This window comes from Mycobacterium sp., from assembly GCF_051006775.1.
Lineage (GTDB): Bacteria > Actinomycetota > Actinomycetes > Mycobacteriales > Mycobacteriaceae > Mycobacterium.
Window position 1 is genome coordinate 1 of the sequence record NZ_JBPCSX010000015.1, and the last position, 47,759, is coordinate 47,759.

Consider the following 47,759-nt stretch of genomic DNA (forward strand, 5'->3'; position numbering starts at 1 on the left):
GGTAACGGCCCCGGTATTCAGGAGGTTGCGACGTTCTCGGTGGATGTCGAGGGCGCGGCGGGGTCGGTGGCGGTGTCCAATGCCCACGGCACCGTGACCGGTGCCGCCGGTGGTGTGCTGCTGCGGCCCTTCGCCCGGCTGATCTCCAAGTCCGGTGACAGCGTCACCACCTACGGCGAACCATGGGACATGAAGTAGCCCGAGCCACTTCGCGGACATGGATTAGCCGCAGCTACTTCGCGGACATGAAGTAGGTCAGGACGCCAAACGCTGGGCGGCGGCCGCAATCCGCTCATCGGTGGCGGTCATCGCCACCCGGATATGGCTCGCCCCGGCCGGCCCGTAGAACTCACCGGGCGCAACCAGGATTCCGCGCTCGGCGAGCCAGGCCACCGTCGCCCGGCACGGCTCCCCACGGGTGGCCCACAGGTACAACCCGGCATCGGAGTACTCCACGGTGAACCCGGCACCCCTGAAGGCATCCAGCAACACCGTCCGGCGGCGCGCATACCGGTCCCGCTGGGCGATCGCGTGTTCATCGTCGTCCAGTGCGGCCACCATCGCGGCCTGCACTGGGCCGGGCACCATCATCCCGGCGTGTTTGCGCACGGCGAGCAGTTCAGCCACCACCCCGGCGTCACCGGCGACGAAACCCGACCGGTAACCCGCCAGCGATGAACTCTTGGACAGTGAGTGCACGGCCAGCAGTCCGGTGTGGTCTCCGCCGCACACCGATGGGTGCAGCACCGAATACGGCTGCTCATCCCAGCCCAGGCCCAGATAGCACTCATCGGAGACCACCAGTGACCCGCGCTCTCGCGCCCACTCGACCACCTTGCGCAGGTGGTCGGTGCCGAGCACACGGCCGGTCGGATTACTCGGCGAGTTGAGGTAGATGATCGCCGGAATGCGCGGCCCGAGTTGGGTCAGTGAGTCCGCCGCGATCACCTGCGCACCGGCCAGCCGCGCGCCGACCTCATAGGTCGGGTAGGCCAATTCCGGGATCACCACCGAATCGTCGGCGCCCAGACCCATCAGGGTCGGCAGCCAGGCGATGAGTTCCTTCGTGCCGATCACCGGCAATACGGCGTGTTCGGCCAGACCGGTGATTCCGTAGCGGCGGGCAAGCGCCGCCACCGCGGACGCCCGAAGTTCCGGAGTACCGGCGGTCCAGGGATATCCCGGGACCGCGGATGCCTCCGCAAGGGCCGCTCGGATGACGGGTGCCACCGGATCGACCGGTGTGCCCACCGAGAGGTCCACGATGCCGTCCGGGTGCGCACGCGCGACGGCGGAGACCTCCACCAGGGTGTCCCAGGGGAACACCGGCAGCGACTGCGAGACCCGCAGCAGCCCGCGGGCACCGCGCGCCCGCGACGAGGCCGAAGTGTGCGGCGTCAGTCGTCCTCGCCCTTGGGCGGCAGGTCCTTGACCACCTGCGGATCGTTCTCCGTCAGTCCGACCTTGGAAGCCCCGCCCGGCGAGCCGAGTTCAGCGAAGAAATCCGCGTTGATCGCGGTGTACTGCGCCGACTGCTCCGGAACGTCGTCCTCGTAGTAGATGGCCTCGACCGGACACACCGGCTCGCAGGCACCGCAGTCCACGCACTCGTCGGGGTGGATGTAGAGCATCCGCGCACCCTCATAGATGCAGTCGACGGGACACTCCTCGATGCACGCCTTGTCTTTGATGTCGACGCAAGCTTCGGTGATCGTGTACGTCACGGAGGTTCTCCTTGATGTCCTCGTCGTATATCTGTGGTCCGCGGGCGACCGGAGCAATCAGTGTGCCCTACGGCCGGTTCCCGCCGCTGATACTAGGGCGTGGTGCCGTCCCGAGCCCACCACGCTACTTGATCGGACTCCGCGGTTCGGTCACCTCGGCGTCCATCGGAGGGAAAAACCACCCGCGACGTGCCGCGAATCCCGACTCACGCGGCGCGGGTGGCGTAGGTGGTGGTGCGTTGGCGGGCCGGACGGCCGATCCCCTCGGCAATCGCCACCAGCTCGGCGACGGTCTTGGACGATCCGAACTCCGAGCCCGCCATCCTGGAGATGGTCTCCTCCATCAGGGTTCCGCCGAGATCATTCGCGCCACCGTTGAGCATCACCTGGGTGCGCTCGGCGCCGAGCTTGACCCAGCTGGTCTGGATATTCGAGATGCGCCGATGCAGCATGATCCGGGCCAGCGCGTGAACCGCGCGATTATCGCGGTGGGTAGGGCCCGGACGGGCCGCACCCGCCAGATACAGCGGGGAGGACTGGTGCACGAACGGCAGCGGTACGAATTCGGTGAATCCACCTGTGCGGTCCTGAATTCCGCGTAGGACGTTGAGATGCGCCACCCAGTGCGCGGGTGTGTCCACGTGGCCGTACATCATCGTCGAACTCGACCGCAGTCCCACCTCATGGGCGGTGCTGACGATCTCAACCCACAGCGAGGTGGGCAGCTTGCCCTTGGTGAGGACCCATCGCACCTCGTCGTCGAGTATCTCCGCGGCGGTTCCCGGGATGGTGTCCAGTCCCGCTTCCCGCAAGAGAAGCAACCACTCGCGAATCCCCATGCCACTCTTGGTCACGCCGTTGGCGATCTCCATCGGCGAGAACGCGTGAACGTGCATCGACGGAACCCGCTCCTTGACCGCGCGAACCAGATCGCCGTACGCGGTTACCGGCAGTTCCGGGTCGATCCCACCCTGCATGCAGACCTCCGTCGCGCCGGCGACGTGGGCCTCCCAGGCGCGGTCGGCCACATCCCGGGCGGACAGCGAGAACGCGTCCGCATCACCCTTGCGCTGGGCGAACGCACAGAACCGGCATCCGGTGTAGCAGATGTTGGTGAAGTTGATATTGCGGTTCACCACGAAGGTGACGTCATCGCCGACGGCGTCTCTGCGGAGCGAATCCGCAAGAGCCGCAACCGCATCCAGTGCGGCGCCGTCAGCTCCTGCCAAGGCGAGATACTCCGCGTCGCTACAGCCGGCCGGATCGCGTTCAGCCGAGCGAAGGGCGGCCGCCACATCGGTATCGATCCGTTCCGGTGCCCTTGCCGCCAGTTCACCGACCCGGTCGCGAATGGACTCCCAGTCACCGAAGGCACTCTCCAGATCGCTTCGGGTGACCGAACGTCGTCCCTCCTCGTCGATGGCGGTGTTCAGGTCGACCCGGCCGAGTGATCCGGCGGCCTCGTCGGGCTCCTGCCAGGGTCGGCCGACCGGATTGACATCGAGCGCATAGCCGGTGTCCGGATCCGCGAGCGCCCAGACGTGGGCTGCCACCCTGGGATCGATCCACGCCGCAGCGGCCTGGATGTACTTGGGCTGCACCGTCAGCCGTTGCACCAGTTCGTATCCGGCCTCGGCCGTCACCGCGGCGAGTTCGTCCAGTGCCGGCCAGGGTCGTTCGGGGTTGACGTAATCGGGGGTCAGCGGGGAGACCCCACCCCAGTCGTCGACACCGGCACCGACCAGCGCCAGACACTCGGCCCTCGAGACCAGATTGGGTGGAGCCTGCACGCGCATGTCGGGTCCGAGAACCAAACGCGTCACGGCGACGGTCGCGACGAAGTCATCGAAATCGGCATCCGGAACACCGGCCATCGCGGTGCGGTCCTTGGCGCGGAAGTTCTGCACGATCACTTCCTGGATGTGACCGAATTCCTTGTGAACCTGCCGGATCGCATGGACGGTGTCAGCCCGCTCGTCCAGCGTCTCGCCGATGCCGATCAGCAGCCCGGTGGTGAACGGGATGGACAGCCGTCCGGCGTCGGTGAGCGTGCGCAGGCGTACCGCGGGGTCTTTGTCGGGACTGCCGTAGTGAGCAAGCCCCTTTGTCTCGAACAACCGCCGGGAGGTGGTCTCGAGCATCATTCCCATCGACGGCGCAACGGGTTTCAGACCCGAGAGCTCAGTCCAGCTCATGACTCCGGGATTGAGATGGGGAAGCAGTCCGGTCTCCTCCAGCACCCGGATCGCCATAGCTCGCAGATACGCCAGCGTCGAGTCGTACCCCCGCTCGTCGAGCCACTGGCGCGCCTCCGGCCAGCGGGCCTCCGGACGGTCGCCGAGGGTGAAAAGCGCCTCTTTGCAACCCATTCCGGCGCCCCGCCGGGCGATGTCGAGGATCTCCTCAGGCTCCAGGTAGAAACCCCGGCCCTCAGCGCGCAACTTCCCCGGCACCGTCACGAACGTGCAGTAGTGGCAGGTGTCGCGACACAGGTGGGTCATCGGAATGAAGACTTTGCGCGAGTAGGACACCGGGAGCCCGCCCCCGGACCCGGTCCGCCCGGCGGACCGCAGTCCGGCGTCCCGCACCCGTGCAGCACTGGCGCACAGGTCAGCGAGGTCCTCCCCCCGGGCGGCCATCGCTATCGCCGCCTCGGCCGCGTTGAGAGCCACACCATCGCGGGCCCGCCGCAGAACTCGGCGGAGCGCAGCGGACGACATGGTCATCACGGTATACCTGAGCCCCGAGCCCGGCTTTCCGGTAGCTCGGCGCCCTCAGCGGAACTGTGAATTTCTCAGTTTCCGACGTACACTCGCCGCACTGCCCCAGCAAACTATGAGGTGTGCAATGAGCCAGTCCGCCGGATTGTCAGCACGTTCGTTTCTGATCGCAGGCGTGAGCGCGGCGATGGTCGGCGCCGCGGCGCTGACCCCGGTGACCGCATCGCAGCCTGCCACGGCATCGCTGCCGGCGCTGCGCGTCGTTTCCCCGGAGGTCCAGCTCACCGCAGGCGGCGATGTGATCATCGCCGCCTACACCGCGATCCAGCCCTGGGTCGCCTACGGCTTCGAGCTGGCCGACTATGCGCTGAGCTTCGTGCCCGGCCTCTGGTGGATCGCTCCGGCCGTCGACCTTGCGTACTTCACCGCCCAGCCGGTGGTGGAGAGCCTGGTGTACAGCTTTGCCTATCTGCTCGACGGCAACTTCACCGCGATCGGCCCGACCGTGACACTGGGAGTGCAGACCGCGGTCCAAAACTTCATCGAATACGCCATCGCCTGGATCGGCAGCCTGGTGCCACTGCCGCCGCTGCCGCCGTTCCCGCCGCTCCCGGGCGCCGCGCTGAGTGCACCGGCGGCCGTCCGCGCCGTGACGGTCCGCGCGGCCGGGCACGTCGCGACCGCTGCCGCTGAGGCCGAGGCTCCGGCTGACACACCGGCCGTCGCCGAAACTCCGGCTGACACACCGGCCGTCGCCGAGGCTCCGGCTGAAGCCGCGACGACGGCGACCGCCGCGCCCCGCTCCCGTCGTGACGCCGCCCAGGTCGGCGCCCGGGCTCCGCGGGCCGCAGCACCGGCGGCTACCGCCGGAACCGACGCTCCGGCGACCAACAAGGCTTCCGCGAGCAAGTCTCGCCGAGCCGCCTAGCGGGCTGACGGGTCAGAAGTCCCGACGGAGCAGATAGGCAGCCGGAAGGGCGCCGAGTAACAGGAAGATCGGCGCCGAGTAGGCCATCACGCCGTGGCCACCGAACACCACGTCGCCCCCGGGACCGCCGAGGCTGAAAACCGCGAAGGTCGCCAGCCAGGTCCACAGTGGTAGGGCGGCCAATCCTTTCGAGTCCGTCCAGTGGCCGGCCGCCCAGACCAAAGCGGCATTGAGCAGTCCGCTCAACACGGCGCTGACGGGGACCGGGATCCGCCCCACATACAGCGGGAGCAGTAGGGCGCCGGCAATAGCCGACAGAACACCGTCAATAGCCAGCAGTGTCAGCACGAGGCCGGAAACCCAATCAGAATGTTGTCGAGCACGATCCCCGACCGTCATTCCGAACCGAACTCCAGTCCGGCGAAAAGGTCGTTCTCCCAACCCTTTTCATCGATCTCGCCGGGCCGCCCCGACACCAGCACATAGTGTTCGGAGGCCAGCGTGGGAAGTATCAAATTGTTGGACAGCGTGAACGCACGCCCGGTCGGGCCGACTGACACCTGGGTCTGATGCGCTGTCATGGCGGCGACTTTCGCCGGCAGGTGTTCGGACCCGTCGACGACAGCGGTGATCTGGTCGTCCCGGAATCCGAAGCTGGCGTCCGCCGGCAACCGGATCCAGTCAGGTCGCACATCGGCGGAGTCCAGCGCGTTGATGCCGGCACGGAATGCGGTGGCGGCCGTGACGGTCCAATAGAACTTGGGCACGGCCCAGCGCCCCGCTGCCGCGGCGATCGCAGCCGTGGTGACCCGGTGGGCCTGGATGTGATCGGGATGTCCGTAGCCGCCGTCGGGGTCGTAGGTCACCACCACATGCGGCCGCAACTCTGCGATCTCGTCGGCGAGCTGGGCAACCAACACGTCGAAGTCAGCGTCGGCGAATGCTGTCGTCGCGCGTCGCGGCGTTCCGGGCATCCCCGAATCGCGCCAGCGGCCGGCGCCGCCCAGGAATCGCGGATCGCGTACACCAAGCGCACGCAGAGCAGCAGTCAGCTCCCCGATCCGATAGCCACCCAACTGATCGGCGTGATCCACCCCGAGCCCGGCCCAGCGATCGCCGATCACCTCACCCTCCTCCCCGAGGGTGCAGGTGATGACGGTGACCTCGGCGCCAGCGGCGACATACCGGGCGATGGTCACCCCGTTGTTGATGGTCTCGTCATCGGGATGGGCGTGCACGAACAGCAGCCGCCGGACAGCGGGCATAGTCCCTCCCTGCCTACGTCGACGATCGTCGGCGTCACCCTACCGACTCCAACGGCGGTGAGTATCGATCGACCATCGAGACGATCCAGACACCTCGGGTCCGGGGCCGCGCACTCCGCCAACCGCCGGCCGGCAACAGCCGCGGCGAACGTCAGCCGACTAGCCGCCGTCCTTCGACCAGGTGCCGGCATCACCGACGATTCCGACCTGCACCGCCCCGGACAGGCTGACGTCACCGACGCTGGGCCCGGCGGCAACGATCGTGGTGTCCTGCATGATCGGCAACACCGTCGCCATCGCCCATAACCGAGGCTCGACGGCTGCGATCACATCGCTGACGTTGAGCGAACCATCCAGTGCACCATCTATTTTCGACTGAATACTGCGGTCGCAGATTCCGGTCAGGTTGGATGGCGCACGCACCAGTGGTGCGGCATCCGGGCTGTTGGGCACCGGACGCGTCGTCGACGATGCGGGAGCAGACGGCAGTGGACGCCGTCCCGTGGCAGCCGGCACGGTGGGCACCGGTGAGGCCTCAAGGGCCGGGCAGCCGAACCGCGACGCCAACGCCGTCGCAAGGTCACCACCCGCGGCATGCCAGCCGACGATCGCATCGACACGGTTGTTGACCAGTGCCGTGCCGTACAGCACCGGTGGGTCCAGGGGCAGCACAGTCGCGGCGATACCGACACTGCGCAACTGGTCGGCCGCGGTGTTGGCCACAGCTACCGAGGTGGGGTCATTGGCGGCAGCACCGATCACCAGAGCCAGTGTCTCGCCGTCCTTGCTGATCCGTCCGCGGGTGGTCGCCGGCCGAAGCGGACCGCTCACACCGGGACCGGCCGGCGGCGGCGGAACCGGAGACTCCCCCGCGCTGCCGTCGACTTGATAACCGGCTTTGGCCAACAGTGCCAACGCGCCGTCCTTGCCTACCGTCGGCGGGGCGGTGGGCAGGTAGCCCGGATCGCTCGGTGAGCGTACTAGCGCCCGGTCCAGCGTGACGGAATTGTCACTGCCGGTCCCGACAGCGGCCAGCAGATCAACGTCGAGAAGTCCCAGGATCGCCTTGCGCACAACGGGATCGGCCAACTTGGGTTCCTGGGCACGAAGGATCAACTGCATGGTCCGCGGCGTGACGATGCGGGCAGTGCGCACATCAGGTATCGCCGACAGCTGAGCGAAGGCGGCAGCCCCGCCGTGTACCTGGGCAACCTGGGTGTCACCGTTGCGGATCGAGTCGGCCAGCGCGGCCGGCACCCCGGCACGCCGGAACAGGATCTGGTCCGGTTTAGCCGGCACCCCCCAGAACCGGTCGTTGCGGGCCAGCAGAATCTCATCGCGCTGCGGGTCGATCGTGTCCACCCGGAACTGTCCACCGGTGACCTGCATAGCCTTGGCCAGACCTGCCCCGAAACCACCCGGGACATCCTTGACGATGTGGGCGGGCAGCAGATCGTTGAACAACTCCCGCCACGCGGGATAGGGCTGAGAGAAAGTCACCACGGCCGTCTTGCCACCGTCGACCGACTGGACGCCGGTGATCAGGTCATAGCCGGCCGGATCGGTCACACCGGGTTGGCTGACCATCTGACGCCACAGATACCAGAAGTCGTCGGCGGCGATCGGGGCGTTGTCGGTCCAGGCCGCCTCGGGGCGGATCTTGTAGGTCACCGTGAACGGGCTGACGCCGGTGACATCGGCGGAAACCAGCAGCGTCGGGTCCATCTCCCAGCGTGACCCGGTCGCGGTCGCCGGATCTGGAACCGGCCGGAAGGAACTGGGGAACACCAGCGAACTGATGGCCGCGTTGACCGGCGACTGATCCGACAGCAGGTGCGGGTTGAAGCCCGCGCCGATCGAGTCGATCGCCATGATGATCTGCGCCGCTTTCGGCGCCGGTGCGGCGGGTTGCGCCGTTGCCGTGCTCTGCGGCGCCGGCGGCGGATCAACGGTGCACGCGGCCAGCAGGACCACGAACAGTAGCGCGCCTGCGGTTGGCAGCCTGCGCGGTCGTACTGGCACGTCCTTCAGGGTATCGACCTGCACCGGGATTACCCGGTTACGCCTTCTGCGCCTTCGCCCGCGACCGGTTGCGGCCGCGGGTGGTGGCGTCCAGCTCGGCTTTGCGCACCCGCACGATCTCCGGTGTGACCTCGACGCATTCGTCCTCGGCGCAGAACTCCATGGCCTGTTCCAGGCCGAGCTCCAGCGGACGGGCCAGCGTCTCCATCACGTCGGCCGTCGAGGAACGCATATTGGTCAGCTTCTTCTCCCGGGTGACGTTGACGTCGAGGTCCTCGGCGCGCGGATTGATGCCGACGACGTGACCCTCGTAGGTCTCATCGCCGGGTTCGACGAAGAACTGGCCGCGGTCGGCCAACTGGATCATGGCGAACGGGGTCACCGAACCGCTGCGGTCACTCACCAGCGAACCGGTGTGCCGGGCACGGATCTCCCCGGCCCATGGCCGATACCCGTCGAACACCGCGTTGGCGATACCGGTGCCACGGGTCAGCGTCAGGAAGTCGGTGCGGAACCCGATGAGCCCGCGGCTGGGCACGATGAAGTCCATCCGGACCCAACCGGCCGCGTGGTTGGCCATCTCCTCCATCCGGCCCTTGCGCGCGGCCATCAGCTGTGTGACCGCGCCGACGAACTCTTCCGGGCAGTCGATGGTCATCGCCTCGAACGGCTCGTGCCGCTTGCCGTCGATGGTGCGGGTGACCACCTGCGGCTTGCCGACGGTCAGCTCGAAACCCTCCCGGCGCATCTGCTCGACCAGGACGGCCAACGCCAGCTCGCCGCGGCCCTGCACCTCCCAGGCGTCGGGGCGGCCGATATCGACGACCTTGATCGAGACGTTGCCGACCAGTTCGGTGTCCAGCCGCGATTTCACCATGCGGGCGGTCAGCTTGTGCCCGGAAACCTTGCCGGCCAGCGGCGAGCTGTTGGTGCCGATCGTCACCGAGATGGCCGGCTCATCGACGGTGATGCGCGGCAGGGCGTGCGCGTGGTCGGGGTCGGCCAGGGTGTCACCGATCATGATCTCCGGCATACCGGCAACGGCGACGATGTCCCCGGCGACGGCCTCGTCGGTCGGATTGCGCTCGACGCCGACGGTGGCCAGGAGTTCGGTGATCTTGGCGGAGGTGATGACCGGAAGCCCATCGACCTCGCGCATCCAGGCGACCTGCTGACCCTTGCGCAGCTTGCCCTTGTAGATACGGATGAGCGCCAGCCGGCCCAGGAAGGCCGAGGCGTCGAGATTGGTCACCAGGGCCTGCAGCGGCGCCTTCGGGTCCCCCTGCGGGGGCGGGATGTGCTCGAGCAACACATCGAACAGCGGGTCGAGGTTCTCGCCCTCCGGATTCTCACCGTTGGCCGGCTGTACGGTGCTGGCCACCCCGGCGCGACCGGAGGCGAACAGGGTGGGCAGTCCGAGCGCGTGTTCGGCGGCCTGCTGAGCCTCGGCGTCAAGATCGGAGGCGACGTCGAGCAACAGGTCGTGACTCTCCGAGACGACCTCTTCGATGCGGGCGTCGGGACGGTCGGTCTTGTTGACCACCAGGATCACCGGCAGATGCGCGGCCAGCGCCTTGCGGAGTACGAAACGAGTCTGCGGCAGCGGCCCCTCGGAGGCGTCGACCAGCAACAGCACCCCGTCGACCATGGACAGCCCGCGTTCGACCTCGCCACCGAAGTCGGCGTGGCCCGGGGTGTCGATGACGTTGATCACGGTCATACCGCCGTCCGGGTGATGGCGGTGCACGGCGGTGTTCTTCGCCAGGATCGTGATGCCCTTTTCCTTCTCCAGATCCCCGGAGTCCATCAGGCGTTCGACGGCGTCATCGCCGCGGTGGCTCAGCGCCCCCGACTGCCGCAACATGGCGTCCACCAGGGTGGTCTTACCGTGGTCGACGTGCGCCACGATGGCGACGTTTCGAAAGTCATGCCGGGTATCAGCGCTAGTCACACCGGTGATTGTCTCAGTGTGGGTGCCGGTTTGCGAAAACGCGGCAGCGCCAGTAGGGCGGCGACCAGGAAGCACAGCGCTCCGAGGAAGGTCCCGAAGTTGGCCAGCCACTGATCCTCGGTGACCCCGGAGTGCTTGACGAACCCCGCCAGCGCTGAGACCCCGAAGGCAACACAACCGGCCAGGTTGATCCACGCGTTTCGCCGGTCCGGGCGGGTGCAGGACGCCCCCAGTGCGCCGATCGCGAGCACCCCGCTGACCAGGAAGGCGACCGAGCCGAAGACGTCCGGGGTCCATACCAGATGTCGTCGCTCCGGTATCGAGTGCAACCACACCGCCGCCGCGGTGCTGACGTTGAACAGCACGGTGCCGCCGAACTGCACCGCCGCGGAATACCACCCGAGCGTGCCTTCTTCTCCGGAGAGTCTCAATTGCATCCACGCCGCCGTCGTGAAAAACCACGAGCCGATGAAGCACAGCAGATTGCTCGCACCTGCGCCGACCTCCACGGCGAAACGCGGTGCACATCCGATGGCGAAGAACGCCGAACCCGCGGCGAAGAGCCAGCACTGACGCGACAGACTCGGTTGAAGACGCACCCGTCAGCCGAGTTCGGTCAGCCGGTGGTGCAGTGCCGGCAGCCAGGCGCGGTCGGCCGGGACCCAGGGCAGGGCGTCGAGATCGGCGTCACTCACCCAGCGCAGTGCGCGGTGGTCATGCGGATGCAGGGTGCCGCCGGTCTGTTCCACCGCATAGGCACGCAAAACCAGACCATCGCCGAGTGGGACGTCGGCTCCGACCCGATCACCGACGGCGACGTCGATACCGAGTTCCTCGCGCAGTTCGCGGGCCAGTGCAGCGGCCTCGGTCTCCCCCGCCGCCACCTTCCCGCCCGGCAGTTCCCACAACCCGGCCAACTCCGGCGGCCGTTGCCGCTGAGCCACCAGCAATGTCGAGCCGGAGATCAGCGCTCCCGCGACGACGACCTGCATGGCGTGTGACGGTATACCGTTGGGTATGGCCGTGTTGACTGATTCCGAAGTAGCCGACGCTGTAGCGACGTTGGAGGGCTGGCAGCACACAGACGGCGCATTGCGACGATCGGTGACCTTCGGGTCATTCCTGGACGGGATCGAGGGGGTACGCCGGGTCGCCGATCTGGCCGAGCGTGCTGATCATCATCCCGATATCGACATCCGTTGGCGGACAGTTACTTTGACGCTGGTCACCCACTCCGAGGGTGGGATCACCGACAAGGATGTGGCCTTGGCCCGACAGATCAACGGCTCGCTGGGCGACCGCTGATCGCGATCCACCCCAGGGTGGCCAGCGTGGCGACGATATAGACCAGACCCGACCAGGCCAGGTACCACGGCCGGTCAATCTGCCAGATGGTCGGCTGGGCGAAGCTCAGCAGCCACGGCACTCCGACCACGGTCAGCAGCAGCCATGTCCAACCAAGTGCCCTCGACCCGCGCCGACTGCACCATGGTCCGTCAAAAAGCCAGATCATCAACGGCACCAACCAGATCCAGTGATGTGTCCAGGAGATGGGCGAGATCAGCAGGCCGAACAACTCGACCACCAGCAGCGAACCCAACCGGTCCCGATCGGTGCTACCCGTCCACGTCGCACCGAGCGCCCGCCAGGCCAACGCCGCGAGAACGGCCGTCACGGCGATCCCGGCCAAAACCTGCGGTCCGTAGCCGGCATCCTGGCCCAGGATCCGCGAGATTCCGCCCCGCCAGGACTGGTTGAAGGACGTTCCGATCGGGCCGACCCGGCTGGCGTCACCCAGTAGATCGGTGAAGTAGTACCGGGCCTGCTGGCCGATCACCGCCAACGAAAATACAACCGTGCCGGCGAATATCACGGCAGCGAAAACCGCTGTGCCCCAGCGACGCACGCCCAGGAAGTACAGTCCGCTGATCGCCGGGGTGAGCTTGATTCCGGCCGCCACACCGACCAGCAGACCCGACAACCACCAACGCGTGCTGCTGACCGCCCACAGCACCGCCAGCACGAGGATCACATTGACCTGGCCGTAGTCGAATGTGCTGCGCAGTGGTTCGGTCCAGATGCCGAGCGCGGTCCACAGCATCGCCCGACGGTGGCCGCCGTCGGCCACCGCGGCCGGCGATATCAGCCGCTGGCTCAGCCGGACCACCCCGTAGAGCGCGGCGATGGTGCCGATCTGCCATCCGAAAGCCACCACCGCGAAGGGCAGCTTGCTCAGCGGATAGAACATCAGCGCCGCGAATGGCGGGTAGGTGAACGGCAGCGGGAAGTCAGGGGTCTGGTCGGCGTAGACGTAGGAGTACAGCGTCCCCGGAGCGTCCAGGGCCGCGGCACCGCCGAGATAGACGTGCAGATCCACGAAGTTCGCCCCATTGGGCACCAGGTAGGTCCAGCCCAGCCGGACCACGACGCTCAGCGCCAGCAGCACCGGTGCCAGCCGCGTCAGCACGACCCCGAAGGTGGTGCGCGACCCCGCCCTGGACATGGGGCGACTCTAGTGAGTAGGGCCCAGACCTCGTTAACGCATCACTCCAGTAACGGTTGAATAACCGCCACACGTGTCACTTGAGCAACTCCAGTAACGGGCTACCTTCGGGATCAAGGACCTGCAATCGAGGGAGTGCATCTCATGTCACGTTTCACAAAGCTGTTCGCCGCCAACGCGATTGCAGCCGCCGGACTCGGCGCCGCCGCAATCGCACTCAGCCCGTCCGCTGCTGCGGACCCGATCATCCCGCCGGCCGTGCCCGGCGTGCCCGGACTGGGCATGATTCAGCAACTCGCTTCCAACCCCGCCGGGGTCGGCGCGGTACTGCAGACCGCCGCCTCGGCGCTCAGTGGCGCCTCCTCGATCATCGGCGGCCCAGCGGCCTCCACGCTTCCGGTCTCGCCGATCGATATGCCCGGCGCCCTGCCCGGTGCGCTTCCCGGTGCGCTCCCCGCTGCGGTCCCGGCCGCCCAGGCTGTCACTCCGATGATCCCGGGTCAGAGTCTGGGCCAGACCGTCTTGCCACTGCTCAATCAGTTTGGGATTCCGGGCAGCCTGGCCAATCTGGCGCCGGCCAACATGCCGTTCCCGATCCAGATCGCTGACTCCGCGGCAGCGACTCCGGCCGCACCGTTGACCGCGCCGGCGGCTACCGCGCAGATTGCGGTGGCCCCTCCGGCCGGTGGCACGGCGATCAGCCCGCTGCCACTGCTCAACGCCCTTCCCTGACGCCCTGCCCTGACGCCCTGCCCTGACGCCGAACAACTGACAAGGGAGCAACATTGTGTTGCAGTTCGCCAAGCTGACCACCGGCCTGACCACAGCCGCCTGCATTGCAGCAGCTGTGGGCCTGAGCCCGGTGTCGGCCGCTGACCCGACCATCCCGTTGGATCCGGGTCAGCTGCCGGGCCTGGAGGCGGTTAAAAGTCTCAGCCCGGTGGTCGAGCAGGCGGCGGCCAATCCCTCGTCAGCCCAGCAGTTGTTGCTGGCCGCTGCCTCGCAGTTGGCCGGCAATGCCACCACTCCGCAGGGCTCGCTCTCGCTGGCCGAAGCGGTGGCCAAATTCGTCCAGAACGGTGGGGCCGCAAGCCTGGGGGGCGCACCCTCGGCCGCGGTGTCCCAGCAGGCGGCATCCGGCCTGCCGCACGGCACCGCGCCGCTGATGACCCCGGGGCCGGGCAACGGCCCGATCCCGCTCGAGCAGCACCTCCCGGCCGCCGGCGCCCTACCCGGCGCCCTGCCCGGCACGGAAGCGCATCTGCCGATCGGGATCGACCCGGCTCACTCGGTGGGCCCGGTCGCTGACGCCATGCCGGAAGTCCCGGTCATGGTGAACCCGGCGGCCGCGGCCGCCGCTGCCGCGCTGCCTGCTCCCGGGCCGGGTGTTCCGGCCCCCGCACCCGGTGCGGCACCGACATTCGACCCGAACACCCCGCCGACCCAGGACTTCATCTACCCGTCGATGAGCAACGGTTGCCTCAAGGACGGCGGCAACGTCATCGCCACCGCGATCGCGGTTGCCGGGCCGGCCACGATCCCCGCTCCCGGACCCGCCGCCGGCCAGACCGCCTACGTGTTCACCGCGGTCGGCACCCCGGCACCGGCCGCCGAGCAGAAACTTCCGCTCAACATCACCTGGGTCAACATCACCACCGGCCGCTCCGGAACCGCGACGCTCAAGCCCAACCCCGCCATCAATCCGGCCGGTCCGACCACGCTGACCGCCATTGTGGACACCGGTTCGGGCAGCATCATGTCGACGATCTTCGGCCAGGTGACGACTCTGGACAAGCAGTGCACATTCCTGCCGACGATCGGCTCCACCGTCGTTCCCTAGTCCCGATCCCCGGGTCTGAAGTGGGCTTCAATGAAAGCCCACGCCACGACGGACCAGCAGATGCTGGCCAGTGAAACACTCTGCAGCGCAACGCATGTCGGCATCGTGCCGATCCGTATGCCGACGGCCGACGCGGGTCCGGACTACGTCGGGGAGCGCTATCGGGACAGCCCTTCGGCTTTCGACGGGATGGGGCTTGACGTGACGGTGTGCGAGTACGCCGACGCTGCCCGATCTTGAGACGGTGCTGAACTTGGCTCAGTAGGCCATGAACAGGATGTGCTCGCGCTCGTACTCCATGCCCGGATGCGCCTCGGCGAGATGCTTCAGCGACAACTCGACGAGTTCGTCCTCGTCCTTGCCACGGATCGCCTCACCGCACGGGCAATTCAGATGTGTCTTCATGGCTTACCTGCTTTCTGCTGGGCCTTCATCTTCTTCTTGTACTCACGGACCCGCTCCAGCGACCCCTTGTCCACCACGTCGGCGACGGACATGTGGGTACCGGCCCTGCCGTAGTCGCCGGCGGCGGCGCGCCAGCCCCTCGGGGTCACACCGTACTGCTTACCCAGTAGCGACAGGAAGATCCTGGCCTTCTGCTCCCCGAAGCCCGGCAGCGCCTTGAGCCGACGCAGCACCTCGGCGCCGTCGGGATCGCCGTCGGTCCACAGTGCCGTGGTGTTCCCGCCGTAGGTATCGACCACCTCGCGGGCCAGATCCTGAATACGTTTGGCCATCGAACCCGGGAAGCGATGTACGGCCGGTGTTGCAGAGCAGAGCCGGGCGAACTCCTCCGGATCGCAGTCGGCGATTCGGTGCGGATCGACCGCACCAAGCCGGTCGGCGATCTTGCGGGGTCCCGCGAACGCCATCTCCATCGGCACCTGCTGATCCAGCAGCATTCCCAGCAGCAGGGCGAACGGGCTGTCCTCGAGGAGATGATCGGCCCCTGGGTCTCCGGTCAGATTGAGCTTCGGCACGCAACCAACCTAGCTCTGCTGTGTTCGTTAAGCGGAGTTCCTCCCTCGGTTTGGCCCATACTGGCCGACGTGACCAGTGGCGGACACGAGGACTCCTCGATCCGGCCCGAACGAGGGCTGATGTCGACACGGAGGGGCTGGGTCGGCTGGCCTTGCTCGGAATCGGCACTCTCACAGCGCCGGGACTTTTGGCGGGCTGCGCCGAGCGCCCGACTGAAGAAGGGACATGCATGTCAAAGCAGACCGCGGACGTAATCTACCGGGGCGGGACGATCATCACGATGGTGGACGAACGCCCCCGTGTCGAGGCGATCGCGGTCGCCGGTGGTCGTATCATCGCGGCAGGCTCAGAACAAGAGGTGATGTCCAGCAAGGGTGACGCCACGGTGGTGGTCGACCTTGCCGGTACAACGCTGCTGCCGTCGTTCATCGACTCCCACGGCCATTTCATGAACGCACCCCAGGTGGTGAAGTGGGCCAACGTCCAAGGTGTTCCGGCCGGGCCGATCACCAAGGTGGCCGATTTCGTGCCGGTGCTGCAGGCTCACGTGGAGAAGTTCGCACTGAAGCCGGGTGACTGGATCATCGGCTACGGCTATGACCGCTCGAATCTGGCCGAGGCCCGCGAACTGACCGTGGACGACCTCGACCCGTTCTTCCCCGACAACCCGGTGATGCTCATCCACAGCTCCAACCACGGCGCTGTCCTCAACAGCGCGGCCTTCAAGAAGGTCGGCTACGACGAGAACACGCCGACCCCGCCCGGTGGGGTGATCGTCCGCAAGCCGGGAACCAACGTCCCGGCCGGGTTCATCATGGAGACTGCGTTTTTGCCGATTTTCGCCAACATGCCGCAACCCGGTGAACGCGAAATGCTCAACACCCTTGACGAAGCCCAGCAGATCTATGCCCGGGCGGGTGTGACCACCTGCCAGGAGGGGGCCACCCACGCCAAGGATCTGCGCTTCCTACGCAAGGGCGCCGCCGAAGGACTGCTCTACCTCGATGTAGTGTCGCTGCCGTTCATCCTCGAGGTCCCCGCCCTGGTCCGGGAGTACTCGCCGGATTTCAGCGGTGCCCCAATGGAGTTGCCCGACGAGTCCCGGGATGCCTTTGGCACCTACACCAACCATCTCAAGCTGCAGGGGATCAAGTTCGCGCTTGACGGCTCACCGCAAGGCAAGACGGCGTTCTGGACCGAGCCGCTGCTCACCGGCGGACCGGGCGGTGAACAGAACTGGCGGGGTCAGCCGCTGTTCCCGCCGGAGACCGTATTCAAGGCGCTGGCCGAGGTCTACAGCAAAGGCATCCAGGTGTTCTGCCACACCAACGGCGATGCCGCAATCGACATGATCATCGACGGGATGCGCGCCGCTGGGGTCACAGCGGCAGATGACCGGCGCACGGTGATCGTCCACTCCCAATGCATGCGGCCCGACCAGATGGACGCCTATGTGGAACTCGGGTTCTCACCGAGTTTCTTCACCGCGCACACGTTCTACTGGGGCGAGGAACACCTCGCCAATCTCGGTCCGGAGCGAGCCGCGTTCATCAGCCCCATGGCCACCGCAATCTCCCGAGGCCTGCACTGCTCAAACCACACTGACTTCTCGGTCACACCCATGGAGCCGATGCGCGTCATGTGGTCCTCGATCCGTCGCACCTCAAAGAAGGGCACCGTGCTCGGACCCGACGAACGGATCGACATCTGGCAGGCCCTCAAGTCGCAGACCATCGAGGCGGCCTGGCAGCTGTTCGAGGAGAACCACAAGGGCACGCTGGAGCCCGGCAAACTGGCCGACCTGGTGATTCTGGATGCCAACCCGCTTGAGGTCGAGACCGACGGGTTGCTCGACATCACGGTGATCGAAACGATCAAGGAAGGCAAGACCGTCTACCGAGCGAAGGCATTGCCTTGACCGTCATCTGGGGCTACCTCGGCATCGGCAAGACAACGGTCCTCAACAATCTGCTGCACCATAACTAGGTTCTGCGAATTGCGTTGGTGGTCAACGACTTCGGCGACATCAACGTAGATGCGGACCTACTTGATTCGACGGACGGTGAGATCGTTGCCCTGGCCAACGGCTGCATCGGTTGCACCATGGCCGATGGCCTGGCCACGGTGCTGACCGACCTGCTAGACCGAGCCGACACCATCGACCACGTCATCATCAAGGCCAGCGGGGTTTCCGATCCGGTGAAAATCGCCCACTACGGCCTCTCGTTCGGCTTCTCGTTGCAGGGCGTGATCGTTGTCGCCGACGCCGAACAGGTGCGGCGGCAGACCAGCGACAAGTATGTCGGCGACACCGTGGTGCAACACCTGCAGAACGCTGATCTGTTGGTACTCAAAAAACAGATCTGTGGACGCTGTTGAATTAGCGAGACTGCGCGAATGGCTGACGGGACTAGCCCCCACGGTGCCGATCATGGACACCCACCACGGGCACGTTCCGACACTTACCCTCTCGGGCCCACTACACGATGCGCCCCTTGACCAAAAGGACGCCGCTGACCCCAGTGCGCCTCATCCCCATTACGAGTCGTGGAGTTTAACCACCGAAACGCCCCTCGCCCGCGCGGATATCGAGGCGTTTCTCGCTGAACTCCCGTCGGATGTGTTGCGCGCCAAAGGTTTCGTACATCTTGCCGATGATCCTGACCGCCTTTACCCCGTGCAGGTCGTTGGCAGGCGTTCGAGCCGCACTGGACACCGGGCTATCCAGGAAGACCGGTTGAAGACACGGCTGATGGTGATCGGGCTCCCCGGGAGCAGCTGCACTGCTGGGAGCCGGATTACCGCGCGGGCTACTCCGCAGCAGCCGCGCGGGAGACGCGGAGCTTGCCACTCACCGACGCGCTCGACTTGCCGCTAGCGGCACCGCGCACACCGTTGCTGTCCGCGTCGCGACTCGTGGCGGCTGAGACCTGGACAGCCGGGACAGCCGGGGCAGACAGGGCCGCTGCCGTACGCGCAGCCTTGGCCGCCTTCCTGACCGTGGCAGCCGGGGCCACCGGGGCATTCGTCAGTTGCAGCGCGCCGCCGACGGTGGCGGCCGTAAGCGTCTGCCGCAGGCTGGGCACAGGTCCCGAGGGGGTCAGCACACCCGTGCCCACCGACAGACTCACCAGGCTGCCCAGCACACCGCTGGGGCTCACCAGGCCGTCGACCAACGCATTCCAGGCTTCCTGCGGGTTGGTGATGTTTCCGAGGGTTTCGGTCACCACGTCCACCAACTGAGTGCCCACGACGGTGAAGCCGCTGATGATGGTCTGGGCGACGCCGAGCAGGACGCCGGGGAGCGCCTGGACGACGGTGGTCACGTTGTTGACGACATTGCTCAGCACGGTGGACGTCAGGCCCACGATGTTCGAGACGGCGTCGGTGACCGGCGTGATGATGTTGGTCTGGATCGCCTCGGCAATATTGACTGGGCTGCCCGTGATCAGACCGTTAATCACCTGAAATGCGGTGAGCGGGACACCGAACGTGACACCACCCACCGCGGAGGTGAGGGACTGCAGAGCCTGCACGCCGTACTCGGCGTAACCGGACAGGTTGGTCCCGACAGCTTGCAGAAGCGGCAAACCGGTGAGGTAGTACTGCCCTGCGATAAACCCGTTCAGCAGCTGCGGAATGACACCCAGATTGGTGAACACGGAGATGTCGCCGCCCCCGGAAGGCAGGGCGAACAGCTCAACCACATTGGTGGCGAACAAGTCGCCGCCCAGTAACCCCAGAGTGTTTCCCAACTCAGTGATCGGATTTGCCCACGGCACCGCCGCCAGCTGAATCTCAGCGGATACCCGCTGCAGGCTCGGCAACGATTCCGGACGCACGACCGGGGACAGAACAACGGCGGCCGCGCCGGCGACAGCAATGCCGGCCACCAGTTTCGACGGGACTGAGATCTCCATGGATGATTCCTTTCACGAACCGCATCCGGTGTCAGTGCGGGCCAAGAAAAATCGAGCGAGAGCCGGCTTCACCAGACTTCTCAGGTATGGTCGACTTTTAGTCGCCAGCAAACTCTACACGGCGTCAGTCGATCTTTTGACCATCGACTGGAACAGCCTGCATCGGTGCCGTTCTCCCGGGACTCGCAGGCGTGCCACAGCATCCGACGACGGCACGGTTTCAAGCGGCATCAGCCCACACAATGCTCACCAGACAGCACAATGCTCACCAGGCAGCACAATGCTCACCAGAAAGGCTCAACCAGGCGGACGAGCGAGATGGAACCGGAGGCGGAATGTCAGACGCGGTGGCCCTGGCCCTGACCATCTCCCTGGCCGCGCTGGCCGTGGTGCTGGGCCTCAGTGCTGTCCTAACCCGTCGGGTGGTGAGCACTCCTGCCGAGCGCGCGGTGCACGACGCGCTGCACACCGCCTCGCTGGCCGCCCGCCCGCTGCGCAAAGGGCTGACCGCCGAATCCGCGCGGGCCGCCGCCCCACACCTGCGTGCCCTCACCGGGTCGGACGGGCTGGCCCTCTACGACGATCAGGGGCAATTGCTGCACCGCGATCCCGCTGATGAGGTCTGGACCGCGGCGAGCAACGACGTCTGCAACAGCGCCGCGCGTGAGTCGATCGACGGGCAGCGCCGGATACTGCACCGGGAACAGTCACAGGCGGTGGTGGCGCAGCCGCTGCTCGACGATGACGGCGTCGTCCTTGGGGCGTTGGTGTCGGTACACATGGCCGAGCCGGCACCCGGCACCCTCGGCGCCATCGCCGAGGTTGCCCGCTATACCGCCAGTCAACTGCAGCTGGCCGAACTCGACGCATCACGGGCTCGTCTGGACCGCGCCGAGGTGCTGGCGCTGCGGGCGCAGATCAGTCCGCACTTCATTTACAACGCACTCAACACGATCGCCTCATTCGTGCGCACCGACCCTGACCGCGCCCGCGACCTCATCCTTGAGTTCGCCGATTTCACCCGCTACTCGTTTCGCGCCGCCGGGCCCTATACCGCGCTGGCCGACGAGCTCCGCAACATCGATCGCTACCTGACCCTGGAACGCGCCCGGTTCGGGACCGGCCTGACGGTGACGCTGCAGGTGGCCCCGGAAGTCCTGACCGTCGTCGTGCCGTTCCTGGCCTTGCAACCCCTGGTGGAAAACGCCGTTCGGCACGGACTGGCCCAGCGCCGCAGCGGCTCGGTGGAAATCATCGCCCGCGACGAGGGGGCCGACTGCGTCATCTCAGTGGAGGACGACGGTTCCGGTATGGACCCCGAGGCGCTGCGCTCGGGGGGCGGCGATGTGCTCAGCGACGGGGAGCAGGCCGCCCATGTCGGTCTGACGAATGTCGACCATCGCCTTCGCGCGGCATTCGGAAACGATTACGGTCTGGTGGTCGAGACGGCCACAGGCGCGGGGACGAAGGTGATCATGCGGGTGCCCAAGTTCCGTGCCGGCATTCAGGCGTGAGTGGCAGCGGAGGAGCGATGACGACGCAACTTCGGGTAATGGCCGTCGACGACGAGCCGCCCGCCCTCGACGAACTCACCTATCTGCTGGGCCGTCACCCGGACGTCGCCGAGGTGATCAGCGCCGGGGATGCCAATTCAGCGCTGCGGATGATCAACGAGCGTGACGTGGACGCGATCTTCCTCGATATCAACATGCCGGGGTTGTCCGGTCTGGAGCTGGCAGCGGTGCTGACCAATTTCGCCAGGCCTCCGGCGCTGGTATTCGTCACCGCCCACGAGGATAGGGCTGTCGCCGCCTTCGAGGTCGGAGCACTGGACTACCTGCTCAAGCCGATCCGGGAAGAACGGCTCGACGCGGCGCTACGGCGGGTGCGCGCCGCCCGCGGTGCCGAGAGCGCGCCAACGGCGGAGAGTGCCGGCGACGATGTCATCCCGGTTGAACTCGGCGGGGTGACCCAACTGGTGCGCTGCGACACCATCGGCTGGGTGGAGGCCGACGGTGACTACGCCAGGCTGCACACCTCGTCGGGTTCACACCTGGTGCGAATCCCGTTGAGCACCTTGGAGGAACGCTGGCGATCCCGGGGTTTTCAACGGGTGCACCGCTCCTATCTGGTCGCGCTGGGCATGGTGACCGGGCTGCGAACCTCCAGCGCCACAACCATGGTTCGACTGCGCGCCAACGGCGCCTCCCCACCGGTGGAACTTCCGGTCAGTCGCCGGCAGGCGCGTGAACTCCGGGACCGATTGATCCGGGATCCGATGCGCAACTTCCGTCCCGGCGGCGGCAGTGACTAGCGGACGTACGGGACGCCCGGCACGCGAGCGCGTGGTGCTCTCACAGCGCCGCGGCACCCGCTTGGTGCGCACCCGGGTGGAGGTGCAGGAGCAGACCGAGGTCGGGGATGCTCTGGTGCGCGGACTGGTGCGCGCCCAACTGGGTTTGGCGCTGCGACTGGCGGCGTTGGTGTTCGGGTCGTTTGCCTTGATTGCATTGCTGGACAGTGCTTTTCCGGCTTTCAGTGAACTCACCGTGTTCGGCTTTCGCCCCAACTGGCTCCTCCTGGGAGCATTGGTGTATCCGGCGATGTATTCGATCGGCCGGCTTTTTGTCCGACTGGCCGAGCAGAACGAGCGCGACTTCATCCGCATAGTCGACGCCGGCGACGAGTCGTGAACGCAACCATCCTGACCGCTGCTGCACTCATAGGCGCAGCGGTGGCGACCATTGCCGTCGGCTCCTACGGTCTTCGGCTTTCTCGTACGACATCGGACTTTCTGGTCGCATCGCGTACGGTCCGGCCCGGTTTGAACGCCGCCGCCATCTCCGGTGAATACCTCTCCGCTGCTTCATTTCTCGGCATCGCCGGTCTGATCGCCAAGTACGGTGCCGATGCGCTGTGGTACCCCGTCGGTTTCACCGCCGGTTATCTGAGCCTGCTGTTCTTCGTCTCAGCCCCACTACGCCGATCCGGGGCCTACACGGTCCCGGACTTCGCCGAATTCCGGCTCGGGTCACGACGGGTCCGATTGGTCGCGACTGCGGTGGTCCTGACGATCTGTGCGCTATACCTGGTACCGCAGTACCAGGGGGCCGGGCTTGCCCTGGAAGCTCTTCTGGGAGTTCCTCGTTGGATTGGGCCGCTGGCAGTCAGCGCCATCGTGATCGTCAACGTGGTGGGTGGCGGAATGCGGTCCATCACCCTGGTGCAGGCATTCCAGTATTGGCTCAAGCTCACCGCCATCGCCGCGCCGGCTCTGGCCCTGCTGTTCGTCGTCGGATCACATGTGGACTTCGGCGGGCCGTTGCCGCCGACGGTCACGCAGCAGACCACGGTGGCCGTCGGCACCACCGTCGACGTCACCGTGATTGATCCCACCGGTGTCACCGTGAGTGGCACCCTGGACGGCCGGCCCGTCCAGGACAGCCCGGTGCCGGGACCAGGTGAGCACACCCTGGGGGCGGGTTCGACGGTGATACTGGCCTCCGGTGCGCACACCCCGGTGATAGTCGGCGCACCGGCGACCGGGGCGCAATGGATCGGCAGCGGCAGCGGTCTCGGTGGCGGACATCCCCTCTACCAGGTGCTTTCGATCCTGGTGGCCACCTTCCTCGGAGCCATGGGTCTGCCGCATGTCCTGGTCCGGTTCTACACCAATCCCGACGGCCAGGCGGCCCGGCGCACTGCCCTTGCCGTGATCGCGCTGCTGTCGCTGTTCTATCTCTTCCCTACCGTGCTGGGAGCTTTCGCGCGAATCTACGTGCCGCAACTTCTGGTCACCGGACGGGCCGACGCCGCAGTGCTGCTGTTGCCGTCGGCGGCCATCGCCGGCACCGGCGGGCTGCTGCTCGCCGCCCTTGCGGCCGCGGGCGCCATCGCGGCATTCCTGGCGACATCGTCGGGTCTTCTCATCAGCATCGCCGGTACCGCGTCCACCGATCTGCTGCGCGGCCGGGTGCGGGACTTCCGGATCGCGGCTGTGGTCGGCGGAGTGGTTCCGATCCCGCTCGCACTGGCCGCGTCATCCTTCGAACTCTCCCGAGGTGTGGGGCTGGTATTCGCCGTTGCGGCGTCAACCCTGTGCCCGCTGTTGGTCCTGGGCATCTGGTGGCGAGGTCTGACTCCGGCCGGTGCGATCGCCGGACTGGGGGTGGGCGCGGCATCGTCGGCGATCGCCGGCCTGCTCGCGGTCACCCGATGGGTACGCGAGGACCTGCTGGGTGGCTGGCCCGCCGTGATCGTGGGCTATCCGGCCACCGTGACGGTGCCGCTGGCGTTCGCCACGATGGTGACCGTCAGCAGCCTGACCTCATCGACGGTTCCGGCCAACATCTCGCGGGTCTTCGCCCGCATGCACCTGCCGGAACGGCTCGGCATGGGCGTGGAGCGAGTACCTCGCGGCTGACCGCTCAACGCCGGTGGGTGACCGTTCAGCGCAGGCTTCGCGGACTTCGGCTTTTGCCACTACAGATGTGATTCAGCTCTCAATACGCTCAGGCAGCGATTCCCCCCACACCAGTGGCAGCACCACACGAGGCAGGAGAAGTAGTGCCCACATCCGATCTTTCGCACAGCAACGTGCCCCAACCGAGCGGTGCGCAATACATGGCCGTACAGGCCAGCCCGGAGTTCCAGGAGCTTCGCACCAGACTGCGCCGCTTCGTGTTTCCGACGACGGCCTTCTTCCTGGTCTGGTACGCCAGCTACGTGTTGCTGGGCGCGTTCGCGCACGACTTCATGGCCACCAAGGTCTTCGGCAACATCAACGTCGGCCTGCTGCTGGGCCTGGGCCAGTTCCTGACCACATTCCTGATCACCGGCCTCTACATCCGGTTCGCCAACCGGGTACTCGACCCGCGCGCTGAGAAGATCCGCAACGAGATGCATTGGAGCGAGCAGTGAATCTGACCATCCTTGCCGCTTCCGAGAAGCTCGGCAGCCCCGTCGTCAACATGGGGATCTTCGTCACCTTCGTGATCATCACCCTGGCCATCGTGATCCGGGTGGGCCGTCGCAACACCAATGCCGCCGAATACTTCACCGGTGGCCACGCGTTCACCGGCCGTCAGAACGGCATCGCCATCGCCGGCGACTACCTGTCGGCAGCGAGCTTCCTGGGTATCGCAGGTGCGATCGCCGTCTACGGCTATGACGGCTTCCTCTACTCCATCGGTTTCCTGGTGGCCTGGTTGGTTGCCCTGCTACTAGTGGCCGAATTGCTCCGCAACACCGGCAAATTCACCATGGCCGATGTGCTCAGCTTCCGACTCAAGCAACGACCGGTCCGGCTGGCCGCAGCCATCTCGACCATGACGGTGTCACTGTTCTACCTACTGGCCCAGATGGCCGGCGCCGGCGGCTTGGTCGCACTGCTACTCGGCATCCAGGGCCGCGCAGCGCAGTCGCTGGTGATCGCCATCGTTGGCGTGCTGATGATCCTCTATGTGCTCATCGGCGGTATGACCGGCACCACCTGGGTGCAGATCATCAAGGCGGTTCTACTCATCGCAGGCGCCGGCGTCATGACGCTCATGGTGCTGATCCACTTCCACCTGAACCTCTCCGAGATCCTGGGTGCGGCGCAGGACATGGTGCAAAAGGCCACCACTAAGGGTGTCGCAGCTCGCGATGTCCTGGCGCCGGGCGCCAAGTACGGCACGACGACCACCACCAAGGTCGATCTGCTGTCCCTCGGTATCGCCCTGGTGCTGGGCACCGCCGGTCTGCCACACGTGCTGATGCGGTTCTACACCGTCCCCACCGCCCGTGAGGCCCGCCGTTCGGTGGTCTGGGCAATCGGGCTCATCGGTGCCTTCTACCTGTTCACCCTGATCCTCGGCTACGGCGCCGCGGCTCTGGTCGGGCCGGACGCCATCCTGAAGGCTCCGGGCAAGGAGAACTCGGCGGCACCGCTGCTGGCGTTCCATCTGGGCGGCACGATTCTGCTCGGCGTCATCTCGGCGGTGGCCTTCGCGACGATCCTCGCGGTGGTCGCCGGCCTCACCATCACCGCCGCGACCTCGTTCGCCCATGACGTGTACGCCAGCGTCATGAAGAACCATCAGGTGACCGAGGACGAACAGGTCAAGGTATCCCGCATCGCCGCTGTGGTGATGGGCGTCGCCGCTATCGGCCTGGGCATCCTGGCCAACGGTCAGAACGTCGCCTTCCTGGTGGCGTTGGCGTTCGCGGTCGCCGCATCGGCGAACCTACCGACCATCCTGTACTCGCTGTACTGGAAGCGTTTCAACACCCGGGGCGCGCTGTGGAGCATGTACGGCGGACTGATCAGCTGCATCGTGCTGATCGTCCTTTCGCCTGCGGTGTCCGGGGCGAAAACCTCGATGCTCCCGGGGCAGGACTTCCACCTGTTCCCGTTGCAGAATCCGGGCATCGTCTCGATCCCGCTGGCGTTCATCCTCGGCATCATCGGAACGCTGACGTCACGGGACAGCGGCGATCCGGAACTCAACGCCGAGATGGAGGTCCGCTCGCTGACCGGTGTGGGCGCCGAGAAGGCCACCCACCACTGATCTGCCTCAACAACTGCGATGGCCGGGTGAGTCCCCGTGACTCACCCGGCCATCGCAGTTCAAGAATGCCGCCGTTGTTGAAAATTCGCGCTCAGGCGCTGCCACTCCGGCGCCGGAACTCCCGGCGGTTCTCCGGCTGACCGTGCGCCCGCACCGGCTTGCCACCGATGTCCCTGTGGTCGGAGCCGCCGGCCGACTTCGCCTTCTTGCGTTCCAGCGCCTCACGGAACTTGCGTTTGGTCTCGTCCTGCGGGGTCTCGTCCTGCGGGGCGGGTTCTGCATCGGCCATGGGTGCAGGGTAACCCGTCAGCGAAGCCCGGGTGGCATGCCGTACAGGTGTTTGATTCCCAGCCGCAGCAGGACCCGCCGGTCGGCCACCATCGCACGTCGGTAGTCATCCCAGTCCGGGTGCTCGCCGGCGACATTGCGGTAGAGCGTGATCAGCGACTCGACGGTCTCGTCGTCCGGGGCCGACGCCGGCGGGCTGATCTCGGCATCGCCCTCGGCAACGGCGTACGCCCAGCCGTCATCGGAACTGACCAGCAGTGAGGCTCTGGGGTCGCGGCGCAGATTGCGGGTCTTGGCCCGCGATTCGGTGATGGAGACCTCGACGGACAGGCTGCGGGGGTCGAAGTGATAGGTGACATGAGACAGCTGCGGCCGGCCATCGGTCTTGATGGTCGCCAGCACGCCCAGCGAGTGGTCCGCGATCACCGCGAGCAGCTTGTCGTCAAACACCTGACGGGTCATGGAGCTGAGCCTACGCGCGCAACCTCCCCGGTAGGTTGGGCCCAATGAACCGTCCTGCTGATCACAAGGTCGACGGCGCGATGCTGACCGGCGTTTCAGAGACCGCCCTGCTGACCCTCAACGGCCGCGCCCATCAGGCCGGCCTGCCGGATGCCATCATCGACGACCCGATGGCGATCGAACTGCGCAACGCGTTCCTCGTCGACTACGAGAAGTTCGGCCGGCGCGGCCAGGAGATGGCCCTGCGGTCACTGGCCGCCGACCGGTGCACGATCGAGTATCTGCGCGCTCATCCGAAGGCCACTGTGGTGGCGCTGGCCGAAGGTTTCCAGACCAGCTTCTGGCGCCTCGACAAGGCTGTCGCAGACCCCCAGTTCCGGTGGGTGTCGGTCGATCTGCCCCCGGTGATCGCCCTGCGCCGGCAGCTGTTGCCGGAGTCGACACGGATCACCAATCTTGCGCAGTCGGCTCTGGACTACAGCTGGATGGACCGCGTCGACGCCACGGACGGCGTCTTCATAACGGCCGAAGGCCTGCTGATGTATCTGCAGCCCGACGAGGCAATGGGGCTGATCACCGAGTGCGCCAAGCGTTTTCCCGGCGGCCGGATGTTCTTCGACCTACCTCCGACCGTCCTGAAGAAGGTAGCCCCCAACGGACTGCGCGCCTCCAAGAACTATCGCGTACCGCCGATGCCCTTCAGCCTGTCGATCGACCAACTGCGGGCGCTGGTGGGCCACATGCCGGGCCTGGTCGCGGTGCGCGACGTTCCGATGCCCGCCGGCCGCGGCGCATTCTTCGGCAAGATGTACCCGGCCCTCTGGTCGTTTGGACCCATCAGAAATATCCGCGGCGTCTACGCGCTGCTGGAATTCGGCTGAGCGCAAACGCGATTGGTGTCGAACTCAGCGTCGAGATAGAGACGGGCGTCCGGGAGACTCAGCCCTAGCGATCGAGTCGTCTCGGCGTACACCCGCGCCGCCGCCGCCATCGCTGCATCAGCCGGATCTGAGCGCGCCACGAAAGTCCCCAACCGGCGGTGGGTTTCGACGATCCCCGCCGTCTCAAGCTCCCGATAGGCACGCGCGACGGTGTTCACCGCCAGTCCGAGCTCCCCGGCCAGTTCACGAACGGTGGGCAGACGTGCTCCGGGGTCGAGCTTGCCCGTGCGGATGGCGTTGATGACACCCATCCGAAGTTGGTCGAACAATGCCGCGCCGGAGGCCCTCTCATCCCTCAGGACGACCACGAGCGACTGCCCCAGTTCCGACACGCGTCTCAGTATCACCGATACCCGACCGGCTATCTTGTGGACATGCGTATCGCGGTGCTCAGCGGGGCGGGAATCTCCGCCGAAAGCGGAGTGCCGACGTTCCGCGATGACGAGACCGGGCTGTGGTCGAAGTACGACCCGTACGAGATCGCCAGCACGCAGGGGTGGCAACGCCATCCCGAGCGGGTCTGGGCCTGGTACCTGTGGCGGCACCACCTGGTCAGGGAGGTCCAGCCCAACGCCGGCCACCGAGCAGTCGCGGCCTGGCGGGACCACGCCGACGTCACCGTGGTCACCCAGAACGTTGATGACCTACACGAACGGGCCGGCAGCAGTCCGGTGCACCATCTGCACGGCAGTCTCTCGGAATTCTGGTGCGACACCTGCGGGTCGCTCTACCACGGGCCACTGCCCGATATGCCCGAGCCGGTCCTGGAGAGCATGCCGCCGCAGTGCGAGTGCGGCGGTCTGATCCGTCCCGGCATCGTCTGGTTCGGCGAGCAACTGCCCGACGAGCCATGGCAGGCGGCGGTCGAGGCCATCGCGACAGCCGAGGTTGTCGTCGTGGTCGGCACCTCAGGACTTGTGTACCCGGCCGCCGGGCTGCCCGAGATCGCGCTGGCTCGTGGCGCGGTGGTGGTCGAGGTCAACCCCGAGCCCACCCCGCTGTCGGACTCGGCGACATTGTTCATCCGGGAGACCGCCGGCGCCGCACTGCCGGGCCTGCTGCAGCAATTGCCCGCCCTGCTGGAGAACTAGGGCTTCACCGCGCGACCGACCGACATCTCCGCGACCGGAAGTGGCACCCAGGCGGGGAAGGTCATCTGATGCCGCGCCGCGGAGATGCTGAAGCCGGCAGCGGTGATCGCCTGCTCGGTGTGGCGATGGGTGTGACAGTTGCCCGCTATCCGGGGCCACACGGTCCCGTCGGCCACCTTCTGCAAAATGCCACGCCAGCCGGGACTTGCGACATGTTCGAAATAGCGCAGCTCACCGCCCGGACGCATGATCGAATTCAGCTGGCGCAGAACAGCATCGGGATCATCCACGGAGCACAGCACCAGCGAGCACACCACAGCGTCGAACGGCTCGGTATCCGGCGGTAGCGCCTCAATGGTGGACTCGATGACCGTCACCGGCACCGGCGCCGCGGCGGCGGCCTCCCGCGCGACGGGCGCCAGCCTGGTCTCGGGCTCCAGCGCGACAACCTCCCGCACGGTCTCGGGGTACAGCGCGAAATTGGTTCCGGTACCCGCACCCACCTCGAGCACCCGGCCGGTCAGTCCGGCAAGGTTCTCGGTGCGCAATCGCCGCAGCAGTGGGGTCTCGTGCGCGGACATGACCGTCCACATCCGGGCGAAGAACGGGTGGTCGAGAGTCTTGGCGGTCACGGCCTCACCATAGCGACCGGTTCGGCCGGGGCCGAACCCTCTTCGCTGAGACCGAACCGCCGGTGCAGGCGGATCAGCGACTGCGGCGCCCACCAGTTCCATTTGCCCATCACCCGCATGAACGCCGGCAGCAGGGCCATCCGCACCAGGGTGGCGTCCACCAACACCGCCAGCGTCAAGCCCACGCCGAAGATCCGCATGAACGAAACCTGCGCCGCGATCAGGGCCGCGAACGCGATGGACATGATCAGCGCCGCGGCCGTCACCACCCGTCCGGTGCGGGCCAGGCCCAGCGCCACACTCTCATCGCTGTCGGCGCGGGTTTGAGCTGAGTTGAGCCAGTACTCACGGATCCGGGCCAGCAGGAATACCTCGTAATCCATCGACAACCCGAACGCGATGCAGAACATCAGCACCGGGATGTTGGCCTCCAGAGTGCCGGTGGAGGTGGTGCCGAACGCACCGAGGTTCCCGTCCTGGAAGATCCACACCAGAGCACCGAACGCCGCCGACAGTGACAGCACATTGAGCGCGACGGCTTTCAGTGGCAGCACGACACTGCCGGTGAGCAGAAACAGCAGCACCAGGGTGATGAGCCCGATCAGCGCCAGCACCGTCGGCATCCGGGAGGTGACGGCGCCAACGATGTCGCTGGTGATCTGCGAGACACCGCCGAAGAGAACCTCGCGGCCGGCCGGCGTCGGTACCTCGTGCAGGCGGGCGAGTTGAGACTTGGATGCCTCGGAGTACAGCGGGGCGGTGCTCCGGATTGACAGGAAGGCACTGCCGTCGGCGATCCCGGTCGGCGCTGACGGCGGACCGATGTTCTTGCCATTGATGAACGTGCCGTCCGGAACCGACAACAGCGATACTTCCGCAACCCGGGACAGGTCAGCTGCGTACCGGTTGAACTCGGCGGCGCTCATCCCGTCCGCCTCCGGGATGACAATGCTCACCCCACTGTTGAAGTCGCTGCTGAAATCGTTGCGGAGCCGATCGCCGACCTGATGTGATGACGCGCTCGGCGGCAGCACCCTGTCATCGGGGTTGCCGAACTTGATCCGGAGGAACGGCGCGCCCAGGAAGAGCAGCAGTGCGATGATCACCAGACCCACCGGAATCGCACGGCGCATGACGAACTTCGTTGAGCGGTATAAGAATTGATGCTCGATCGGTGTGGGTACGGGGTCCGGGCGGCGCAGCACCCGACGCGCAAGAATGCGGATGTTGAAGGAGTCGAGCCGCTTACCGAGAACGACGATGGCCGCCGGCGTGACGATCACGGCGGCCGCGGCGGCGAACGCCACGGTGGCGATGCCCGAGTAGGCGAAGGACCTCAGGAAGTACATCGGGAAGAGTAACAACGCCGAGAGCGACAGCGCGACGGTTATCGCCGAGAACAAGACTGTGCGGCCGGCGGTGCTCAAGGTGCGCACCAGGGCCGTCGCGGGATCGGCTCCGTCGCCGATCTCGTCGCGATAGCGGTTGAGGATCAGCAGGGTGTAGTCGACCGCCAAAGCCATACCCAGAGCAGTGGTGATGTTCAGCGCGAAGATGGACACCTCGGTGAAAGAGGTGATCAATCGCAGCACCGCCATCGCACCCAGGATCGCCATCAGACCGACCACCAGTGGCAGGGATGCGGCGAGGAGACCGCCGAACACCCACACCAGGACCAGGAAGCTCAGCGGGATCGCGATCGACTCCATCCGGATCAGATCACGGGTGGTCTGCTGATTGATCTGTTTGTAGATCATCGCCGTGCCGCCCGCCCGGATCGTCATACCGTCCCGGTCGCCGCCGATCCCCTCCACCAGGTCGGCCGCATAGCGCTGCGCGTTGTCCTCGCCCCCCGACATGGTGGCCACGATGAGTCCGGTAGTCGAGTCGCGGCTGAGCAGTTCAGCGGCTGCCGCGGGCGGCGACGTCCACGGCGAGGTGACGCTGAGCACGCGCGGGGATGCCTGCAGCCGGCCGACGATATCGGCGCCGGTGGCGCTGGCGCGACTGCTGGTGGCGCCGGTCGGGTCGGTGAGGGTGATGAGCAGTTGCTGATCGCTCTGATCGAACTTCTCGGTGAGCAGCCGCGCGGCCTTGGCCGACTGCGACTGCGGGTCCTGGAATCCGCCCGCGGAGAGGTGGTTGATGATCGGCACCCCGAAAATCGCGGTGGCGACCATCAGCAGGGCCGCAATTCCCAGGATTTGCCTCGGCGAGCGAAGGGCTAGTAGGGCCAATCTGCGCAGCACAGCCCACCGTCCTTCCCTCACACAGCTAACTTTCGACAGGCCCCAGTGTGGTGGCGCGACCGGGGTGGGTCAAACCAAACCCGGGGCGCGTTACCCGCCGGTAATAAATTGCCACCATTTTCCCAACCGTGACTCAATGATTCCTTAATAGTTACCAATATGGTCAACCCATGTGGATTGACGACACCAGCGCAGATGTCATCAAGGTTGACTTCGACGCCCTGTACCACGGCGACTTCCTCGTTGAGGGTGACGCCACCGAGCAGTTCGAGGACGTGGCCTGAGCCTTAGGCTCGAGTCCGCGCCTTCGGCGTCGGGTAATGCCCCGCGTCGTTGAACCGCGCCTAACGTACGAAAAAGCCCGCCCGGGTTTCCGGGCGGGCTTTTTTGTGGCCGTCGCAGCCTCCTGGGGAGACGCCGGGGCGTCAGGCCCCCAGCATGCCCCCGAGCCGGCCGCTGATGATCTCCTCGGCCTCCGAGACCATCCTGCTCACCAGCTCACCGCAGGTCGGGACGTCGTGGATCAGGCCCATCACGGTGCCGACGGTCCAGATACCGGCGTCGAGGTCGCCGTCGTCGAACACCCGCCGGCCACGGGATCCGGCTACCAGTTCCTGGACGTCGCCGAACTGGCCGCCGCCCTTGAGGATCTCCACCACTTCGCGCGACACCGCGTTGGAGGCCACCCGGGCGGTGTTGTGCAGGCTGCGGAAGATCAGCTCGGTACCGCGCTCGTCACCGTCGACGATCGCCTGCTTGACGTTGTCGTGAATACAGGACTCCACCGTGCACATGAAGCGGGTGCCCATATTGACGCCGTCGGCGCCCAGCGCCAGCGCAGCGACCAGACCCCGGGCGTCACCGAAACCGCCGGAGGCGATCATCGGGATCTCGATCTTCTCGGCAGCGGCCGGAATCAGCACCAGACCCGGGACGTCGTCCTCACCCGGATGGCCCGCGCACTCGAATCCGTCAATGCTGATGCCGTCGACACCGAGGCTCTGCGCCTTGACCGCATGGCGGACCGAGGTGCACTTGTGCAGCACCTTGATGCCGTTGTCGTGGAACATCGGCAGATGCGGCGCCGGGTTGGAGCCGGCGGTTTCGACGATCTTGATGCCGGCGTCGACGATCACCTGGCGGTACTCGTCATACGGCGGCGGATTGATCGCCGGCAGAATCGTCAGATTCACACCGAACGGCTTATCGGTGAGCTCGCGGGTCTTGTCGATCTCACGTGAGAGGTCGGCCGGTGTCGGTTGGGTGAGCGCGGTCAGGAAGCCCAACGCGCCCGCATTGGCAACGGCGGCAACGAGTTCCGCACGGCCCACCCACTGCATACCGCCCTGGGCGATCGGGTGCTCGACACCGAAGGTCTCGGTGAACTTCGTCTTCAAAGCCATATGTACTTTCCTCCTGAGGGCCGTGCTTAGCGGGGGGCCATGCGGATGGCGCCGTCGAGACGGATCACCTCACCGTTGAGCATCGGATTCTCCACGATATGCACCGCCAGCGCGCCGTATTCACTCGGCTTGCCCAGCCGCGAGGGGTGCGGCACCTGCGCTCCGAGGGAGGCTTTGGCCGGCTCGGGCAGACCCGCCAGCAGCGGGGTGTCGAACAGTCCAGGGGCGATGGTGACCACGCGGATCTGCTTGTCGGCCAGATCGCGGGCGATCGGCAGAGTCATACCGACCACGCCGCCCTTGGAGGCGGAGTAGGCCGCCTGGCCGATCTGGCCGTCGAACGCCGCCACCGAGGCGGTGTTGATGATGACGCCGCGCTCGGGGCTGTCACTGGGCCCGACCGGGTCGGTCTTGGCCATCCGCTCCGCCCCGAGCCGCAACACGTTGAAGGTGCCGACCAGATTGATGTTGACGATGCGCGCGAATTTGTTCAGCGGGTAGACCCCGCCCTTGCCCAGGACGCGGATGGCGTCTCCGGTGCCGGCGCAGTTGACCACGATGCGCAGTGCGCCCATGGATTCGGCGATGTCGAGCGCCTTGGCGACGGACTCCTCGTCGGTGACGTCGCCCGGTGCGAACCGCGCGCGATCACCGAGTTGGGTGGCGACGCCCTCACCGTCAGAGGTCGGCAGATCGAGGAGGACCACCTGCCCACCCTCGGCGAGCAGCGCTTTGGCGGTGGCCAGGCCCAGTCCGGATGCCCCACCTGTGATGACGGCGACTGCGTCTTTGATCTCCACGGAACGTGTTCCTTTCACTGTCGGACAGCTCAACCTACTGGTTGGTTGGGAATATACCGAGGCGCCCGGCAGCGCCCTCAAGCCCCCGGCCCTGCGAAGCCCGGATCAGACCCAGTCGCGCAGGACAGCCTCGGTGTCGGACCCCGGAACTCGCGGCGGGGTGGGCTTACCGGGCTCGGTGCGGGAGAACCGCGGGGCCGGCATCGGGAAGATCGAGTCGCCTTCTTTGTAAAAGCTGCCGCGTTCGGTGTTGTGCGGTTCGGTCTCGATCTCTGCGAAGGACAGGATCGGCGTGACGCAGGCGTCGCTCCCGGCGAAAACAGTCGCCCAGTGGTCGCGATCGTGTTTGCGGAAGGTCTCGGTCAGGATCGCCTTGAGTTCCGGCCAGCGCGCGAACTCGTTCTGACCCGGCAGCGCAGCCGGGTCGAGTTCGAGTTTCGCCAGCATCTCGGCGAAGAACTGCGGCTCGATGGAACCCACGGCGACATGGCGACCGTCGGCGCACTCGTACACGTCGTAGTAAGGCGCACCGGTGTCGAGCATGTTGGTGCCACGCACGTCGCTCCACATCCCGGTGTGCCGGAAGGCGAACATCATCTGCGCCAGCACGGCCGAGCCGTCGACCATGGCGGCATCGATGACCTGACCCTTGCCGGAGTGGCTGCGCTCGTAGAGCGCGGACAGGATTCCGACGAGCAGGAACATCGAACCGCCGCCGAAGTCGCCGACCAGGTTCAGCGGCGGAACGGGAGCCTCATTGGCCCGGCCGATCGCATGCAGTACGCCGTTGAGCGAGATGTAGTTCATATCGTGGCCGGACTGCTGACTGCGCGGGCCGGTCTGGCCCCAGCCGGTCATCCGGGCGTAGATCAGTTTCTCGTTGACCTTGGCGCAGTCATCCGGGCCAAGACCGAGACGCTCGGTGACCCCCGGACGGTATCCCTCGATGAGGACATCGGCCTTGGCGATCAACGCCATGACCATCTCGCGACCTTCGGGCTCCTTGAGATTGGCAGCCACCGACCGGCGGTTACGCAACAGGAAGTCCTCGGCCATCCGCGTCGGAAGCCCCGGCGCCGTGCCTGGCCGCTCGACCCGAACCACGTCGGCGCCGAGGTCGCCGAGGATCATCGCGGCATGCGGGCCCGGGCCGATTCCGGCCAGTTCGACGACCCGCAGGCCCTGCAGTGGTCCAGCCATGGACTTGTGCCTTTCTCGAGACGCACCTTCTCCGGTGCAATTTCTTCTTTGTACCGTGTCCTACCGTGACTACTTACACCGGCATCGACCACCTGACCGTCTCCCTCGACTCCCAAGTTCTTTCGGTGACGTTCAACCGGCCGGACAGCCTGAACTCCCTGACAACGGCGATGCTGGAAACACTCGCCGACGTTCTTGACCAAGCCGCCGGTGATTCGGCGGTCAAGGTGGTGCGTCTCGGCGGCGCCGGCCGCGGCTTCTGCGCGGGCGCGGGCATCAGCGCCGAGGATCAGCAGGAGGCTCGCGCGTCGTTGGCCAGCGGTGTCGACCCCCTGCTGGCTGCGGCCAACCGCGTGATTCGCGCAATCGTCGATCTGCCCAAGCCCGTGGTGGCCGTCGTCCACGGCCCCGCGGCAGGCGTCGGGGTGTCGCTGGCATTGGCGTGCGATGTCGTATTGGCCTCGGAGACAGCGTTTTTCCTGCTTGCCTTCACCAAGATCGGGCTGATGCCCGACGGTGGGGCCACCGCTCTGGTAGCCGCTTCGATCGGCCGGGCGCGGGCGATGACGATGGCTCTGCTGGCCGAGCGGCTGCCGGCGCGTGAGGCCTTCACCCACGGCCTGGTGTCATCGGTGCACCCGGCCGACGATCTGGAGTCGGCCGCGGCGTCGGTGATCGAGAAGCTGGCGTCGGGTCCGGCGATCGCACTGAGAAACACCAAGCACGCCATCAACGCGGCGACGCTCACCGAGCTCGACGACGCGATCGGGCGGGAGACCTCGGGTCAGCTGACGCTGCTGCACACCAGTGACTTCGCCGAGGGAACGCGGGCCTTCCAGGAGCGACGGGCGGCGGCTTTCACCGACGAGTAGGGCCGGTCAGAGCCCGACCGTCTCGCTCCTCCTCCGCCGCAAACCGCGGCGGCATCGTCGACTCGACTAGAGCCCGAAGATCGGCGGCAGCGCCAGCACCATGATCAGTCCCCAGACCAGATGGGTCAGCACCGGCGCCAATACCCCGCCGGTCGCACGGCGTTCCAGCGCGCACACCGTGCCGAGGATCAGGGCGGCGAAACCCAACATCGGGTTGCCGCTGGCCGCGGTGGTGATCATGTAGAGCAGCGTGGAGATCGCCACGGGATGAAAGTTTCCCAGTGCGGTGTAGAGCGCCCCGCGAAAGAACAATTCCTCGGCCACGCCGTTGATGAGCGTGATGAGCACGATGATCCACAGCGGGCCGAAGTCGGTGAACTGCAGAACCCGGGTAATCCGCTCGGCGACCGACGGGATCTCGCGGGCGACCAGGCCACCGGCCAGGAACGCCGCGCCGAGCACAAGTCCGACCGCCGTCCCGGTGATCACCGGCCGCTGATTGCGGCCACGCCAGCTGATACCGCCCAGGTGCAGCGGTCCGGACAGGAATGCCCCGGCCGTCCAGGTCGCCGCCAGCGCAACCGTCAGAAAATAGAACGCATCATCGCCGGGCGTGCTGCGTAGCGAGAATCCGAGCAGTACTGCACCGGCCACCAGAACCACGCAGACCATCAGCCGGCGCCGTCGCACGATCGACGGCCACTCCTGGTACGGCACAGCGACATTGGTGGCCGCCCTGCGGATCCGGCTGAGAATCGTCATGGACAGACGTCCCTGTGCATATCCGCCAAATGCTCATAGACCGCACCGTTGTGCCGGTTCTGCAACACCTCGGCATCGGTGAGTTCGCGACGCACCTTGGCCGGGACCCCGGCGACCAGTGACCGCGGCGGCACCGCCATGCCCTGCGGAACAACCGCACCCGCCGCCACCAGGGTGCCGGCTCCGATGACCGCTCCGTTGAGCACGATCGCCCCCATCCCGATCAGCGCACCGTCCTCGATGGTGCAACCGTGCAGAACCGCGTTGTGCCCGACGGTGACCCCGGCGCCGACCCGGACCGGGAAACCAGGGTCGACGTGCACCGTGCAACCGTCCTGGATGTTGGCTCCGTCCCCTATCTCGATCTGTTCCGCCTCTGCCCGCAGTGTCACCGAGTACCAGACACTGGCCCGCCGTCCCAGGCTGACTCGACCGATCACCGTGGCGTTGGGCGCCACCCAGGATTCGGGGTGCAGGTCAGGCGTATGGCCACCCAGCGAGATGATCAGCGGTTCCTGCATGTGGGCAATGGTACGAAGTCGTGGTTTTGGGTAACAGAACAGCCCACGACTACGATCAATTTCTCGTGAGCACTCGTACCAAGAGCCTGGGCGTCCTGGCGGCCGCTGTAGCCGTCGCCGTAGCCATCCCGACCGCAATCCAGGCCTACGCAGATCCCACCCCGTCGCCGTCCCCGGTGGCGCCGGCCGGACCAGTCCCGACCTCCACCAAGGTGCCCGACCCGCAGGGTCCGGGGTGCGACGCCTACCGCAGCAAGAACCCCGCCGGACCGGCCTCGATCGCCTCGATGGCGCTGCAGACCGCCTCCCAGGCAATCGCCTCCAACCCGGATCTGAGCACATTCAGCGCCGCAATCTCGGGCAAGCTCAACCCCGAGATCAACATCGTCAGCGTGCTCGACGGCGGCCCCTATGTGGTCTTCGCGCCCACCAACGATGCGTTCGCCAAACTCGATCCGGCCACCCTGGAGACGCTGAAGAGCGACCCGCGGGTGCTACTGCCGGTGCTCTTCTACCACATGGTGCTGGGCTACCTCACCCCCAACGACGTGCAGGGCAAGATGCCCACCCAGGACGGCCGCCAGGTGGTGGTAAGCGGCAAGGGCGGCGACGTCAAGGTCAACGACAACAGGATCGTGTGCGCCTACACCGCCCACGGTGCCTACATCTACATGATTGACACCGTGCTGACCCCGCCGACGCCGGGCGGCTCGACGGCCGCCTCGACGTCGACTGCGTCCACGTCGGCTACCTCGACGACCGAAACAACCGGTGCCACCGAATCGGCATCGGCGACGTCCTCGGCGGCTCCGTCGGCCACCGAGGCTCCCCCGGCGACGACAGCTGCTCCGTCGGCGACCGAGGCTCCCGCACCGGCGGCGACGACGCCGACGACGCCGAAGGCCGCCGCCTGACACCACGTCACAACGCGCGAGCGTGCGTGTCGGTACATCGACACGCCGCTCGCGCGTTCTTTTTGCGCACGCTCGGACTGGTTGCCTAGCGCGCCTTCCAGACCGCGGGCCGCTTCTGAGCGAACGCCAGCGGGCCTTCCATGGCGTCCTCGGAGGTGAACACCGTGCGCATCTCCCGGTTTGACCGCTTCCAGGCGTCCGTCTCTGCAGTGATGGCACCCTCGTCGGCTCCGGCCGCCACCCGCTTGCTGGCCTGAACCGCCAGCGGTGCGTTGACGGTGATCCGCTCGGCCAGCGCCACCGCGGCGTCGAGCACTGAGCTTGTGTCCGCGACGACCTCATTGATCAGTCCCCAGCGCAGTGCCTCGTCGGCGCTGATCGGCTCGCCGGTGAGCAACAGTTTCATGGCGACCTTGCGGGGAAGCTGGTCGACGATGCGGAACATTCCGCCGGCCGCGGCCACCAGCCCGCGCTTGACCTCGGGCAGGCCGAACTTGGCACTGGCCTGCGCGATGACGAGGTCGCTGGCCAGAGCGATCTCGCTACCACCACCGAGTGCGGTGCCGTTGACGGCAGCGATGATCGGCTTGTCGATGAAGTGCTGGACATAACCGGCGAAACCCCACTCCGGATGATCCGGGTGGAAGATGTTCTGCCCCTGGGAGATCGCCTTGAGGTCAGCGCCGGCGCAGAACGACTTGTCGCCCGCACCGGTGATGATCACGGCCCAGATCTGCGGGTCATCCTGCGCCTGCTGCAGCGCATCACCGACACCGATGCTCACCGCAGCGTTTACCGCGTTGCGCGCCTCCGGCCGGTTAATGGTGATGATCAGGGTGTTACCCCGACGCTCGGTGAGAGCGCCGGGGGTCACGTCGTCTGTCATGCCTACAGCAGTTCGAGAATCGTTGCGTTTGCCTGACCGCCACCCTCGCACATGGTCTGCAGACCGTAGCGAATGTTGTTGTCCCGCATGTGATAGAGCATCGTGGTCATGATGCGCGCGCCCGAACCGCCGAGAGGATGGCCCAGCGCGATCGCCCCACCGTTGGGGTTGAGCTTGGACTCATCGGCGCCGATCTCTTTGAGCCAGGCCATCGGAACCGGAGCGAACGCCTCGTTGACCTCGAACACGCCGATGTCGGACACACTCAGACCGGAACGCTTGAGCGCCTTCTGAGTGGCCGGGATCGGCGCGGACAGCATCATCACCGGATCAGCGCCGGCCAGCACCGCGGTATGCACCCGGGCAATCGGCTTGAGGCCCAACGACTTCGCCTTCTCTGCGGACATGAACAGCAACGCGCCCGAGCCATCGGAGATCTGCGAGGAGTTACCGGCGTGGATCACGCCGTCCTCCTTGAACACCGTCTTGAGTGCGGCCATCTTCTCCAGGGTGGTACCCAGGCGGATGCCCTCATCTTTGAGCACGATGTTGCCGTCGGGATCCTTGATTCCGACGATCTGGTCGTCGAAGGCGCCGGAAGCCTGTGCCTTACCGGCCTTCTCATGCGAATCCAGCGAGAACTGGTCGAGCATGGTGCGGGTCAGGCCCCACTTCTCGGCCATCATCTCCGCGCCGATGCCCTGGTTGGGGGTGCGGGTGTAACGGGCCTTGAAGTTCTCCGAGTACGGGTTCCCGCCGTTGGCCAGCGAGGCTCCCATCGGGGTCCGCGACATCGATTCCACACCGCCGGCGATAACAGCGTCGTAGTGGCCGGCCACCACACCGGCCGCGGCGAAGTGCACTGACTGCTGGCTCGAGCCGCACTGGCGATCCACCGTCACACCGGGGATGGTCTCCGGCCAACCGGCCGTCAGCACCGCGGTGCGGGCGATATCGAGCGCCTGCTCACCAGCCTGCATAACGCAGCCCCAGATGACATCGTCGACGATCTCGGGGTCGATTCCGGCGCGCTGGGCCAGTCCGTTGAGGACCTGCGCCGACAATTCCGCCGGGTGCACGCCCGACAGGCCGCCGTTGCGCTTGCCGACCGGTGCCCGGACAGCCTCGACAATTACCGCTTCCGCCATCAACTTCTCCTTAGTTCTTCAGGTGGGTTCAGCACCGATTCTGACAACCAACCAACCGTTTGGTCAAAGTCTGTCCACGTGAACCGGCAGATTGTCCTCCCAGGGCTGGCAGGTGGCCATGTCGGCGACGCTGACGTAGCCACTCTCGAACTGCCCGGTAGCGGCGTCGACCAGGCGATACTGCTGGGTCTGTCGGTGGATGGGCTGGGCATCGAGCAGCACCACCCGGACTTCTCCCGGCTCGAAATGGCAGCGGCGCTGCAGGGCCGCGATGAGCTGCTCGTTGTGCATATGACCATCACCGAAGTTCCAGCCGATAGCCATGCTGCAGATCCGCTCGCCGTCGGTGACCGAGTAGTCGTCCTCGTTGCGGCCCGCCATCGCGCGGTGGGCCAGGGTGAACAACGCCCTGCCGTGGGTATTGAAACTGCGGAAGGCGTATCCCATGTAGAGCGGGATCTGGGCCGCCTCTTTGCTGCCGTAGAACTTCTCCAGTTGCGCGGCCGGCATATTGGCGATCGCCACGATGCCGCGCGCCATCTTCTCCTCGGCGGACGGCGTGACGCACCACAGCGTGGTGTCCCAGTTGCCCGCGTAGTACCGCATACCCGGCAGGAACGAGATCTTGCGGGGCATCAGGTTTCCGGCGATGACCATCGTCACCAGGGCCGCGAAGAGCAGCACCGGTAGCGGGTTGGTCATCTGCGTGATCCGGACATCGGCGTGGCCGACGAAGAGCGACAGCACACAGAAGATCATGAAGACGTTCCACTCCAGCGGCACACCCATCGGGATCGCCGACAGGATGCCGAAGTGGAAGGTGATCATCACGAAGGCCGCGATCGCGGTCGGCCAGCCGCCGTGCGAGAACAACAGGACCAGCGGCACCAGCATTTCGATCGCGGTGCTCAGGTGCGCGACCAGCCGCGCCGGCCACCCGGGCCGCAGATCGTCGGGGAAGTGATGGAAGAACTTTCGCTTCAGTGCGCGCGGCCTCATCACCGGGCTGTTGGACATCATCGTGGACACCACGAATGGGAAGTGCCGGGTCAGCTTGGAAGTTCCGGCTCCCAGCCAGATCACGATGCAGACCAGCTTCGCGGCGATGATCACATTGATCCCGCCGAAGAGGAATGCGGCGACGAACGGGGCATACACCTCGCCGCGGGCGGCCAGGAAGATGACCTTGTCGCGCAGTCCCGCGACCGCCAGCAGCGCCAAAACAGCGCAGGACTGCCAGGCCGGCAGTAGTCCGATCTCGGTCCCCAGCGCCGGTATCGGGCCGGTGCCGTCAGAAACCAGCGCGATCACCAGCACCACCAGCAGGGCGCCGTAGAGCAGGACGTCGACCGGCTCGCGATTGTCACCGCGGGTCAGCGGTACCCGACTCGGCCATGGTGGCAGCCGAATGGTGTTGGTGCGCAACCAGTACAGCGCCGAGCCCATCGGCGGGTAGAACCTGTTGTTCAGCGGCCCGAAACCGCAGCCGAGTCCGACGACCTCAAACAACATCGTGAAGAGGACGACCTTCTGGAAGACGATCGGCTCGGTCCACCACGACCCGATCGTGCTCCAGCCATCGATTCCCTTTGTGGCCAACGCGAACAGCGCGGCGAACAGGATGTAGAGCAGAATCTTGACCACGTAGAACAGGTGCAGGGCGATCGGGGCGCCGAACCCGACCTCTGCCCAGTGCCGGGCCATCGGCCGGATCTTCTCGGCGCGGGTCCCCTTGCTCCACTCGTCGAAATCGATGACGGGTACGTCCTGCGAGAGAAATCCCATTCCTATGTTTAGCCGATCTTGGCGGGCGGACGGTAGAAGATCGCCAACTGCCCGATACCGCCGGCCAGACCCAGGCCCAGGGCGATCGCCAGACCGCGCCAGCCGTGCAGCAGGTGGTAGCTGTCGCTGCCGGCGAATAGCAGATGGTCCAAGCTGTAGCGGCCGGCGCCAAGTGCGGCCAGTGCCACCGCCGCACCGGCCAGCACCAGGTTGTACTCCCAGCCTTCTTTGACGATGAAGAAGCCGTTCCTGCGATGCACTGTCCAGGCCGCCACCAGCATCAGTGCCACGAAACCCGCGGCACAGACCGGGGTCAGCAGCCCCACCGCCAGGCCCAGACCAGCGGCCATCTCGGTGGTGGCTGCCAGTCGGGCGTGGAACCTACCCGGCTTCATCCCAATGCTGTCGAACCAGCCCGCGGTGCCCGCCAGGCCACCGCCGCCGAAGAACTTGTTGTAGCCGTGCGCGGCCATGGTGATCCCGAGGGTCAACCGGAGGATCAGCAGTCCGAGGTCATAAGCGTTCACCCTTGGGAATCTAGAGCATGCGTAAGTCGGTCCAGATATCTGCCGACGTCGATATTGGCGGAGTCCGCATGCACGCTCAGCGCCACGGTGTTCCCGATGCCGTGCACCCCGTGGGTCAGGCTCATCATCGGCGATAGCGCCGGATACCCGGCAGTGAGCCGAACCGCACAGCCGCCGAAGGACAGATCGGCAGCTCCGCGGTTGACGCTGGAGACCACCGTGTTGCCGGTGACCTCGGATGCGCGTCGAACCGGGTCGAATTGCCGGACTCCCCAGCGCAGCAGGGGGGCCGGCACCGCGGCGAATGCGGCCCGCGATGCGCGCATCGCCGGATGCGCACCGCGGCGGTGGCGAGCGGCCAGTTCCTCCGCGATACGCCCGGCCCGATCCTCCCGGGTCGACTCCGGATGCAGACCGATACCGACGTTGTGGAAGTTGTTGTTGGCGCCTGAGATCGGCAGGGCCATGGGGATCTCCGCTCCCAGCCGCCCGGAGTCCTCGCCGGACTCGGCGAGGTAGCCGCCGAGGGCTTCGGAGATCGCCACCAGAGCGGCGACGGTCACGGTGGGATGCCGCAGCCGACTTCGCTCGACCACCAGCGTCCGCAGTGCCGGGGTGGACTGCGGTCGGGCATTGACGCTAAGCGGTGGCCGGGTGCCTGCCGGCGGAGCAACCAGACCGGCCTGGGTGTCGGCGACCAGTTGCCGGTGTGTGCGTGCCGCAATCGCTGCCCGCCACAGCAGCGATCCACTCCCCGACCGCGGGACTGCCGGCACGGGCCCCGGCCTACCGAGAAGTGCCGCGGCGAGGGCCGCCGAGCGGGTGCCATCCCCGAGCGCATGGGAAATCTGCACAACGACGACATTCGGCGGAAAGACATGAAACCGCCAGCACATCTGTTGTGTATCAAGCTGATCCAGTCCGGACAGCGAATCCAGACAGTCCTGCCAACCGCGGGCCTCGTGCACCACGAACTGATCGGGTGAGATACCGCCGGGCACCCAGCGGGGATAGCGCCAGTGGAGGTCGTCGCGCACCCGCAGTTTGAGCTCGTCGCAGGCAAGCGCGCGGCGGCGGACCTCGTCGAGCGACTGTGCAATCCCGTGGGCCTTCAGCTCCCCCTCGAAGGCGTACAGCAGGAACTGGTCATTGGGCATCGTCGCCGACAGCCATAGCAGCTGCGCATCGGCGGGCGCCATTGCTCGCATACGTCAGCTCAGGAACTCGATGATCCGCCGGCCGACCTCGTCGGGCTGGTCGAGCTGCAGGAAGTGTCCGGCCCGCTCGAGGACGGCGACGTCGCTGCCCGCAGGCAGCACCGGACGGACCAGCGGGGTGAAAGCCGCTGTCATACAACCGTCGTCAGCGCCGTGCAGGTACAGGGTGGGCAACTGCGGCGCCTCGGTCCACCAGCGGTGCAGTTCGGCGTAGCGGGCCGGCGGCCGGTAGAAGCGGAGGGTTGCCCGATACAGGCCGAGGGCAGCGCGCCAGTTCTCCGGCGCTCCGATCGAGGCCATCACGTGGCCGATATCCTCGCCGGCTTCCAGGCCGGGAGACCACCGCCGCCACAACCGCGGCACAATCCAAGATCCGGACCGTTCCGGCGCGAACGGCAGCTGGAAGTAGAACATGTACCAGCTGCGCCGAAGCTGACCGGGCAGCAGCGGCAACCAGCGCCGGAACGAATGCTGCAGCGTCGGCGTCGGCGGCACCGACATGATCACCGCTTTGCGGAAGGGGCTGTCCGGCATGGCCGCGAGGCCATTGGCAGCCAACGCGCCCCAGTCGTGTCCTATCACCACGTCATCGGAGGTCGGATTCACCGCCGCACGCACCCGCATCGCATCGTCCATGATCGCCCCCAGGTGGTAGGCGCCATCGGACGGGAGCCCCGAGGGCAGGTAGCCGCGCATGAACGGCGCCACCACCCGATAGCCGGCGTTCACCAGATGGGGTGCGAGCTTGCGAAAACCATGGGGCGTGTCGGGAAAACCGTGCAGACACAACGCGATCGGGCCGTCGTCGGCGCCCCAGGTGAGCGCCGTCAGGCGCACCGCCGGCGTCTCGACTTCCAGCCAACGCGGTTCTTCCATCATCGCCTCCTAGACCGGTTCGAACGCGGCGATCAGCCAGTGGCCGTCCACCTTCTCCATACTCACCCGCACGCTGGAGGCGGTCAGGTTGGGAGGTTTTGTGCCCTCGGTGAGGGTCTGGTCGACGAATGCCAGCACAACGGCATGGTCGGAATCCGCCGACACCACCGACACGGCAGGGACCTTCGCCACGGCGGAAATACGGTCCTGTTTGGCGCTGGGCACCACGACGGTCTGGATCAACTGCGTATAGGCGTCGAGGAAAGGTCCGGTGAGCCCTTTGCGCGCATCATCGAGAGTCGCCTCGGCGGTATCGGGCTGGTAGCTCAGAATCGCGACGATCGAATCCCGAGCGGCGTGGGCCGCATCGGTACCGGAACGTTCGGCGTCGCGCCGCGATGAGGTGTCCCAGGACAGCCAGATGGCGCTGATCACCAGGAGAAGCGCCAATGCGGGCAGGGCGAACTCGCGCAACCGGTCCCGAGTCAACCACCGGGGAAGTTTTGCGGTCACGGCACGAACTCCACGCGCGAGACCTTGTATCCGTCATCGACACCGGTGACCGACACCCGAAGCCGCCACGCCTTCGGCTGCCGCTCGGGCACACCGCGATTGGATGTCATGACCGTCATGGTCAGCAGAACCTGACCCTCGTCGCCCCCGGCGGATTCGATGCCCGCTTCGTTGACGGTGCCCACCGATTTGGACTGTGCTTTGCGGGCAGCGTCGGCGAAGGGCTTGGCGCGCTGTTCGAAGTCGTCATGGAAGCTGCCCGTCGAGGCATCCAGGATGCGTTGCACGTCGGAATCGACGTGCTCGTGATCGATGGTGGTGAGGCTGATCGCTCCCTGGCGTGCCGCCTGCACCATCGCCTGGCGGCGCTGCTCACCCTGACGGACCTGATAATCGCGGTATCCGAGCCAGCCGGTGATCAGGACGAGTGTCGCGAGCGCGGCGAGGGCAAGGCGGCGGCTCTTAGGCCGCGGGGCTACCGGCTCGTCACTCACCGGGTCGAGGCTACCGCCCGGTCATCCAGGTAACGTGCAGAGCACCCAGGCTGTGAGAGGAGCTTTGTGACCGCGATACCGGCTACCGTCGAGTTCCTCGGGGAGGGTTCGTTGATCCTGGTCGGCGACGAATGGAATCGGGGGGTCACAGATCCGGGCCGGCCGACCATTCTGATGCTGCACGGCGGCGGCCAGAACCGGTTCTCCTGGAAGAACACCGGCGCGGTGCTCGCCGAGCACGGCTTTCATGTGATCGCCCTCGATGCCCGGGGCCACGGTGACAGCGCCCGCTCCCCGATCGGGGACTACACCGTCGACACGCTGGCCCGCGATGTGGCGGCGGTGCTCGAACAGATCGGCCGGCCAGTGGTGCTCATCGGCGCGAGCATGGGCGGCCTGACCGGAATCGTGGCCGCGCACCGAGCCGGACCGCAGGCGGTGACCAAGCTGGTGTTGGTCGACGTAGTGCCGCGCTTCGAGTCCGAAGGCACCCATCGCATTCGCGACTTCATGACTCGTCATGTCCACGGCTTCGAGAACCTCGAGCAGGCTGCTGATGCGATCGCCGATTACCTTCCGCACCGCAAGCGGCCGCGCAATCTCGACGGACTCAAGAAGAATCTGCGTCATCGCAACGGCCGCTGGCACTGGCACTGGGACCCGGCATTCGTCACCAGCGTCAGCGACAGCAATCCGTTCGTGGAAGTCGAGAAGCTCGAGCAGGCCGCCGTCGACTTGGAGATCCCGATCCTGTTGATCCGCGGCAAGCTATCCGATGTGGTGAGTCCGCAAGGCGTGGAAGGCTTTCTGTCGAAGGTTCCCACCGCCGAATTCGTCGAACTCTCCGACGCCGGGCACACCGCGGCCGGTGACGATAACGACGCGTTCAGCGAAGCCGTCGTCGCATTCGTCACCCGCTAGGGGCGGGTCCCCACACCGCAAGCGTCTTACCCTTCGGATCCCGCAGCGCCACCTGGGTGATCGTCTGACCCAACGGAACATCGAATGCGACATGGCCCGCGATGCTCTGGCCTGGGTCGAGTTGGCCGGAGGTGATGCCCGGCTTCACCGCACCGACCGCGGGGGCAAGGTTTGATCCGTCTGGTCCGGCGGCGACGAAGTAGAAACCGTTGTACACCGTTGTGCCGATTTGAGCGTCGATGGTGACATCGACGGCGTACATGGTCCCGGTGGCCGGAATGATCTGCGCGTCAACGGGAACGGGGCTGAGGTTGGCCACCGTGTAGGCCGCTGTGCCACCGGCCGCGGTGATAGTCAGCGTCGAGCCCAGTGTGGCCACCTGCGGAGCCGACTGCGACGTGGTCGCGTTTTCCGGGTCGGTAGCTGTGGTGGCGGTCGGCGCCGGAGCGCTGCAGGCGGTTGCCAGCAGAACGACCGCGATCGCCATCGGGACACGCGTCGTCACCGGGTCAATCCGCCGCATTCATGCTCATGGTGGTCATTCAAGCACCGATCGCCGAACCTGGAGTCGACCGCACACCGTTGCGGTTCGCCACCGCACGCGTCTCACAGCTTTTTCCCGAAGAAGAGCTCCGAGGCGGCCGCCGAGGTGAGGCCACGGTTCTTGATCTCCCACGCGATGGCACAGAGCTGCCCGACTGCGCGTTCCGCCAGCGTCCGATGGGGTTCGTAGCCAGGCTGGATGAGGAATGTGACCGTCTCCGCCGGGGCGTAGCCGTCGCTGCTCTCGGTGATCGTCGCCTGGACGAACGAGAAGGCATCACCGCCGTTGTGGCCGCTCTCAAGTTCCCA

53 protein-coding genes are annotated in these 47,759 nt (G+C 66.3%); 20 read left to right on the plus strand and 33 right to left on the minus strand.

Going from position 1 to position 47,759, the window contains the following annotated elements:
• The coding region (locus ACR2JI_RS00715; RefSeq protein WP_526386973.1) for an MspA family porin at positions 1-198 on the plus strand (198 nt) is incomplete at its 5' end.
• A gap of 57 nt (positions 199-255) precedes the next feature.
• Here ACR2JI_RS00715 and dapC read toward each other — a convergent pair.
• The 3 genes from dapC to ACR2JI_RS00730 form a co-directional block, all read right to left on the minus strand.
• The gene (gene dapC / locus ACR2JI_RS00720; protein WP_526387069.1) at positions 256-1,350 is read right to left on the minus strand and encodes a succinyldiaminopimelate transaminase; all 1,095 of its coding nucleotides are present in this window, start codon (positions 1,348-1,350) and stop codon (positions 256-258) included.
• A gap of 47 nt (positions 1,351-1,397) precedes the next feature.
• On the minus strand, positions 1,398-1,724 hold the full coding sequence (gene fdxA / locus ACR2JI_RS00725; protein ID WP_526386975.1) for a ferredoxin: 327 nt from the start codon (positions 1,722-1,724) through the stop codon (positions 1,398-1,400).
• 206 nt (positions 1,725-1,930) lie between these two features.
• On the minus strand, positions 1,931-4,450 hold the full coding sequence (locus ACR2JI_RS00730) for a bifunctional FO biosynthesis protein CofGH (RefSeq protein WP_526386977.1): 2,520 nt from the start codon (positions 4,448-4,450) through the stop codon (positions 1,931-1,933).
• Positions 4,451-4,571: 121 nt separating this feature from the next.
• Here ACR2JI_RS00730 and ACR2JI_RS00735 point away from each other — a divergent pair, with 121 nt between their 5' ends.
• Positions 4,572-5,372: a hypothetical protein gene (locus ACR2JI_RS00735; protein WP_526386979.1), complete on the plus strand. Its 801-nt coding sequence runs from the start codon at positions 4,572-4,574 to the stop codon at positions 5,370-5,372.
• Between the two features lie 12 nt (positions 5,373-5,384).
• On the opposite strand, the gene ACR2JI_RS00740 is transcribed toward ACR2JI_RS00735, so the two are convergent.
• The 6 genes from ACR2JI_RS00740 to ACR2JI_RS00765 form a co-directional block, all read right to left on the minus strand.
• The gene (locus ACR2JI_RS00740) at positions 5,385-5,771 is read right to left on the minus strand and encodes a hypothetical protein (RefSeq protein ID WP_526386981.1); all 387 of its coding nucleotides are present in this window, start codon (positions 5,769-5,771) and stop codon (positions 5,385-5,387) included.
• Positions 5,768-6,637, minus strand: coding sequence for an N-acetyl-1-D-myo-inositol-2-amino-2-deoxy-alpha-D-glucopyranoside deacetylase (gene mshB / locus ACR2JI_RS00745; protein WP_526386983.1), 870 nt, complete (start codon positions 6,635-6,637; stop codon positions 5,768-5,770). The genes ACR2JI_RS00740 and mshB overlap by 4 nt, the downstream gene beginning before the upstream one ends.
• 159 nt (positions 6,638-6,796) lie before the next feature.
• Positions 6,797-8,659 (minus strand): ABC transporter family substrate-binding protein, encoded by a 1,863-nt coding sequence (locus tag ACR2JI_RS00750; protein ID WP_526386985.1) that lies wholly within the window; start codon positions 8,657-8,659, stop codon positions 6,797-6,799.
• A gap of 37 nt (positions 8,660-8,696) precedes the next feature.
• Positions 8,697-10,610 (minus strand): translational GTPase TypA, encoded by a 1,914-nt coding sequence (gene typA / locus ACR2JI_RS00755; RefSeq protein WP_526386987.1) that lies wholly within the window; start codon positions 10,608-10,610, stop codon positions 8,697-8,699.
• On the minus strand, positions 10,607-11,209 hold the full coding sequence (locus ACR2JI_RS00760) for a hypothetical protein (RefSeq protein WP_526386989.1): 603 nt from the start codon (positions 11,207-11,209) through the stop codon (positions 10,607-10,609). The genes typA and ACR2JI_RS00760 overlap by 4 nt, the downstream gene beginning before the upstream one ends.
• 3 nt (positions 11,210-11,212) lie before the next feature.
• Positions 11,213-11,602: a (deoxy)nucleoside triphosphate pyrophosphohydrolase gene (locus ACR2JI_RS00765; protein WP_526386991.1), complete on the minus strand. Its 390-nt coding sequence runs from the start codon at positions 11,600-11,602 to the stop codon at positions 11,213-11,215.
• Between the two features lie 25 nt (positions 11,603-11,627).
• Here ACR2JI_RS00765 and ACR2JI_RS00770 point away from each other — a divergent pair, with 25 nt between their 5' ends.
• Positions 11,628-11,915 carry a 4a-hydroxytetrahydrobiopterin dehydratase gene (locus ACR2JI_RS00770; protein WP_526386993.1) on the plus strand — a complete coding sequence of 96 codons (288 nt, stop codon included), beginning with the start codon at positions 11,628-11,630 and terminating at the stop codon, positions 11,913-11,915.
• On the opposite strand, the gene ACR2JI_RS00775 is transcribed toward ACR2JI_RS00770, so the two are convergent.
• Positions 11,890-13,113: a mannosyltransferase gene (locus ACR2JI_RS00775; protein WP_526386995.1), complete on the minus strand. Its 1,224-nt coding sequence runs from the start codon at positions 13,111-13,113 to the stop codon at positions 11,890-11,892. The two genes, ACR2JI_RS00770 and ACR2JI_RS00775, sit on opposite strands and share 26 nt — an antisense overlap.
• 144 nt (positions 13,114-13,257) lie before the next feature.
• Here ACR2JI_RS00775 and ACR2JI_RS00780 point away from each other — a divergent pair, with 144 nt between their 5' ends.
• Genes ACR2JI_RS00780 through ACR2JI_RS00790 form a run of 3 tightly spaced genes read left to right on the plus strand, consistent with a single transcriptional unit; the run spans position 13,258 to position 15,193 of the window.
• Positions 13,258-13,845, plus strand: coding sequence for a hypothetical protein (locus ACR2JI_RS00780; RefSeq protein ID WP_526386997.1), 588 nt, complete (start codon positions 13,258-13,260; stop codon positions 13,843-13,845).
• A gap of 55 nt (positions 13,846-13,900) precedes the next feature.
• Positions 13,901-14,953 (plus strand): Rv1157c family protein, encoded by a 1,053-nt coding sequence (locus ACR2JI_RS00785; protein ID WP_526386999.1) that lies wholly within the window; start codon positions 13,901-13,903, stop codon positions 14,951-14,953.
• Positions 14,954-14,983: 30 nt separating this feature from the next.
• Positions 14,984-15,193 carry a hypothetical protein gene (locus tag ACR2JI_RS00790; protein WP_526387001.1) on the plus strand — a complete coding sequence of 70 codons (210 nt, stop codon included), beginning with the start codon at positions 14,984-14,986 and terminating at the stop codon, positions 15,191-15,193.
• An 18-nt stretch (positions 15,194-15,211) separates the two neighbouring features.
• On the opposite strand, the gene ACR2JI_RS00795 is transcribed toward ACR2JI_RS00790, so the two are convergent.
• Together ACR2JI_RS00795 and ACR2JI_RS00800 are read right to left on the minus strand one after the other, a co-directional pair.
• The gene (locus ACR2JI_RS00795; RefSeq protein WP_526387003.1) at positions 15,212-15,358 is read right to left on the minus strand and encodes a DUF1059 domain-containing protein; all 147 of its coding nucleotides are present in this window, start codon (positions 15,356-15,358) and stop codon (positions 15,212-15,214) included.
• Entirely contained in the window at positions 15,355-15,933 is a 579-nt protein-coding gene (locus ACR2JI_RS00800) for an HhH-GPD-type base excision DNA repair protein (protein WP_526387005.1), read from the minus strand. The genes ACR2JI_RS00795 and ACR2JI_RS00800 overlap by 4 nt, the downstream gene beginning before the upstream one ends.
• A gap of 230 nt (positions 15,934-16,163) precedes the next feature.
• Here ACR2JI_RS00800 and ACR2JI_RS00805 point away from each other — a divergent pair, with 230 nt between their 5' ends.
• The 3 genes from ACR2JI_RS00805 to ACR2JI_RS00815 all read left to right on the plus strand — a co-directional run bounded on the left by ACR2JI_RS00805 (position 16,164) and on the right by ACR2JI_RS00815 (position 18,812).
• Positions 16,164-17,852: an amidohydrolase gene (locus ACR2JI_RS00805; protein ID WP_526387007.1), complete on the plus strand. Its 1,689-nt coding sequence runs from the start codon at positions 16,164-16,166 to the stop codon at positions 17,850-17,852.
• Between the two features lie 86 nt (positions 17,853-17,938).
• Positions 17,939-18,313 (plus strand): GTP-binding protein, encoded by a 375-nt coding sequence (locus ACR2JI_RS00810; RefSeq protein WP_526387009.1) that lies wholly within the window; start codon positions 17,939-17,941, stop codon positions 18,311-18,313.
• A gap of 52 nt (positions 18,314-18,365) precedes the next feature.
• Complete coding sequence (locus tag ACR2JI_RS00815) at positions 18,366-18,812, plus strand: GTP-binding protein (protein WP_526387011.1); 447 nt, start codon at positions 18,366-18,368, stop codon at positions 18,810-18,812.
• Here ACR2JI_RS00815 and ACR2JI_RS00820 read toward each other — a convergent pair.
• Positions 18,745-19,854 (minus strand): hypothetical protein, encoded by a 1,110-nt coding sequence (locus ACR2JI_RS00820; RefSeq protein WP_526387013.1) that lies wholly within the window; start codon positions 19,852-19,854, stop codon positions 18,745-18,747. The two genes, ACR2JI_RS00815 and ACR2JI_RS00820, sit on opposite strands and share 68 nt — an antisense overlap.
• Positions 19,855-20,189: 335 nt before the next feature.
• Here ACR2JI_RS00820 and ACR2JI_RS00825 point away from each other — a divergent pair, with 335 nt between their 5' ends.
• The 6 genes from ACR2JI_RS00825 to ACR2JI_RS00850 all read left to right on the plus strand — a co-directional run bounded on the left by ACR2JI_RS00825 (position 20,190) and on the right by ACR2JI_RS00850 (position 26,405).
• A complete protein-coding gene (locus ACR2JI_RS00825; RefSeq protein ID WP_526387015.1) occupies positions 20,190-21,368 on the plus strand; it encodes a sensor histidine kinase in 1,179 nt (392 codons plus the stop codon).
• Between the two features lie 17 nt (positions 21,369-21,385).
• A complete protein-coding gene (locus ACR2JI_RS00830) occupies positions 21,386-22,168 on the plus strand; it encodes a LytR/AlgR family response regulator transcription factor (RefSeq protein WP_526387018.1) in 783 nt (260 codons plus the stop codon).
• A 34-nt stretch (positions 22,169-22,202) separates the two neighbouring features.
• A complete protein-coding gene (locus ACR2JI_RS00835) occupies positions 22,203-22,547 on the plus strand; it encodes a hypothetical protein (protein WP_526387071.1) in 345 nt (114 codons plus the stop codon).
• Positions 22,544-24,277 (plus strand): sodium/solute symporter, encoded by a 1,734-nt coding sequence (locus tag ACR2JI_RS00840; RefSeq protein ID WP_526387020.1) that lies wholly within the window; start codon positions 22,544-22,546, stop codon positions 24,275-24,277. Before ACR2JI_RS00835 ends, ACR2JI_RS00840 begins: the two co-directional genes overlap by 4 nt.
• A gap of 200 nt (positions 24,278-24,477) precedes the next feature.
• Entirely contained in the window at positions 24,478-24,774 is a 297-nt protein-coding gene (locus ACR2JI_RS00845) for a DUF485 domain-containing protein (protein WP_526387073.1), read from the plus strand.
• On the plus strand, positions 24,771-26,405 hold the full coding sequence (locus tag ACR2JI_RS00850) for a monocarboxylic acid transporter (RefSeq protein ID WP_526387022.1): 1,635 nt from the start codon (positions 24,771-24,773) through the stop codon (positions 26,403-26,405). Before ACR2JI_RS00845 ends, ACR2JI_RS00850 begins: the two co-directional genes overlap by 4 nt.
• 91 nt (positions 26,406-26,496) lie before the next feature.
• Here the strand turns inward: ACR2JI_RS00850 and ACR2JI_RS00855 are convergent, their stop codons facing one another.
• Both ACR2JI_RS00855 and ACR2JI_RS00860 read right to left on the minus strand, forming a co-directional pair.
• The gene (locus tag ACR2JI_RS00855) at positions 26,497-26,694 is read right to left on the minus strand and encodes a DUF5302 family protein (protein WP_526387025.1); all 198 of its coding nucleotides are present in this window, start codon (positions 26,692-26,694) and stop codon (positions 26,497-26,499) included.
• 17 nt (positions 26,695-26,711) lie between these two features.
• Positions 26,712-27,155, minus strand: coding sequence for a PPOX class F420-dependent oxidoreductase (locus ACR2JI_RS00860; protein WP_526387027.1), 444 nt, complete (start codon positions 27,153-27,155; stop codon positions 26,712-26,714).
• 44 nt (positions 27,156-27,199) lie between these two features.
• Here ACR2JI_RS00860 and ACR2JI_RS00865 point away from each other — a divergent pair, with 44 nt between their 5' ends.
• The gene (locus tag ACR2JI_RS00865) at positions 27,200-28,036 is read left to right on the plus strand and encodes a class I SAM-dependent methyltransferase (RefSeq protein WP_526387029.1); all 837 of its coding nucleotides are present in this window, start codon (positions 27,200-27,202) and stop codon (positions 28,034-28,036) included.
• Here the strand turns inward: ACR2JI_RS00865 and ACR2JI_RS00870 are convergent.
• Positions 28,012-28,347, minus strand: a complete 336-nt coding sequence (locus ACR2JI_RS00870) for a GntR family transcriptional regulator (protein ID WP_526387075.1) — start codon at positions 28,345-28,347, stop codon at positions 28,012-28,014. The genes ACR2JI_RS00865 and ACR2JI_RS00870 overlap by 25 nt on opposite strands.
• Before the next feature lie 123 nt (positions 28,348-28,470).
• On the opposite strand from ACR2JI_RS00870, the gene ACR2JI_RS00875 reads away from it, so the two are divergent.
• Entirely contained in the window at positions 28,471-29,187 is a 717-nt protein-coding gene (locus tag ACR2JI_RS00875; protein ID WP_526387031.1) for an SIR2 family NAD-dependent protein deacylase, read from the plus strand.
• On the opposite strand, the gene ACR2JI_RS00880 is transcribed toward ACR2JI_RS00875, so the two are convergent.
• From ACR2JI_RS00880 to ACR2JI_RS00900, 5 genes are all read right to left on the minus strand, one after another.
• Entirely contained in the window at positions 29,184-29,780 is a 597-nt protein-coding gene (locus ACR2JI_RS00880) for a class I SAM-dependent methyltransferase (RefSeq protein ID WP_526387077.1), read from the minus strand. The two genes, ACR2JI_RS00875 and ACR2JI_RS00880, sit on opposite strands and share 4 nt — an antisense overlap.
• A gap of 35 nt (positions 29,781-29,815) precedes the next feature.
• A complete protein-coding gene (locus tag ACR2JI_RS00885; RefSeq protein WP_526387079.1) occupies positions 29,816-32,068 on the minus strand; it encodes an MMPL family transporter in 2,253 nt (750 codons plus the stop codon).
• Positions 32,069-32,493: 425 nt separating this feature from the next.
• Complete coding sequence (locus ACR2JI_RS00890; RefSeq protein ID WP_526387033.1) at positions 32,494-33,471, minus strand: NAD(P)H-dependent flavin oxidoreductase; 978 nt, start codon at positions 33,469-33,471, stop codon at positions 32,494-32,496.
• A gap of 26 nt (positions 33,472-33,497) precedes the next feature.
• A complete protein-coding gene (locus ACR2JI_RS00895) occupies positions 33,498-34,271 on the minus strand; it encodes a 3-hydroxyacyl-CoA dehydrogenase (protein WP_526387035.1) in 774 nt (257 codons plus the stop codon).
• A gap of 105 nt (positions 34,272-34,376) precedes the next feature.
• Entirely contained in the window at positions 34,377-35,471 is a 1,095-nt protein-coding gene (locus ACR2JI_RS00900; RefSeq protein ID WP_526387037.1) for a CaiB/BaiF CoA transferase family protein, read from the minus strand.
• 65 nt (positions 35,472-35,536) lie between these two features.
• Between ACR2JI_RS00900 and ACR2JI_RS00905 the strand changes: the two genes are divergently transcribed.
• The gene (locus ACR2JI_RS00905) at positions 35,537-36,343 is read left to right on the plus strand and encodes an enoyl-CoA hydratase/isomerase family protein (protein ID WP_526387039.1); all 807 of its coding nucleotides are present in this window, start codon (positions 35,537-35,539) and stop codon (positions 36,341-36,343) included.
• A 66-nt stretch (positions 36,344-36,409) separates the two neighbouring features.
• Here ACR2JI_RS00905 and ACR2JI_RS00910 read toward each other — a convergent pair whose 3' ends face one another.
• Both ACR2JI_RS00910 and ACR2JI_RS00915 read right to left on the minus strand, forming a co-directional pair.
• Positions 36,410-37,105 carry a CPBP family intramembrane glutamic endopeptidase gene (locus tag ACR2JI_RS00910; RefSeq protein ID WP_526387041.1) on the minus strand — a complete coding sequence of 232 codons (696 nt, stop codon included), beginning with the start codon at positions 37,103-37,105 and terminating at the stop codon, positions 36,410-36,412.
• Positions 37,102-37,626: a gamma carbonic anhydrase family protein gene (locus ACR2JI_RS00915; protein ID WP_526387043.1), complete on the minus strand. Its 525-nt coding sequence runs from the start codon at positions 37,624-37,626 to the stop codon at positions 37,102-37,104. Before ACR2JI_RS00915 ends, ACR2JI_RS00910 begins: the two co-directional genes overlap by 4 nt.
• A gap of 65 nt (positions 37,627-37,691) precedes the next feature.
• Between ACR2JI_RS00915 and ACR2JI_RS00920 the strand changes: the two genes are divergently transcribed.
• Complete coding sequence (locus ACR2JI_RS00920) at positions 37,692-38,540, plus strand: fasciclin domain-containing protein (protein ID WP_526387045.1); 849 nt, start codon at positions 37,692-37,694, stop codon at positions 38,538-38,540.
• An 85-nt stretch (positions 38,541-38,625) separates the two neighbouring features.
• Here ACR2JI_RS00920 and ACR2JI_RS00925 read toward each other — a convergent pair whose 3' ends face one another.
• The 8 genes from ACR2JI_RS00925 to ACR2JI_RS00960 all read right to left on the minus strand — a co-directional run bounded on the left by ACR2JI_RS00925 (position 38,626) and on the right by ACR2JI_RS00960 (position 45,986).
• Positions 38,626-39,426: an enoyl-CoA hydratase/isomerase family protein gene (locus ACR2JI_RS00925; RefSeq protein ID WP_526387047.1), complete on the minus strand. Its 801-nt coding sequence runs from the start codon at positions 39,424-39,426 to the stop codon at positions 38,626-38,628.
• Between the two features lie 2 nt (positions 39,427-39,428).
• Entirely contained in the window at positions 39,429-40,574 is a 1,146-nt protein-coding gene (locus ACR2JI_RS00930) for a thiolase family protein (protein ID WP_526387049.1), read from the minus strand.
• Between the two features lie 63 nt (positions 40,575-40,637).
• A complete protein-coding gene (locus ACR2JI_RS00935; RefSeq protein WP_526387051.1) occupies positions 40,638-42,359 on the minus strand; it encodes a DUF3556 domain-containing protein in 1,722 nt (573 codons plus the stop codon).
• A gap of 8 nt (positions 42,360-42,367) precedes the next feature.
• Entirely contained in the window at positions 42,368-42,886 is a 519-nt protein-coding gene (locus ACR2JI_RS00940; protein ID WP_526387053.1) for a DoxX family protein, read from the minus strand.
• On the minus strand, positions 42,883-44,085 hold the full coding sequence (locus ACR2JI_RS00945) for a DUF1298 domain-containing protein (protein ID WP_526387055.1): 1,203 nt from the start codon (positions 44,083-44,085) through the stop codon (positions 42,883-42,885). The genes ACR2JI_RS00940 and ACR2JI_RS00945 overlap by 4 nt, the downstream gene beginning before the upstream one ends.
• A gap of 12 nt (positions 44,086-44,097) precedes the next feature.
• Complete coding sequence (locus tag ACR2JI_RS00950) at positions 44,098-44,979, minus strand: alpha/beta fold hydrolase (RefSeq protein ID WP_526387057.1); 882 nt, start codon at positions 44,977-44,979, stop codon at positions 44,098-44,100.
• 9 nt (positions 44,980-44,988) lie between these two features.
• Positions 44,989-45,492 carry a hypothetical protein gene (locus ACR2JI_RS00955; RefSeq protein WP_526387059.1) on the minus strand — a complete coding sequence of 168 codons (504 nt, stop codon included), beginning with the start codon at positions 45,490-45,492 and terminating at the stop codon, positions 44,989-44,991.
• Positions 45,489-45,986, minus strand: coding sequence for an Rv1363c family protein (locus ACR2JI_RS00960; RefSeq protein ID WP_526387061.1), 498 nt, complete (start codon positions 45,984-45,986; stop codon positions 45,489-45,491). The genes ACR2JI_RS00955 and ACR2JI_RS00960 overlap by 4 nt, the downstream gene beginning before the upstream one ends.
• Before the next feature lie 66 nt (positions 45,987-46,052).
• Here ACR2JI_RS00960 and ACR2JI_RS00965 point away from each other — a divergent pair, with 66 nt between their 5' ends.
• Positions 46,053-46,907 carry an alpha/beta fold hydrolase gene (locus ACR2JI_RS00965; RefSeq protein WP_526387063.1) on the plus strand — a complete coding sequence of 285 codons (855 nt, stop codon included), beginning with the start codon at positions 46,053-46,055 and terminating at the stop codon, positions 46,905-46,907.
• Here the strand turns inward: ACR2JI_RS00965 and ACR2JI_RS00970 are convergent.
• Together ACR2JI_RS00970 and ACR2JI_RS00975 are read right to left on the minus strand one after the other, a co-directional pair.
• Positions 46,897-47,412, minus strand: a complete 516-nt coding sequence (locus ACR2JI_RS00970) for a DUF1942 domain-containing protein (protein WP_526387065.1) — start codon at positions 47,410-47,412, stop codon at positions 46,897-46,899. The two genes, ACR2JI_RS00965 and ACR2JI_RS00970, sit on opposite strands and share 11 nt — an antisense overlap.
• A gap of 101 nt (positions 47,413-47,513) precedes the next feature.
• On the minus strand, positions 47,514-47,759 hold a 246-nt coding region (locus tag ACR2JI_RS00975), incomplete at its 5' end, for a hypothetical protein (protein ID WP_526387067.1).

Excerpts from the sequence above, each read along its gene's own strand:
- ACR2JI_RS00730 (WP_526386977.1), bottom strand. The coding sequence starts at position 4,450 with ATGACCATGTCGTCCGCTGCGCTCCGCCGAGTTCTGCGGCGGGCCCGC.
- ACR2JI_RS00770 (WP_526386993.1), top strand. The coding sequence starts at position 11,628 with ATGGCCGTGTTGACTGATTCCGAAGTAGCCGACGCTGTAGCGACGTTG.
- ACR2JI_RS00830 (WP_526387018.1), top strand. The coding sequence starts at position 21,386 with ATGACGACGCAACTTCGGGTAATGGCCGTCGACGACGAGCCGCCCGCC.
- ACR2JI_RS00875 (WP_526387031.1), top strand. The coding sequence starts at position 28,471 with ATGCGTATCGCGGTGCTCAGCGGGGCGGGAATCTCCGCCGAAAGCGGA.
- ACR2JI_RS00815 (WP_526387011.1), top strand. The coding sequence starts at position 18,366 with ATGGACACCCACCACGGGCACGTTCCGACACTTACCCTCTCGGGCCCA.
- ACR2JI_RS00845 (WP_526387073.1), top strand. The coding sequence starts at position 24,478 with ATGGCCGTACAGGCCAGCCCGGAGTTCCAGGAGCTTCGCACCAGACTG.
- ACR2JI_RS00945 (WP_526387055.1), bottom strand. The coding sequence starts at position 44,085 with ATGGCGCCCGCCGATGCGCAGCTGCTATGGCTGTCGGCGACGATGCCC.
- ACR2JI_RS00780 (WP_526386997.1), top strand. The coding sequence starts at position 13,258 with ATGTCACGTTTCACAAAGCTGTTCGCCGCCAACGCGATTGCAGCCGCC.
- ACR2JI_RS00820 (WP_526387013.1), bottom strand. The coding sequence starts at position 19,854 with ATGGAGATCTCAGTCCCGTCGAAACTGGTGGCCGGCATTGCTGTCGCC.
- ACR2JI_RS00735 (WP_526386979.1), top strand. The coding sequence starts at position 4,572 with ATGAGCCAGTCCGCCGGATTGTCAGCACGTTCGTTTCTGATCGCAGGC.
- ACR2JI_RS00900 (WP_526387037.1), bottom strand. The coding sequence starts at position 35,471 with ATGGCTGGACCACTGCAGGGCCTGCGGGTCGTCGAACTGGCCGGAATC.
- ACR2JI_RS00915 (WP_526387043.1), bottom strand. The coding sequence starts at position 37,626 with ATGCAGGAACCGCTGATCATCTCGCTGGGTGGCCATACGCCTGACCTG.
- mshB (WP_526386983.1), bottom strand. The coding sequence starts at position 6,637 with ATGCCCGCTGTCCGGCGGCTGCTGTTCGTGCACGCCCATCCCGATGAC.
- ACR2JI_RS00870 (WP_526387075.1), bottom strand. The coding sequence starts at position 28,347 with ATGGGTGTCATCAACGCCATCCGCACGGGCAAGCTCGACCCCGGAGCA.
- ACR2JI_RS00865 (WP_526387029.1), top strand. The coding sequence starts at position 27,200 with ATGAACCGTCCTGCTGATCACAAGGTCGACGGCGCGATGCTGACCGGC.
- ACR2JI_RS00825 (WP_526387015.1), top strand. The coding sequence starts at position 20,190 with ATGTCAGACGCGGTGGCCCTGGCCCTGACCATCTCCCTGGCCGCGCTG.
- ACR2JI_RS00930 (WP_526387049.1), bottom strand. The coding sequence starts at position 40,574 with ATGGCGGAAGCGGTAATTGTCGAGGCTGTCCGGGCACCGGTCGGCAAG.
- ACR2JI_RS00950 (WP_526387057.1), bottom strand. The coding sequence starts at position 44,979 with ATGGAAGAACCGCGTTGGCTGGAAGTCGAGACGCCGGCGGTGCGCCTG.
- ACR2JI_RS00790 (WP_526387001.1), top strand. The coding sequence starts at position 14,984 with ATGAAAGCCCACGCCACGACGGACCAGCAGATGCTGGCCAGTGAAACA.
- ACR2JI_RS00740 (WP_526386981.1), bottom strand. The coding sequence starts at position 5,771 with ATGACGGTCGGGGATCGTGCTCGACAACATTCTGATTGGGTTTCCGGC.
- ACR2JI_RS00855 (WP_526387025.1), bottom strand. The coding sequence starts at position 26,694 with ATGGCCGATGCAGAACCCGCCCCGCAGGACGAGACCCCGCAGGACGAG.
- ACR2JI_RS00910 (WP_526387041.1), bottom strand. The coding sequence starts at position 37,105 with ATGACGATTCTCAGCCGGATCCGCAGGGCGGCCACCAATGTCGCTGTG.
- ACR2JI_RS00880 (WP_526387077.1), bottom strand. The coding sequence starts at position 29,780 with ATGTGGACGGTCATGTCCGCGCACGAGACCCCACTGCTGCGGCGATTG.
- ACR2JI_RS00935 (WP_526387051.1), bottom strand. The coding sequence starts at position 42,359 with ATGGGATTTCTCTCGCAGGACGTACCCGTCATCGATTTCGACGAGTGG.
- ACR2JI_RS00795 (WP_526387003.1), bottom strand. The coding sequence starts at position 15,358 with ATGAAGACACATCTGAATTGCCCGTGCGGTGAGGCGATCCGTGGCAAG.
- ACR2JI_RS00775 (WP_526386995.1), bottom strand. The coding sequence starts at position 13,113 with ATGTCCAGGGCGGGGTCGCGCACCACCTTCGGGGTCGTGCTGACGCGG.
- ACR2JI_RS00765 (WP_526386991.1), bottom strand. The coding sequence starts at position 11,602 with ATGCAGGTCGTCGTCGCGGGAGCGCTGATCTCCGGCTCGACATTGCTG.
- ACR2JI_RS00890 (WP_526387033.1), bottom strand. The coding sequence starts at position 33,471 with ATGGCTTTGAAGACGAAGTTCACCGAGACCTTCGGTGTCGAGCACCCG.
- ACR2JI_RS00925 (WP_526387047.1), bottom strand. The coding sequence starts at position 39,426 with ATGACAGACGACGTGACCCCCGGCGCTCTCACCGAGCGTCGGGGTAAC.
- ACR2JI_RS00860 (WP_526387027.1), bottom strand. The coding sequence starts at position 27,155 with ATGACCCGTCAGGTGTTTGACGACAAGCTGCTCGCGGTGATCGCGGAC.
- ACR2JI_RS00805 (WP_526387007.1), top strand. The coding sequence starts at position 16,164 with ATGTCAAAGCAGACCGCGGACGTAATCTACCGGGGCGGGACGATCATC.